The organism is Spirosoma liriopis, from assembly GCF_023196085.1.
GTDB lineage: Bacteria > Bacteroidota > Bacteroidia > Cytophagales > Spirosomataceae > Spirosoma > Spirosoma oryzicola.
In genome coordinates, this window is record NZ_JALPRF010000002.1 from 1,670,430 (window position 1) to 1,728,100 (window position 57,671).

Here is a 57,671-nt window from a genome sequence, read left to right on the forward strand (position 1 = left end):
GGGAGCAGGGCTGGGTTATTTTACCCGCCGAACTGTCTGCCATGTACAAAAACCTGTTTCTGAACATTCTTTCTGCGTCGATTGGTTTGGAATACCTGTATCCGTCACGGCAGGAATTGCTGGCCGAAGCGGAGCGCGTAGCCTTAGCCGCTATGCTGCCGGAAGAGGAAGTTCGTAAGTTTTTTGGCTTGCGGCTGTCGAAATTTCCGGACAGCTTCCGCAGCGAGGTTTCCAATTACTTTAACCTGCCGTTTGACTATGTGTTGAAACGGGCCAACCACCTTGAACTGGTTTCGGAGCAGGTCGTTGAGGAAGCCCGCACCAACACGCAATCGCTTCGGTCAACGCCCTTGCGTCGCCCGCAGAGCAGTCGTGCGGCCTAGCCACAGTAAAGTAGCGTAGGGTATTTCTGGTAAACTTTTTAATAATCAGCCGGTTAAGAAAGTAGTATGTTCTTAGCCGGCTGTTTTTATGGGCATAGTTACTCGAATCTTACTGGGCCTTATTTTGCTGTTCGGCATATTTCTGGTCGTCATGCAGTACAGAGCCAGCGGCCAGCGCGAAGACGAGAAGGCTTATCTGGCTACGTTGCGTAAAAACATCACGGTGCTGAGCAGTTCATTTCCACCGAATGGTGATATGCCAATCAGGTGTAGTTGTCGGGGTAAGGAAATATCGCCGGCGCTGACATGGGAGGAGCAACAGTCCAACGCCCAATCCTACGCTGTAATCGTGACGGACTATGACGTCCCAACGCCTATGTTTTCCTTATTCGACTTTTCGCATTGGGTGCTCTACAACATACCCGCATCGGTGCACGGTCTGCCGGAAGGCTTAACGATGGAACAGATGCAGTTGCTGGGCGGAAAGATAGGTAGAAATTCGGCGGGTACTTTAACGTTCATTGGCCCCTGTCCATCCGCCGGACGTCATGCTTACGTGTTTCGCGTATACGCCCTGGATAAACCACTTACCTTAACGGGGACACCCGTGAAATCTAACGTGCAGGAAGCTATGAAAGGGCATATTCTGAGCTACGGTGAGCTGCGGGGTTATTTCGAATGACGGTTGATCACAGGCTTAGGCTGTATGCTTATTGGCCAAAATCAGGCGTCGGGGCGCGTTTTTAAATCGCCCAAAACGTTTATAACTTAGGAAGTACCCCTTACCTTCGTCTCAAACGGTCGATGACGACTAGATAATAAACCTATATTAACAAAAATAAATGTTATTAAATCTACTATAAAGTAAATTATAAGTTATTTTTTATAAAAGATAATCGCGTTAATGTATAAAACGAAGGCGACTTTCGTACTTTTGTGGCGTACATGTCCAACTTCGATAATCGTTGAATTTCTCAAGCCTTACCTATGAAAAATCTTTTTTTTCTGGTGGTTCTGTCTCTTGTTGCTACTGCTACAATTCAGGCGCAGACAAATATACTGGGACGAATTACGGATAAAAAAGATGAGCCCGTTGCGGGCGTTTCGGTTGTCATTCGAGGAACCACCACCGGCACCAGATCGCAGGCTAACGGGGTATTTAAGCTGCCGACTACTCGGGATCTGCCGCTGACGCTTACCGTTTCGTACGAAGGCTACGAAGATCAGTCGGTCGTTGTGCGGGGTAACAACTTTCGAAGTCTTTCGATCCGACTCATCGAGACAGCCGCTAAGAGCAACAACGTCATTTTATCGGTTAGTCGGAGATTGGAAGAAAGTCGAAAAGCCGGTTTGACCGTCGAAAAATTAGATACCCGACAGTTTCAGCAGTCGCCAGCCGCCAGCCCGTTCGATGCATTACAGAACGTGCCCGGTGTAGATCTGTTAACCCAGAGCCTGACCTTCAAGTCAGTTAATGTACGCGGCTTTGGCGCAAACAACAATACGCGGTTTCTTCAACTAACCGATGGTGTGGACAACCGGGCACCAGCGTTCGGGTTTGGCCTGAGTAACGTTGCGAGCCTACCCGATCTGGACGTTGAAACAATCGAACTGGTACCGGGAACATCAGCGTCATTGTACGGACCGGATGCTTTTCAGGGCTTGTTATCGACTACCAGCAAAAATCCATTTACGCATCAGGGACTGAGCGCTCAGGTAAAAGTGGGCGTCAACAACATTGGAAAGCCGGGCTTTGGTGCGAAAGGATACAGCGACCTTGCTATTCGTTACGCCAAGCAACTCGGTTCGCGGTTTGCGTTCAAAGTGAATTTCCAACGGCTAAGCGGTACCGATTTTATGGCCGACGATTATAGCGACCGTTCGACTCGGGCGCGCTCCAATTTCTTCGCTACCGATGTTAGTCAGGGCAATCTCTCTACGGCAATTGGTTATGTGCCGAATAACGATCCGAATACAAACCTGCAATACGACGGTGTGAACGTTTACGGTGACGACATCAATGCCGGGGGAGCTTACCGGTATCCGGCTAATTACGCGAATGCATCGTTGCAGAATGTATTGGTAACGCGAACCGGCTATTCCGAGCAGGACGTTTTGGGGACCAACGGTAAGGTATTTAGCAACCGAGCCAATGTAGCGCTGCATTACAAAATATCGGATCAGATCGAAGCGTCGGTAGGCTGGTATTACGGAAATGGCAGCTTCACTCAAACTGCCGGAACGCGCGCGTATTTTCCGGATTACCAACGCAACCAGTTTAAAGCAGAACTACGGGGTGACAACTTCTTTTTACGGGCATACACCACGCGGCAGAATGCCGAAGGCTGGAACATCGGCCAGACCGCCGTCAGCGTCAACAATGCCTGGAAACCCCTGACACAATGGGCTACCGAATTTGGACAGGTGTACGTTGCCAACAAAGTAAGTGCGGGACTGGCACGAAGCGAAGCGGATCGTGGGCGTTATCTACCCGGTTCGGCCAGTTTCGACAATGCGCGAAACGCGTTTGCCAACACCTTTAATACCGACACGGTTCCGAGTTATAAAGGGGCGAAAGGAACGCGGTTCCGGGACAACTCGGCGTTCTGGCACTACGAAGGTATGTACGACTTTACGAAAATACTGGACGTAGTCGAGGTTCTGGTAGGCGGTTCCATTCGCCGTTACGCGCTGAATACCGGAGGAACTTTGCTTGCCCGCCAGGCAGATAGTTCGGAATACACGATCAACGAATACGGGGCGTACATACAGGTGGGCAAAGAACTAAAACTTGGCGATGCGCTGAGCATAAAACCAACCGTGGCCGTTCGTTACGATAAACAGCAGTATTTCGATGGTGGATTCAACCCACGAGCGTCGCTGGTGGTTAGTGCTGGTAACCATAGCTTTCGGGCATCGTGGCAATCGGCTTTCCGGAATCCGTCGCCAATCGAGTTTTTGGGCGTTTCGGCAGCGGGAGTAGGTCGGCAAGTCGGCGGCTCGGCCATCGCTATTCAGTCGTCGGGTTTGCTCCGCGATTCGGTTTATCGGGATAATGATGTAAAAGAATTCACGGCTGGCCGCATCACCGAAGCGCAATTGCGGAGCCGTGGGTACAAGCCCGCTACGTTCACGACGGAGAAAGTAAAAACCTGGGAAGTAGGGTATAAGGCTTTTATCGCGAACCGACTGGATATCGATGCCTTTTATTTTTACAGTCAGTACACGGATTTCATCACAGCGCAAAGCTATTACCTGCCCGCCAACAATCGAGTCGGCAGTTTTGCCACAAATGCGTACCAGGCGTTACAAATCAACGGCAACAGTCCCAACGAGCTTTTCGTGAACGGGGCTGGTCTGAGTCTTGCCTATAGCGTAGGAAAAGGGTACACCCTAAGCGGAAATTACAAGTACCAGGTTGGGACCGTAACGCTCCGTGATGCGCAGGGTACCATTCTTCGCGACAATGCCGGAGCGGAGATAGTCAAGCGAAAAACAAGCAGTACCGAAGTCATACAGCAGGGACGAACCTATTTTAACTCACCCCAGAATCGCTACAACATCAGCTTGGCTAACCCGCAGTTGACCGAACGTTTAGGTGCAACCGTTACCTATCGCTGGACAGATCGGATGTGGTTTGAGCAAGGTATAACGGCGGGTGACGTTTGGTTGCCGTCGTGGGGGAGTGTCGATGCGCAGGTTTCGTACCGACTACCGGAGTACAAATCCATCGTTAAACTAGGTGGAACAAACATCTTCAATGACTACTACGCGCAAGGGTACGGTCTGGCCCGGATTGGCGGACTGTATTACGTGAGCGTCACCTTCGACCAATTGTTTCGCTAAATCGGCGGATTAGCTCCTTCGTTTGGCGTGAGTAGGTTTGCCGATCTCACGCCTTATTTCACGACCAGTCAGGTTAATAAAAGCGGTATAGCTGTGGTTGTCAGAAAGAGCGTTGTCCTAGTTGTCTTTTGTTTGTTGTGCTTTGTTTCGCAAGTTGTTGCACAAAACAAAGTCCCCCCGTTTAAGGTCATAGCCTTTTATACGGCCAAAAACGATCAGGCGCATATCAGTTACGTGCACGAAGCGAACCGATGGTTTCCGCAGGCGGCTGCCCGGTACGGTTTTCACTTCGATTCAACAGACAACTGGGCTAATTTGAACCCGGATTTTCTGGCCAATTATCAGGTTGTGCTGTTTCTGGACACCCGCCCGGAAGAGCCGGCACAGCGAAGGGCTTTTCAGCAATATATGGAAAAAGGTGGGGCTTGGATGGGGTTTCACTTTGCCGGTTTCGCGCTGACTCCGTCGGCTTATCCGCAGAACTGGGATTGGTATCATAATCAGTTTTTGGGATCGGGTTCGTATAAAAGCAACACCTGGCGGCCCACATCCGCTACTTTGCGGGTTGAAGACCGCAAGCATCCGGCCACCAGGCGTTTACCTCAAACGTTCAGATCGACACCCAACGAATGGTACTGTTGGACAAACGATCTGAAAGCCAATCCAGACATTGACGTTCTGGTGTCCATCGATTCAACGAGTTTCCCGCTAGGAACCGGACCCAAGCCGCATGAGATATGGCATAGTGGTTATTACCCGGTGGTGTGGACCAACAAGAGGTACAAAATGCTGTACCTGAACATGGGCCATAACGACATTGACTACGAAAATAAAACCAACAAAGAACTGTCTTTCACGTTTGCCAGCGAGACGCAGAACCAACTGGTCATTGATGGCTTATTCTGGCTAGCGGGCGTAAAGCCGCCCGCCCAGAAATAAAGCCGTTTCTAGGACAACGCTTCCTGAAATAAGCTTAGTCGTTCGCGCATTACATAACTGCTAACCCCCGCATTCCAGCCGCCACCCCCTTTTACCGAGTAGATGCGTAATTCAGACGAGAGGGTAGCATAGCGGTCCAGTGCCTTAAACCAGACCGTCCGGTCACGGTAGGGAGCCAGTAAAACCCGGGCCTGGCTTAGCGTCCGGTGCTGCCGGGGCGACCAGATGGTGCGCTGGCGGTAGGCCGGGCCCTGACCATTCAACAAGTCGGGCAGTGACAGCGCCGGAGCCAGCGGTAACAATTCCCCCATCAGATACAAACCCAGTTCGACGTTGAGAAGCCGGTTGGCTACCATACCCGGAAGGGCGTGCCGGTAGCGTAGGCGAGTCGCCAGCGGCTCCTGCCAGCGCAAAAGGCTGGACAGGGCCGGGCGGGCTACGGTGGGATAGTTTGCTGTTAATTGGGCGTTCATTCGTATTGTTGTTCGTTGTTCATATCAAAGATGCAACTAGAAGAACGTAACGTTTTTACGTTGTACATCAAATCGCAACTTTTTTTCTTCCCGTCAAGCGCACTAGTTATGAGGGATTGACCAGATCATTGGTTAATCGATCCCGTGGCGGTCTGGCTTTCGGTTACTGGGGTACCGCTTTGAGCGTAGGAAAGTAATAGACGCGGAATAGGCCGTTGTCGTTAATGGCCCAGCCTTCCCGCACGGCCAAGGTGAATAACCAGTCTGACACTTCGCTTTGGTAGGCCCGATACCCCCGGTTGCGCAGAAACTGCTTTACAATCAATGAACTTGTCGCACCTTCGGCCAGAATCAGCGTTGTTGCGGCCAGACAAACACTGGCGGGAGTGAGTTGCTTGAGGGATGCGTTCATATCAGATTTTGATTTTAACCATGTACCGGACCGTGCACTGCGCTGGATTGTAAACGATAAATTCGTTTTTCAATAGACTGACACCCCGTTGGGCAAACACTGAATCGTAGGTTGGGTTGATGCGTTTAAGGGCGTCGCTGTCCAGTTGCTGGTACTTGACCTCGTGCTCTTTAACAATCATCTGCTCCCCGACGTGGACTTCGTAAATACCCAGATAGGCTTCTTTTTGCCGACCATTGGCCCAAACAGAACCGTGCAGTGAGGTGTAGTTAAGCGATTTGCTGAACTGATCGGCGAAGTAGATACCATAGCCAAACATCTTCCCCGTAATGACCGCATTGGCCGGACGTAATACAAGACCCGTTTTGAGGATCGACATCCAGTTTTCGCTGCGGCTGCCGTGCCAGAGAAGCTGCGTTTTCGGCTTTCGAGCCTGACCGACGTGAGCGTCAAAGGCGGCTTGCGTACTGGCCTGGCAAACGCTGAAAGCCGCATCGAACTTATCCGCATCCGGACCCATCATCTGCTTGATGAGTGTTAGCACCCGTTTGTCGGTGACGGGTTCAACCGTTAGGTTCATGGCTTCCAGCAAGCTCGGTGAGGGCAGATCGGCGTCTGTTTTCGACTGAGCCAGTTCGACTTGTCCACGCATAACGTCGAGCGTGTCCTGCTCACTGGCTAACTGGTCGTGCAGTTTCTGTACGTCATCGGCTGTTTGGGGAGACTGCGCCAGAAGATGCTCGCTTACTTTTCCCATTTTGCGGGGAATGACTTTGAACAGATCAAGCTGTTTCTGATTGTACGCCGGAACGTCAACGCTCAGCGCGATCAGCGCAGCTAGTTCATCCAGGAGTTGCTGAGCCGTTTCGACCTGTTTGCGGGTTACCTGTTGAGCGGAGACTACATAATTCTGGTAAATTGACTGGTTGGCAAACTCCAGGAGCCGACTCATCAGCCCGCGTACTGCCGGATCGGCAATGCTGCTAGCGTCCGTAGTTGTCGTTTTTTCGGCGTAGAGATGCGTCTGATCGACATAACCTTTGGCTAGTTTCTCCCGCATCTTTTTCGCCCACTGGGCAATCGGGTACGTCGCTACACTTTTCGAGCCGCCCACCCGTCCGTAATGCACCTCGAACGTGTCGTTATCCTGCTCGTATAGTTCATAAAATTTGTTGTTATTCTCCGCTGTTACCATGATCAGTTTCAGGGTTCGTAACGATCGGGCGGGCGGAGTTGGCGCAACGGGTTGGATAAGTACGGGTGGCGCCGTGGCTGGTTGTATCTTTTTTAAGGCGCGGGAGGGGTCAGCGTAGTCTTTGACTCGTTGTACTAGATTAGCAAGCATGAGCAGAAAGTGGTTGGGATGGGTAATAGTGATCCTGTCATTGCCCGAAAAAGCAATGGAATGGAAACGAAGAGAAATGGAACGGACTTAGCTTACCATCTGCTTCAGCGTAAAAATCCGGTTGCGGAAAAAGCCAACGGTCTTTTCGCAGAAGCGGCTACGGTCGGCGCTGATGTCGTAAGCCTGTAGTCGGTCGGGGATGGTTGTGTAGGCATCGAGCAAAGACGACCATACCGTGTGCTGTTGAATGTGGCTTAGTATAGCCCGGCCCCGGTTCAAAATCTTTAGTTGTTTGGGCGTCCAGGTTGGGCGATCCAGGAACGAGGAATTACTGCCACTGAGCAGGTTGGGTAAGTCATCGGGTGAAGCCGCCGGAACAAGTTGGGAAAGCAGAAACAAGCCTAGCTCGATGTCCAGCAACTGACCTGCCGACAACGTGGTCCGTTTTGATGGGCGGGGCTCAATGGCTGCGGCTGTCCACTGGTCCGGGGTGTTCAGGGCTGAAAAAAGCGGAGCAGACGGGCTTACTGCGCGATTGGGAGTGGGACGAAAGAAAGTGTTCATTAGTAGGGTTGTTTAAAAATTCACAGAACAAAGTTCTACCGGGAAGAGCGTAATCTTTTTACGTTCAAATTTTTTTGTGAAAATTTTTTCCAGCATCTTGCCTGACCATCCAATCGCAGAAACGCGTACTTCCCGACAATGCCTATCACCCGATCCGCCTTTCAGCGCTATCGACTCATCGATGAGATCATCAGCCGATACCCTCGTCAATATTCCAAACAGAAGCTGTTCGATCTTTGCCGGGACAAGTGCGGTATCCGGTCGATCTCGTCGCTGGAAAAAGACATTCAGCGGTTGCGGGAAGACCATGATGCGCCCATTGCTTACGACAAACGGCGTAACGGATATTATTACACCGATCCCCAGTTTCGACTGCTTCGCCTTATGCTTTCGCCGGACGATATGGAAGCGCTCGACTACGCGCGTGAAGTGCTAACGGCAACGCAGGGGGCGTCGGTGGCGGGCGAACTGGCGAATGCGCTTCAGAAAGTACGACAGAGCCTGGACATTATTCGGGAGGTAAAAACGGAAGGGTTGACCCGGAGGGTTGTTTACGTAGAAGAGCGGGTGCTGGGCGGCAATCGCCATTACGTACCCGTACTGATTCGGGCGATCAACCAGAACCGGCAGATTGCGTTTCGCTACCGGAAACACGAAACGGCGGTTGCCGAACCGGACGGCTTAGCCGAGGTGCCCAAACGGCGAGCCTTACATCCAATCCTGTTGCGCGAAGTAGCCGACAGCTGGTACGTAATCGGCTACGACGAACCAACGGGCAAAGAGCGTACCTTTGCCCTCGACCGAATGAGCGATCTGGAAATTACCGACGAAGCTTGCGCAGTTCCCCCCGATGTGTTGACAAACGTCAGCGAGTTGTTCGAACATATTTACGGCATCACCGACAGCAGCGGTCCGGTGGAAGAAGTCGTGCTATCGTTTTCGCCTTTGTTTGGCCGGTACGTGAAGGCGAAGCCAATCCATCAGACGCAGGAAGTTATTCGGGATACGGATACCGAATGCGTCGTTCGGTTGCGCTTAGCACCGAACCGTGACCTGCTCATGCACTTGCGGAGTTACGGCGAACACGTGGCGGTGTTGCAGCCCGCCAGTTTAGCACAGGCTATAAAAGAATCCCTCATGGCCACGCTGGCCCGCTACTAATTGGTCAAATCAGTATGTTTTCATTTACGGCGATCCTGCATAAGTTCGACAAAAAAGGCGAGAAGACGGGCTGGATCTACATCGAGATTCCGGTTGAGGTGACGAATGGGCTTAAACCGGATCAGAAAACATCCTTTCGGGTTACCGGCACCCTTGACGAATTTCCGATTAGGCAAGTTGCGCTGATCCCGATGGGCTGGTCCGATGGATTTGAAGGAACGTTTATTATGGCTATCAATGCCACTATGCGCCGGGGTATTCGAAAAGAAGTAGGTGCAACGGTACGAGTCGCCATCGAAGCCGATGATTCCCCCGTAGCGCTGTCCGCTGATTTTCTGGCTTGTTTGCAGGATGATACCGAGGCCCACCAGTTTTTTGAAACGTTGCCCAAAGGTCACCAGAACTATTTCAGCAAGTGGATTGACGATGCCAAGACGGCGGAAACCAAGGCTAACCGTATCGCAAAGGCCCTGCGCGGCTTGTCGATGCGGATGGGATACAGCGAGATGATCCGGTATTTTAAAAATAGACCGTAAGCCGTTTGGACGAAGGACAGAAAAATAAATCATTTCGCCGGAAGGTTATAGTCTAAAATCGGTTTGCTAAAAAGAAGCTAATTGATACAACCATGAACATTGCTTTTATCGGTCTGGGCCAGATGGGACAGGCTATCGCTCACAATCTCCTGAAAGGCGATCACACGCTGACCGTTTTTAACCGAAGCCGCGACAAGGCTGAATCGTTGCTACAGGCCGGAGCCAGCTGGGCCGATACGCCCGCCGAAGCCGTTGCTGAAGCCGACGTTGTGTTTACAATGGTCAGCGACGATGCCGCTTTGCGCAATATTACCCTGGGCGACTTTGGCTTTTTAACCGCGTTGCCCGAAGGCGGTATTCACGTTTCCTGTAGCACTATTTCGCCCGAGACAGCCCGTGAGCTGGCCGAACAACACCGGCAGAAAAATACCGAGTACGTAGCGTGCCCGGTATTTGGGAAACCCGAAGCGGCACAGGCGGCCAAATTATGGATCTGCACGTCGGGCAGCCAGTCGGCTAAAGATCGGGTTGGTCCGTTACTCGAACTGATCGGGCAGGAGACATATGATTTCGGTGACGACGTAGGGGCCGCTAATGTGGTTAAACTGGCGGGTAACTTTATGATCGGTTGTGCTATCGAAGCGATGGCCGAAGCATTTACATTGGGCGAAAAAAACGGCGTCGACCGGAAAGCGATGTGGGAGCTGTTCAGCAACACGCTCTTCGCATCACCGGTTTATAAAAATTACGGGAAGATGATTGCCGAGGAAGCGTATCAGCCCGTTGGCGCGTCGCCCGCGCTGATCCGGAAAGATATACGATTGGTGCTCGACACGGCTCAGCAGTCGATGGTTCCCATGCCGTTTGGAATGGTTGTCTTTCAGCAGTTAACGGCTACTGTTGCCAAAGGAATCGATAACATCGACTGGGCAGGATTCGCCGGAGAGGTATCCGAAAACGCAGGCGTCGGCAAACGGTAAGGCAATTGATATCGAGCGGTGGTGTCGGCGGGGCCGCCCGCGCGGTTCTCAAAACCGACACCACCGCTCGAAAATCGACACTCGCTTAACTGAACGGTAAGGTTATTTTAAGGCAGATGTTGCGGCCCATACCGTAGATGCCCAGTCGACCATTTGGCGATTCGGAAAAATACTCGAAGTATTTCAACCGGCTCAGGTTCGACTGATAAGCCACATCGAATACGTTGTTGACTTGCAGCAACACCCGTAGCGCAGGCCGGTTCTGACCGAGGTGAATCTGTCCGTCAACACCCGCATTAACGAGCGTGAAGCCAGCGGTGGCTGTTTCGGTGTTGTTCAACCCCAAATACCGATCCTGCCGAGCGTTGTATTCCACGTCGGCCTTCACCGTAACGTCTGATAGCCACCGTCGTCTCAGAGGCAGCGTCTGGCTCAGACCGGTAGAAACGCGCAGGGGCGGAATAAACGGCAGGTACTCCCCATTGACACCCGCATCAGAATAGATGTTGCCTCGGTTATAGCCGTAAACCAGCGCTACGCTGTTATCGAACGAAAAACCGCGCCAGCCGGTCGGGTGTACACTGAGCTGCGTTTCGAAACCATACAGTTGAGCGGACGATTGCTGATACTGGTACGTTCGGTTGCCGGGCACAATTACTACGGGATCGCCCTGGTCGTCAACGAGCTGCGCCAGATAAATGTAATTCTGAATGTAATTGTTGAAAACGCTGACGCCCAGATTCACATCGGGTAACGTCAATGTCAGGCCGATATCCTCCTGCAAGCTAAATTCTGGCTTAAAGTTACGGTTGCCGATGTACACAATGTGCGCACCCGGATCGAGCCCATTCGACGCAATTTCGGTAATGCTGGGTGCCCGATAACCACGCGCTATGTTGGCTTTCAACGCCAGCTTATCCGAGAATTCGTAGGTTAAACCAGCGCTCATCGACACGCCCGTGAAGGGCTGCTTTAAGCGAGGAAACTGCAACGTGGCCCCAGCGGTATCCGGAAGCGCAACTTTTTCGTCAAAGCCCGTTCTCGGGTTGGTACGCACGTAAAAATCGTCGCCCCGCAGCTGTCGCTGATCGTAGCGAAGACCACCGCTCAACGTTAGTTTCTCGACCTGCCATTTCAAAAAAACAAAGCTGCCGACGTCGAAAAGGGTATAATCCGGGATTGGGAAATCGGTACCCGCTTTGTTTTTGTTGGCCTGATACATACCGTTGACCCCCACACTCGCCGAAATATTGGCCAGCGTAGGAAGGTTGTAGCGCAGTCCGTAGTTCAGCGTGTTCAGGCGTACGTACAAACCCGCCTGATCGGTACGGGTGGGGTGGTTATATTCCCGGCGTACGTTTTGCTGAAAGGCCAGCAGGAAGTCAAGATCGCCCTTGCCGACTTCATAATGGTTATTGGTATGAATGCGGTAATGCTGAATATGCTGGTGCAAGGGGCTAAGCCGGTACGAAGTCAGTTCACTGGCGGGTACGATGGGGCGATTCTTGATGTCATCCGCGTCTGATTCGGCGACCTGCCTCGTAAACTGGCGGGTCAGCGAATCGCGGCTCCCATCGGGAATTCCCTGCAAATTGTCGTACAGCGAAGCGCCAAAGCGGGAATAGCCGCGTTGACCCGTATAGCCCAGCATAGCCGTCGCCGTTCGTTCGGAAAAGCCGGTGTTATAGACGCGACCGTCAATCTTGTTCTGGTAGTTGGTCGCGGCCCGTATCGATCCCCGCAGATTCCAGGCCCAGCGCGAGTTTCCCGACATTAAACTAATCGATTCACCCAGCAACCGGTTGTTCGACTGGTATTCGGTCGTAGCGCTCACTTTGAGTTTGCCTTCCGTATTTTTTGGGTAGATAGGCATCATGCTGACTACGCCCGCCAGCGCATCGGAGCCGTACATCAAGCTGGCGGGTCCCTTAATAACCTCGGCCCGGTCGATGTTATAATTGTCAACTTCGACGCCGTGTTCGTCGCCCCACTGCTGGCCTTCCTGCCGGACCCCATCGTAGAGGGTCAAAACGCGGTTATAGCCCAGACCCCGAATAAACGGTTTTGAAATGTTCGGACCGGTTTTAACGGCAGTCAGGCCGGGCGCATTTTTGACCAGAACATCAATGATATTGCTGTTGGCTGTGCTTTCGATGGCGCGGTGCGAAATAGCCAGAATTGCCACCGGGTTTTGCCGAAGCAATGTACTGCGTGTAACACCCGTCGTAACCACCACTTCGTTGAGCGTGTTGGTCACGGGCAATAACGTAACGGCGTAGCTGTCCGTTGCGGGCTCTATCTGGATGGTATCGGACTGATAGCCAACGCAGGAAATAACCAGTTGACGCGTGAGTGAGTCGGCGGGAATAGACAGTGTAAACTGACCTCTGGCGTTGGTCAGCGCCCCTTTTCGCTGACCAAGCAGGCTGATTGTACCAAAAGGAACGGCTTTGCGGTTATCCGCGTCAATGACCGATCCGGAAATAACTCGATTGGGCGATGGCTGTGCATAAGCAAGCCCTCCCATCAGCCCAAGGCTGATTAAGAAGAAAAATGATTTCATTCAGGAAGATTTCGTTTGGTTGAAGGCTCCAATGGAATGCAGCAAAAACGACCGGTCAGAAGGCCGGTGTGCGCAGAACAAGAAGTTACCGAACGACAGGTGGTCCCCGATGAGCAAAACACGTAAAGGAAGTAGCGGAGCGAAACGAGTAGGTTTTTGACCAGAAAAGGCAATGCTGGTAGCTCCGCAACAAGAAAAGAAACGCAAAAAAGGCGCTTACAACAACCGGCAGGTGGGCCGCCAGATCCAGCAGCAGTATTTCCTGAGCCGTGTGGTTGTTGGGTAAAATGGGCCCTTTACCAAAAGGCCAATAGGGGTGAGCGTGAACAATCACGCGACCATCTGATAATCGGTGAGCGTGTCGAAAGACCACGCCGTTGGCCCAAATAGCCAGAAAGAGCCCTAGCAGAATCCGGGCCAACTGGAGTCGGTGTGTATGGAGCCAACCGATCATTTGTTCTTACACTACAGAATAGATAGTCAAATTGTCGGCCAAATATAAGAAACATTAGTTATGCCAATTTATCTATTTACTTTTAGGACGAGCTGTAAAACGGATAAATCAGCGGATTATCAAAGAATTCAGGCGAATTGAGTACATGGGGACGAACGTCGAAAACAAAACGGTTATTATTTCCGGAGCCTCACGGGGCATTGGCCGGGCAACGGCGATGCTATTGGCTCAGCATGGCGCTAATGTGATTGTCACCGCCCGCAATGCTGATGACTTAAATGAGCTTCAGGTAGAAGCTACGCAAGGATCGGTTCGCGGGAAGATCATTGTCGCACCCGGCGACGTTAGCAACGAGTCAGCTATGGCTGCCGTGGTCAAAACGGCTTATGACCAATTCGGTCGTATCGACGTAGTGATCAACAACGCGGGTTACGGAATTTTCAAAAACGTGGATGAAATCTCCGTCGAGGAGTGGGACAGTCTGATGGCGACCAACGTGAAAGGTACGTTTTTGCTGACCAAAGCTGCTCTCCCAATCCTGAAAGCACAAGGATCGGGGCATATCGTTGTCGTAGCCTCCGATGTAGCCAAGCGTACGTTTGCCGGTGGCTCGCTCTATACGGCCAGCAAGTACGCCCAGGAAGCTTTTATGGGAGCCTTGCGGAAAGAAGTACGACCGTTCGGTATCAAAGTCACTGGTATCTACTCGGGTCTGGTCGATTCGCATTTTCACGCCAAAGGTCACGGCCATGAGACATCGACCCATTACCTGCAAAGCGAAGACATGGCCGAATCCATGTTGTTCATCATCAGTCGTCCCGCTCACGTTGTCATTGATGAGTTTATGGTCCATCCGTTGGCGCAGGACTATTGATGACTAACGGTACGAGGTTCGCCGAAACAGCTTAAGCGGTTGGCCCGACTTATATGTGCCGGTACGTTTTTACGTATGCCGATGGCGTTTGACCAGTGATGTCCTTAAATTGCCGGTTGAAGTTCGACAGGGTTCGGAAACCACTTTCGAAGCTGATCTGCGTAACACTTAACTTACCACCGATGAGCAATTTACAGGCATGACCGATGCGCACCTCGGAGACGAATTCAGAAAACGTTTTATTAGCCCGCGCTTTAAAATACCGGCAGAAAGCCGGCGGAGTCATGCCCGCCAGATCGGCAACGGTTTCGAGGCTCAGATCGTCCGGGAAATGGCCCAGTACGTAGTCGTGGACAAGTTGCATCCGGTCGGTTTCCGTTGGTTTAACGGTATTGGTGTAGCCGGGGCTGGTAATGCGCTGGTAGTCCATGGCATGAGAAAGGTCGTTCAGCAGAATCAACAGACTAATGACCCGTTCAAAACCAACGGACTGTCTGGTCATGCTCTGGAGTGCTGCTTCGGCGCGGGCGCGGGTTGGTCCTGTCCATTCCAGCCCCTGACGAGCCTGGTTCAGCAATTGCCGCAACAACGACATTTCCTGGTTTTTGAAAAAATCCGTACCAAGGAAATCTTCGGCAAAGTAAACCACGATTCCACGGGTGGCTAACCCGGATTGTTTTTGAAAATAATCCTGATCGCTGCGCCACAGATGCGGCAAATTAGGGCCAAGAAAAACCAGATCGCCGGGACCAAACGGTTTGATGGAGTCGCCGATAAACCGGGTCCCGCTGCCTTCTTCTACCAGAAAAAGCTGGTAGTGGGGATGAAAGTGCCAGTTTGGGTCAAAGTGCGATTCAACTAATTCTTTTACGATAAAAGAAGTGGCAACCGGTTCGAGATCTTTACGGAGAGGCTGTTTCATTCAATTACTCCTTTTTAACGTAAATAAAGGATTCTTTTGCGGTTTTGTGTGAAAATAAAGTCAGTATCCGCTAATAAAAGCCGCAATATGATGCGGGCTACTCGTTACATTTGTTTAATTTTTTAGAGACTGAATATGAATAAGCTAGGAATGAATCTGTTCGTCTGGACGATGTCAATGGACGAAGACCTCTCTGGTACGCTTTCGTTCCTGAAAACGAGCGGCTTTGATTTTGTCGAAATACCGATCAATAACACGGATCTTGACAAATGGGAGCGTATCGGTCAGCAGTTGGCTGAACTAGGACTAGGCGTACAGGCTTGTACGCTCTGCGGGGCAGAACACGATCTGATCAATGCCGACGAATCGATTCGCCGGGCGGGTATCGAACACCTGAAAACGGTTGTCGACTGTGCCGCGCTGGCGGGAGCAACCATTCTGATGGGACCGTTTTATGCCGGCTTCAAAGTCTTTAGCGGCAAACCGGCGACAGCCGACGAATGGGCCTGGTCGGTGGAAGGTATGCGGGAGGTAGCTGCGTATGCCGAAACCAAAGGGGTCATACTGGCGATGGAATACCTGAACCGTTTTGAAACGTATTTGCTTACCTGCGCCGATGAACTCGTTCGTTACGTAGAAGCGGTTAATCACCCCAACTGCCAGGCCGCGTTTGACACATTCCACGCGAATATGGAGGAAAAAAGTATCGCTGACGCACTCCGGAAAGTAGCTCCTTATTTGGTACACGTGCAGATTTCGGAGAACGACCGCTCGACGCCGGGGCAGGGGCATATCAATTTCGATCAGGTTTTCAACGTGTTACACGAGATCGAATACAATGGTCCTATCGCCATCGAAGCGTTTGGACCAAATCCGCCCGAGTTGGCAGCCGCCACCCACATTTTCAGACCCATGTTTGAATCGCCCGAGCAGTTGGCGGTTGACGGACTGGCTTTTATCAAAGAATATACCAAGCGCGTACCCGAGTCAACCAGCGAAGCGATCGTATCCTAACGTATTCGCTCTTGTTCACTCATTAACTTCTTAACTTTTTTGACGAATGATTAACGTTGCCATTGTGGGCCTTGGATTCGGGGCCGAATTTATTCCCATCTATCAACGCCATCCAAATGCGAACATGTACGCTATCTGCCAGCGTAACGTGCAAAAGCTAAACGAGATCGGCGATGCGTACGGCATTGAAAAACGGTACAGTAATTACGATGAACTGCTGGCCGACCCCAATGTTGACGCTGTACACATTAACTCACCGATTCCGAATCACGCTGAACAGACCCTGAAAGCCCTGCGCGCAGGTAAGCACGTTGCCTGTACGGTACCGATGGCTACGACGGTTGAGGATTGCAAAGCCATTGTACAGGCCTGCAAGGAGAGCGGCAAAAAATACATGATGATGGAGACCGTGGTATACAGCCGTGAGTTTCTGTTCGTTAAGGAATTGCACGAAACCGGCGAGTTGGGTAAAGTGCAGTTTTTGAAAGCCAGCCATCAGCAGGATATGGACGGCTGGCCGGATTACTGGCCTGGTTTGCCACCCATGCACTACGCTACGCACTGCGTCGGTCCGGTAGCGGGTCTGCTGAAACTCGAAGCGGATTACGTGTCGTGCTTTGGTTCTGGTACGATTCGGGAAGATTTGGCAAAAATTCACAACTCACCGTTTGCCGTTGAGTCGGCACACATCAAATTCAAGGATAGCGATTTGTCGGCGTACGTCTATCGGTCGCTGTTCGATGTGGCACGGCAGTACCGCGAGAGTTTCGAAGTATACGGTGATAAAAAATCGTTCGAATGGCAACTGATCGAAGATGAGCAGCCGGTCATTCACACGGCGAAGAAACCCGAACCGGAGATTCCAGAGAAAGTAACCGTACCTGATTACGCGCATTACCTGCCGGAAGAAATTCAACGATTTACCACGAAAGGCGTTTACGACGCCGACGAACAGCAACACCTGTCCTTTACGCAGGGGGGCGGCCACGGCGGATCGCACCCGCACATGGTTCATGAGTTTGTGTCGGCCATTGTTGAGGACCGCGAACCATTCCCCAATGCTGCCCAATCGGCCAACTGGACGAGTGTGGGAATTTTGGCGCACGAGTCGGCTCTTCAAGGTGGGCAGCTAATTAAGCTGCCGGATTTTGGAAGCATCTAATCTAAACGCAGCGGTTGTTGCGATGAGATAGAGCATAAACCGTGTTCTGTTTCCGATAAATAACCGCTGTTTTTCGTCTTTAAACATGAAAAAGGCACTTCTTTTTGTACTGGCAGCTGGGCTAATGACCCAATGCGCCCGCCAGACAGCTAATCAATCCTCAACCCGCCAGACCGCCACGAAAGCGCGTCGAACCGAGATTTTGTTCCTGGGTGACAATGGCCACCATAAGCCCATCGAGCGCGTGCCTCAACTGATGGCTGCTCTGGGTAGCAAAGGAATCAACATCACGTACACGGATAAACTGGAAGACATCAATCCGGATAATCTGAACAAGTATGATGGTCTGCTGATTTTTGCTAACTGGGATAGCATTCCTAAACCGCAGGAAAAAGCCCTGCTGGATTATGTTTCGTCGGGGAAAGGCTTGATTCCGGTGCACTGCGCATCGTACTGTTTTCGCAACTCCGCCGAATATGTCGATAAAGTTGTTGGCGGGCAGTTCTGGCGGCACCGGATGGATACCATTCAAACCCGCTTTACGCAGCCAAACAATCCTATTGTAGCTGGTTTGCCTTCTTTTAAGGCGTACGACGAAACCTACCTGCATTCGCATCTTCAGGCGGACAACAACGTGCTGGCCGTTCGGGAAATCAAAGCCGACCAGGAAAAAGACAAACCGGGTGTGAAGGAAGAACCGTACACCTGGACGCGTCAATACGGCAAAGGGCGCGTTTTTTACACCGCCTACGGTCACGATGAGCGGACCTGGAGCCAGCCCGGATTTCAGCAACTGCTCGAACGGGGAATTCTGTGGGCCGTTGGTGACGACGTAAAAAAGTTACACGATGATCTGAAGCCACAGACATTTACCTATCGCGCAGCGAACTTGCCGAACTACGAGAAGCGTCCGGGTGCTCAGATGGAGCAGGAGCCGCTTTCGCCGGAAGAATCCATGAAGCACATTCAGGTTCCGGTCGATTTTACGCTCGATCTGTTTGCCCATGAGCCGAATGTCATGCACCCCATTGCCATGACGTGGGATGAAAAAGGGCGGCTTTATGCTTTGATTACCAAGGATTATCCGAACGAGCGCAAAGAAAGTGGTGGTTCTGATTACATTGTTATCTGCGAAGATACCGACAAGGATGGTAAAGCAGACAAGTTCACCAACTTTGCCGAGGGACTAAGCATTCCAACCGGAATGACGTTCGGGAATGGTGGATTGTACGTGTCGCAGGCACCGCACATGCTTTTCCTGAAAGATACCAACGGGGATGACAAGGCCGACGTAAAACAAGTCGTGTTTACAGGCTTCGGTACGTTCGATACCCACGCCGGACCAAGCAACCTGCACTACGGTTTCGACAACTGGATATGGGGAAGCGTCGGTTACTCAGGTTTCAAAGGAAAGGTTGGAGCGGATAGCGTAAAGTTTAGCCAGGGCTTTTTCCGGTTCAAACCCGACGGTTCGCAGCTTGAATACGTGACGGCTACGTCCAACAACACATGGGGATTAGGTTTCAACGAAACGGGCGACGTTTTCGGCAGCACAGCCAATAACGCGCACGGTTGGTACATGGCGATACCAAACCGGTACTTCCACGGTGCTCCGCATATTCGGGAAAACGGTAGCCGCAGTACGGATACCCACAAAGACATGAAACCGATCACCGAAAAGGTACGTCAAGTAGACGTATTCGGTGGTTTCACAGCGGCAGCGGGTCATAACTTGTATACTGCCCGCGCTTTCCCGAAAAAATACTGGAATAAGGTCGCTTTCGTATCGGAGCCAACGGGCCACATCCTGCACCAGAACGTGATGCAAAAGAATGGAACCGATTACGAAGATGTAGAAGGCTTCAATCTCATGGCCGGCGCAGACGAATGGTTTGCACCCGTCTTTGCGGAAGTTGGTCCAGACGGAGCCGTTTGGGTTGTTGATTGGTACAGTTATATCATCCAGCACAATCCAACGCCAGCCGGCGCTAGCAATGGTTCGGGTAATGCGTATGAGACACCACTGCGCGATTTTACGCACGGTCGTATTTATCGGGTAGGATACAAGAATGCGCCTGCTTACACGCCGATGACCTTGAGTAAAGACCGCCCGGACGAACTCGTAGCCGCCTTGAAAAATACGAACATGTTCTGGCGGACAGCGGCTCAACGCCTGCTCATCGAACGGAACAACAAAGACGTGGTCCCACAGCTAATCGCGTTGGTGAATGATCAATCTGTCGATGAGATTGGTATCAATCCGGCGGCTGTTCATGCCTTGTGGACACTGCACGGGTTGGGCGCGCTAAACGGTTCAGACGAAAAAGCGATGGCGGCTGCGACTTCGGCGTTGCAGCACCCTTGCTCGGGTGTACGTAAAACAGCCGTTCAGGTATTGCCGCGTAATCAGATGGCAACCAATGCGCTGCTTCAGAACAATTTGTTGAATGACAAAGAGCCAGTTGTTGCCCTGAATACACTCCTCGCCTTGTCGGAGATGCCGCAAAGCGCCGTTGCCCAGCAAGCTATTCTGAGCCGGTTGGATAAAGCGACCGAAGTAAATGACCGCTGGTTGCCTGATGCTTTTGCCTGCGCCCTCACGGGACAAAATGGGCAGCTGATGAAAACCTATCTGAAGCAGGTAAGTATGAATGCTCCTGCGCAACCGAAGGCAGCACCTGCTCACGACATGAATAGCCATGCCGAACACGGACACGGGCCTAACGCGCCAACGCCAAAAGCCACTGTGACAACATCAGGTAACCAACCCGATCTGGTCATTGCCGCGATTCGTACGACGCCGGAGTCGCCTTCGGTTCGGGAAGGAACAAAGCTTTTTGTGGATGTGACCAATGCGGGTGGGGCTGAAATTCCGGCTGGAACCCCGATCCCCTTGTCCATTCGCGTGGAAGGACCGAAGGGCGTTGCGGATGCTGCTAAAATTGATTTTGTGAGCGTGACGCACAACACGGGGATCAAACCCGGTGAAACCGTGACGATCAGCAAAGCCAACAACGGTCCTTGGGTCGGTGATATGGGCGTAACGTTTGAGCGGGCGGGCCAGTACATGATTACGGCCATGCTTGACCGCGAAAACAAAATCGCCGAAGGCAATGAACAGAACAACAACGCTACGCACACGCTTGTCTATCGGGCTCCGCAAAGCATGAGCGCTTACGTACTCGAACGTGCATCGCGTAGCTACGCGTCCGTTGCTCCGGTGGATTCGGTGGTTGCCTTGCTTCGGCAGACGCAGAAGTTAGAGACAACACAGGGTGAAGCGATTGTTAAAGGCGTCGCGGAAGGGTGGAATATCCGCACGAAAGCGCAGGTGAACGAGGCAGACAAGCAATTCCTGGCCAGTCTGACGAACTCCGTTTCTTCCGAAAACCGGGAACGTCTGGGGCGGCTCTACGAAGCTTGGGGCATTGTCAAGAGCGAACCTACCGACCCCAATGTTGAGGTTGTTCGGATGAAAACCATTCGCGAAGAAATGCGCTTTGACAAAAAAGAGTTTACCGTAACGGCTGGCAAACAGGTTGAAATCGTTCTGGAAAATCCGGACGCTATGCAGCACAATCTGGTGATTGGTAAACCCAAAAGTATGGACGTGATCGGTGCGGCAGCCGACAAGATGATTACTGCGAAAGACGGCGCCGAAAAGAATTACGTGCCAAGCATTTCTCAGGTAATTGTGGCTACGCCGTTGGTTAACCCCGATCAGACGTACCGACTTAAGTTTACGGCTCCGGCCACGCCCGGCGATTATCCATTCGTTTGCACATTCCCTGGTCACTGGCGCATCATGAATGGTGTCATGAAAGTTACCAAGGCTGGAGCAGTCGCTACGGCTAAGTAAACAGGTCAGCCTTTAGTACAAAAAAAGCGTCGCCTATGTCATAGGCGACGCTTTTTTTGATACAAACTAGCTTACTTCTTTTACCCGAATGCTGTTTGGTAGAACAGGTAGTAAGGATGAGGTGGGAATCTGAATGCTGAACTCGCTGCCCTGACCGAGTTCGCTTTTTACCCATATTGTCCAGTTGTGCGCCTGAACGATACGCTGAACGTAACTCAGTCCAAGGCCGAAACCTTTAACGCTGGTTTGGTTGCAGTCGTCAACCCGGAAGAAAGGTTGAAAAATATGGGATACTTGTTTGGGTGAAATACCTACGCCCCGGTCACGAACCGAAATGGTCATGCCGTCGGCATTGGCTTTGGTAACCAGTGTAATCTCTGGTTTGTCAGCGCTGTACTTAACGGCATTGTCGATCAGGTTATACAGGACATTGGTTAGGTGCAGACGGTCTGCCAGTACGTACGTATCTTTTCCCTGTAAATTCAGGTTTAAATAATCACCATGCCGCTCCGCAACCGAGTGGAGCAGATAATGGATCTGAATTGGTTCCAGGTTAAGTGTCAATGTGTTACGATCAGCCCGCGCCAGTGTCAGCATCGTTTCGACCTGCTGCTGGAGCCGCTCTGTTTCTTCGCGGATAATCCTTACATATTTGTCCGTACGCTCGGGGTGATTACGGGCGATGGGAGAATCCAGAATATCGGCTGCCATCTGAATGGCTGTGATAGGCGTTTGAAACTCGTGTACAATAGAATGCAGTACTTCGGTCTGTACCATTGATCGCTGCCGCCGACGAAGTAACCACCATAATGAAAAACCTAACAGAAGCTGCGCTGTTAGGGCGAGGGGAAACAGGGCTAGCCAGCGTAAGGAGGGACCTGGCGCTAATGCTGTTTCCGGAAAAACGAAGCGATTTGCATAGATCAAGGCCGCCGTAACGACAGACAGCACAAGGGCAAAAGCAAAGAGCGGAGGGGCTGTAGACCTACGTATCATACTCCGTTTGAGGTGGGTTAGTAACGAATTAGTACAAGATGACTACTAAGACGCAGTTACTAGGTAAATGTCACAAGCAGCTTACTAGAAAAGCAGTAGGTGAAAACAAAATTGCCCGTTTAAAGCGGGCAATCGGTAAAAATGGTTTCAAAATTTATTCGTCTACGCGTTTTCCTCGGTAGTCTCGACGGAAGTTGGAGTGCTGGTAGGCTTGGGAGCGGTTCGGCGAGTTGGGGCTGTCGCCTTAGGAGCGGGAGCCTGCTTGCGAATCGAACGAGTCGCCTGCGGAACGGAAGGGATGAGGCTATCCGCCGACGGATCGACTAATTTACTAGCTGCCGTGCGCTTCGCGTTTTTCTCGGCCTTGTCCGCGTTCTTCTTTGCTTTTACGGCCTCCTTTTTTGCTTTCTTTTCGGCTTTTTTGGCAGGCGTCGATTTCTTTTTTTCGTCTTTATTGAGCAACTTCGCAAGTTTCTTCGCCAGTTTGTCGGCCGATTTTTCAATCGACTTCTTCATTTTTTTGGTTGATGTACCCGTTTCGGTAAGCTTAGCTTCAATGGAACTGACGATGTCTGCGGCTAGCGACTTACGTTTGTTTTTTGCGTTCTTGTCTGTCATTTGTCTAGATGAAAAAAATTTACAAATAAATACGAAGAAATCGGGACAATCAAAAATCCAATGTTAAGTTTTCGTTACCTTTTTTGAAGAAATTCCCAGCAAACAATGCCCGCTGTGACGGCAATGTTCAGGGAGTGCTTCGTACCAAACTGGGGAATTTCGAGTACCACATCGGCCTGTTCGACAACGGTCTGCCGAACGCCGGTTACTTCGTTACCGAACACAAAAGCGTATCGTTTGTTTGGATCAGGTTTGAAATCTGAGAGTGAAGTACTGCCTTCGGCTTGTTCGATCGCGGCTACCACCCAACCGTCAGATCGTAATTGACTAACGAGGGCATCCACATCCGCAACGTATGTCCAGGTAACCGATTCGGTCGCGCCCAGTGCCGTTTTCGTGATGTCGCGGTGGGGTGGCTGGCCTGTAATACCACACAGATAGATGCTGGCAGCCCGGAAGGCATCAGCCGTTCGGAACACCGACCCAACGTTGTTGAGGCTGCGGATATCGTCTAAAATCAGGCAATAAGGAAACTTGTCAGCTTTTTTGAAATCGTCAACAGATAGGCGATTCAGTTCGTCCAGTGATAGTTTGCGAGGGGTCATAGCGTCTTTATTATTCGTGCAAATTTTGGTATATTTGTTTGAAATAACTGTAATGCATAGTGAAGACAGCCACCGCAGCAAAACCTCAATCAAAAAAGAACGAAACTCCCCTCAACCGCCAATACAACCAGATTAAAGCCAAATATCCCGGTGCATTGCTTCTCTTTCGTGTCGGTGATTTTTACGAAACGTTCGGTGAAGATGCCGTCAGAGCCAGTAAGATTTTAGGCATCACACTCACCAAGCGCAACAACGGCGGATCGAATGAAGAACTGGCCGGTTTTCCGCATCACTCTCTTGACACCCACTTACCTAAGCTTGTCCGGGCGGGCGAACGCGTAGCGATCTGTGATCAGCTGGAAGACCCATCGGTTGCAAAGGGTATCGTTCGTCGGGGTGTTACGGAGCTGGTGACACCGGGGGTTTCGTTCAATGATAATGTGCTGGACACCCGGCGCAACAACTACCTCGCGGCTGTGCATTTCGGTAAGAGCGCGGCCGGTAGTTCGGAGGAGCAGTTTGGCGTGTCGTTTCTGGATATTTCAACCGGTGAGTTTCTGGCTTCACAGGGTAATGCGGCTTACGTGGACAAGTTGCTCCAGAGTTTCAATCCGTCGGAAGTGTTGTATTGCAAGCGCAACCGCCAGGAGTTTGGTGCTTTATTCGGCGATAAGTTTCATACCTACACGCTGGAAGACTGGGCCTTCACCTACGATTTTGGTTACAATTTCTTAAAGCAGCATTTTCAGACCAGTTCGCTCAAAGGCTTCGGTATTGAAGGGTTGCCCGATGGTATCATTGCTGCCGGGGTGATCCTGCATTATCTGAACGAAACAGAACATAAAGATCTTCAGCACATCACGCGCGTCACGCGGCTGGAAGAGGACCGCTACGTGTGGCTCGACCGCTTCACGATTCGTAACCTCGAATTAACGGTGGCTCAGCAGGAGGGGGGCGTTCCGCTGATTCAGATCCTGGACCAGACCGTTACGCCGATGGGCGCGCGGTTGCTTCGTAAATGGCTCAGTTTGCCGCTTAAAGAAAAAGCCCTCATCGAAGAGCGGCTGAGCATGGTTGAATTGCTTACCAACGATATTGATCTGTCAGAAACGTTGGTCGGACACCTGCGTCAGATTGGTGACCTTGAGCGGCTCGTCTCGAAAGTGGCAGTTCGGCGGATCAATCCGCGCGAGTTGTTGCAGCTTAAACGGTCGTTGCAGCACGTGTTGCCCATCAAAGAACTGCTGATAACGGCGTTGAATCAGACGGAGTCGTCATCGCTGAAAAAATACGCGGATCAACTCAACCCGGTTTCTTTTCTGCTCGACCGAATTGAAGCAGAATTGCGGGAAGATCCGCCAACGCTTTCGAACCAGGGCGGGATGATCAAACCCGGTATCAACGCAGAGCTTGATGAGCTAACGGCGATTGCGTATTCGGGCAAGGATTACCTGTTGCAGCTTCAGGAACGCGAAGTACAACGAACGGGCATCAGTTCGCTGAAAGTGGCTTACAACAAAGTATTCGGCTACTATCTGGAAGTGACGCACGCCCACAAGAGCCGCGTTCCGGAGGATTGGATTCGCAAGCAAACGCTGGTCAATGCCGAGCGGTACATTACACCTGAACTAAAGGAGTACGAAGACAAGATTCTGAACGCTGAAGAGCAGATATTCCAGATCGAATCCCGGATGTTCAACGAGATGATTCTGGCGGCTGGTGAATATGTGGGAGCGATTCAGCAGGATGCGCGCGTTTTGTCCGTGCTGGACGTGCTGGCGTCGTTTGCGCGGGTTGCGGTGAAAAACAAATACGTGCGGCCCCAGATTCTGGACACGAAAGTGCTGGACATTAAAGACGGTCGTCATCCGGTTATTGAACAGCAACTGCCGCCCGGCGAACACTACATTCCGAACGATATTTTTCTGGATGACGAAACGCAGCAGATCATCATCATTACCGGGCCGAACATGGCTGGTAAATCGGCTTTACTTCGGCAAACAGCACTGATTGTCCTTATGGCGCAGTCGGGAAGCTTTGTGCCTGCGTCGCTGGCCGAGATCGGGATCGTTGACAAGATTTTCACGCGCGTCGGGGCTTCCGATAACCTCTCACGGGGCGAAAGTACGTTTATGGTGGAGATGACCGAGACGGCTAGCATCCTGAACAACCTGAGTGAGCGGAGTCTGGTGCTGATGGATGAAATTGGCCGGGGAACGAGTACTTACGATGGTGTTTCGATCGCCTGGTCGATTGCCGAATACCTGCACAACAAAACGGATTGCCGTCCGAAAACCTTGTTCGCTACGCACTATCACGAGCTGAACGATCTGGCGACGGATAACCCGCGTATCAAAAATTACAACGTGTCGGTCAAGGAGATGGGCAACAAAGTGATTTTTCTGCGCAAACTTAAAGAAGGGGGTTCGGAGCACAGTTTTGGTATCCACGTGGCGCAAATGGCCGGAATGCCCGCTCAGATCGTGAGTCGTGCGACCGAAATCCTGAAGCAGCTCGAAGCGTCGCATGGCCGGGAAGAGAATCGGGAGAAGATTCGCGAGGCTGCTCCGAGAGATGCGACGCCGGAACTGGCGTTGCGAATTATTGAATCGGGCGACCCGAAATCGGAAGCCATCAAAGAAAAGTTACGTACGATTGACGTAAACCGGTTGACGCCTATCGAAGCGCTGTTGAAGCTAAACGAATTGCTGAAACTGGTCGAATAAATTTTAACAACAATTACCAATGGATTTAAACGTAATAACAGCCCCGCTTACTCCCCAGGAGGTTGAATGGCGGGTGCAAAGCCAAACCAAAGACGGCCAGAAGATTGTGGTCGTTCCCTACATTACCAACCGGTGCGTCATGCAGCGCTTTGATGAGCAGTTTGGCTGGGCGGGCTGGCAAAACGAGATAAAGGAGATCGACGGGGGATTTCTGTGTACCATCACCGCCGTTATGCCCGGTGGCGAAATCGTCCGCAAAACGGATGGGGCTAGCCGGACGAGCGTCGAACCCGTAAAAGGAGGTATCAGTGATGCCATGAAGCGGGCCGCCGTGCAGTTCGGTCTAGGCCGTGGTTTGTACGACTTCCCAAAGGTGCTGATTCAAACTACCGATAAATATATCCCTGATTGGGCAACACCCTTGCTCGACAAGATGGTCGAAAAAATAAACGCGGGTGGCATTGTGCGAGATGTGGTCGTGCTGAAACCCGAACACGCTAAACCACCAATTAAAGCGGCCTAGTAAAAACAAATGCCACACCCTCTCGAGTGTGGCATTTGTTTTTACTGATTAATTTCCACTGCTGCGGGGAGTGCACGGTCCTTACGCCGGCGCAAAAACTGCTTGCCAACTTGCTGAGCCGGTTCTTCGATCAAATGATACGTAATGGATGAAAACAAAACGGTTGGCACGAGGATCAGCACAAATTTGAGATGAAAGTTGATCACGTTCGTCAGGGTGCTGGTTACCGGAATCAATGCTTTGGGAAGAACTTTATTTAGCCAGTATAAGATACCAAAATGGGTCAGATATGCGCTGTAACTTACTTTGCCGATGTAACGCGTAACCCGATTGACCAACAATCGGCTTGGCCACTTTGCCAGAACAATGATCAGTACGGCAAAACCAATACTGCCGAACAGATGAAGGGTATGCGGAAGATTGCGCAGAACAGTTTGACCGATGGTTTTGCTAAGAATAAGAAACGCGACTACGCTCACCGCTAAACCAGTTACCCACGGACGAACGCGCCGTTCCTTCCTGATGACTACGTAATAAGCGACAATACCACAGCCGAAGACGGGTAGCTGATAGGGCAAATAATAAAACAAGTACTCGACCAGAAGCTGACTGTTTTGAATAGCCGGTACGTGCAACAAAACAGACGTGAGGACAAAACCGACCAATAAGGTTAGTACCGTAAACAAAATGGCCCGATTCAGATTTGTGATTCGGGTAAATAAAAACGGAACCATCGCGTAAAACAATACTTCGATCCCAACCGACCAGCCACCCGGAATAATGCTATTGATCCAGACCGGGCTCAACCCATGCAGGAGCAGCATATTCGCCATAATCCCGTAGACATTGTAACGAATGACCGACGAAAGCGGCTGGCTGTAAAAGTAGGCCATCTGCCACAGGTAATAGGGGATGGCAACGTAATACATGGGCGCAATTCGAAAAAAACGCCGGTAAAAAAAGTCTGTTTTCTGAATATCGGCTCCCTTCCGTCTGTCCTGAGAAAGAAAAAGCGTGAAGGCACTAAGTGCGTAAAAGAGCTGAACACCTATAGCTGCTGGCGATCCCAGTGTATCCATCAACGAATAAAACGTTGTGTTGCTGAAGTGTTCTAAGTGGCAATGAAACCAGATAACACTTAAAATCGCCATACCCCGCAGGGCATCAATGTAATCTAGCTTCATTCAGTGGGGTACCTTATCTGATGGCAACCAATAACGTGTGGACCGTCAGCGTAGTGTTTTTGTGCTAATATGTCGCAAATTTAATAGGTCCATACCTATGTAAACGGGTATTAGTGAGCACTTCTCCATGCAATTGCAACCGAAGAATAAATAAGGCCATTGTCCAGGGCGCTAGTTGCAAGAGGTGGACAATGGCCTTCCGACTTTTATTTGCCTCCACCGACGGCTGCCGGGTTCCCCATCCCTTGCGATAAAGCCAGTAGTTTATCACTAAGGGTTTGGATGGCTTTTTTGTAACGACTCTCCAGATCGGGTAGGTTGGCAGTCGATTTCAGCGAGGCTTCGTACAGGAAGCCCGGCAGCATCCACGACGCATAGCCGCTGTTCGGGTCCGACGACGCATAAAGCGACCGGTACCAGGCTCCGAACGCATTTCCTTTGGGATCGATAAACGAACGTTCCAGCAGTCGTAATTCCCGATTCAGTTCGACCAACTTATCTGTACGGCCTGATTTGAGGTAATTCTGGCGGGCCGCTTCGCAGGCGTCAGCGTTCTTTTTTAAATCGGCGACTACGTTCAGGACGGGGGCAATGGAATAGCTGGGTGCGTAAGCCTGAATGGCTTTTTCGGCAGCTTTCAGATGAATAGCCAGATCCGTTGGGTAGCGGGCAACGTCGTAAGGTACGAGGTCAGCGTTGGCAAGTCGCATGGTCATTGTGCCAACAACCTGCTCCATCATCGGCCCCATTTTATACGTCGGATCGGCAAACTTATCGTAGAAAAACAGATCGTCGTACTGCGAGTGATACAGCGTTGGCCCTTCCATACCGGCACTAAGCGACGGAATGCCGATGTGCATATAAGGCGCAATATGATCGGAACCACCGCCGAGGTTACCGATGGTCGGTTCGCCGGCCAGGGTAGCGGGGGCTGATGAACCCGTTACGCGCGTGGGATTCCCCGCTGCTTTATGGCCCATCCAGTGCTGATAGACCGTCTGGTTCGAATCCGGGTACTGCACCGATTGCGTTGCTTCGATGATCAGCTTTTTCATGGATGGTGAAGCGCTGGCTCCGAACGTCCGTCCCGAAACGGCGGCATCGTAATTCATGTAGGCAACGGCTTTTTGCGTTAGCTCGTCGCGAAACTGCTCACTCCATTCCGCCGAGCCAATAACCCCCGGTTCTTCGGCATCCCAATGGCAGACTTTAATGGTGCGTCGAGGCCGTTGACCCGCTTTGGCCAATTTTCCCAGCGTTTCGGTCATGCTCAGCAGCATAGCCGTTCCCGAATTAGGATCGGTGGCACCGTACGACCAGGCATCGTAATGGCAACCAGCAATAATCCATTCGTCGGGAAAGTCAGCACCGGTCAGCGTGCCGACCACCTGATAAATGCGCTGAATAGTTTTCTCCTGTTTGACCATCAACCGAACTTTCAGGTCTTTTCCGCCTTCAAGCCGGTAGGTATACGGCAAGCCACCCTGCCAACCAGCCGGAACAGCTCTGGAGCCAGTCATGCGTTTTAAAATGTCCGTAGCCGATCCGTAAGGGAGCGGAGTAACCGGAATTTTGTGCAACCCTACGGCATTCTGATCGAGTCGCTTGGGCGTGTTTTTGGCGTCCATCGGTAGCGCTGCTTCGCCCGGTGTGAGCGGATCGCCCGTATAAGGTGTTGTCAGCAACGAACCGCGCTGAATAACGCTTTCGCTGTAATACGGACCTTCGGGAAACGTCAGGCCACGCATGTAGCCCGAATCGGCGGGGTCGGTAAAAATGATAACGCCAAGGGCACCGGCTGCCTGCGCCCACTGCGCTTTATAACCCCGGAAGTTGCCGCCATAGCGGGCCAGCACGATCTTATCCTTGACCGAAATACCCATGGCTTTCAACTGCTCGAAATCTTCTTTACGCCCGTAATTGGCATAAACAACTTCGGCGGTCACATCGCCCGAACCCGACCAGGCATTATAGCCGGGCGTCAGGCGGGGATCACTGCTGTATTTGTCTTCTTTGAACAGAAACTCCCGGATATTAAGCGGCTGACGAACAGGCTCGACTAATTCGACGGCAATTTCACCGGGACCTTTAGGGAGCAGTACATCATGCGGATAGATGTCAACCTGCCAACCTGCTTTGCGCATGGTTTCGGCAATGTAGTCGCGTACCTGCTCGTTTTCTTTTGAGCCCGTAATATGCGGTACACTGCTTAGTTTCTGAAGATGCTGTTTAAAAGCGGCTGATGATTGTTTTGTCTTGAACTCGGATTCGAGCTTTACTTGTGCGGCCTGCCGAGCCGGAACGAAACCAGTGAGACTCTGGCTTTCGCTTGACTGCGCCTGTGCGGTAAATACACCGAGACTTAGCAGTACGGCATAACTCGCAATCTTAAATGGGAAGTAGTGATTCATTGATAATAGGTTGTATAAGCGTTAAATATCGGTATTTACTATTGAATAAATTACTATTTGCAATTAAATATTGGGCAACAAAAAAAGGCGCAGCTAGCTGCGCCTTTTTTTGTTGCTGTAAACGGATTGCTTATTTAGGCATCGCGAAAATAGACGAATCTACTTTAGGGTTGAAAACCACGTTCGATAGCGTAAGTGTAATCGATCCTGGCATCGCTGGGCTATTAAGTTCTACCGTCGAAGGAAGCGTGAGGCCATCAATTGTTTTGTAATTGCTATACTGGGTTTTCACTTCACCCGACTGTCCCTGTACGTTGATGGTTGTTTTTGCGCCCGCCAGTTGAAACGTATTGGCATCGACGTAGTAGTTGACCACGCCTTCGGGCCGGGTTACTTTCAGGTTAAACACATCTTTGTCGTTCAGCTTTTCTTTACCCACCAGTTCAACCGGATATTTCTTGTCCTTGGTTGTCGCCAGTTCGGTGCCAATCACATACGCGTTGCCTTTTTGCATTTTCACCTGCTCTTCGGGTAACGCCTGCGCGCCCGCGCCACCTGCCATTGGATTGATCGTCCAGCCTTTGTCGCCATCAACGACGGTCGTGATCTGCTGACCCATCGCGGTAATATCGGTACGGGCGGACTGACCGATAACAACGGTAGTTTTGCCTTTCATTTCCATGCCCATCAGGCTCATGTTCTGATCGTACTGGGCCGTTTTGATGGCAGCAACTTTATCTGTTCCCCCCAAGGCGGCAATATTCTTGTCAATTACTTCACCGGCGGTTTGGGCAAAGGTTAAGGCCGGAATCGCCACCAGGGCAATGATGTTAATCAGTTGTTTTCTCATGAAAAATTTAGTCAGAAACGTTGTCAAATATACTTATCTGACGCCAGAATATGGCACGAGTTTCTGCATAGTTCACCAAAAATAGCCATCATATTGCATGATCGGCAACTTTAACGGGTAATCGGCTTGCAGGGCTGATGACGGTTGGCTACCTTCATTCATTCAAACGCTAACCGCAATACAATTCCTCGAATGTTACCTATAACCCGTATCAAACTTTCCGTAATGATGTTTCTCCAGTTTTTTGTTTGGGGAGCCTGGTACGGTCAGATGAGTAAATACCTGTTAACGCAACTACATGCCACCGGCGATCAGGTGGGCAACGCTTATGCGGCTTTTTCGCTGGCTATGATCATCGCGCCGTTCTTCGTCGGGATGATTGCCGACCGGTACTTTGCGGCTCAGAAAGTTCTTGGCGTGCTCAACCTGCTGGGGGCGGGGGTCTTGTTTTTTATCACGCAAAACACCAATCCTGACAATTTCTTTTACCTGATTCTGGCGTACTGCATTACGTTTGCGCCTACTTTGGCCCTGACAACGTCCATCGCGATGCAGCAGATGACTACGCCCGAAAAGGAATTTCCGGGTATTCGGGTCCTGGGAACAATTGCCTGGATTATTGTAACGAACATCATTGGGTATTACGGTTTCGGCGACAAGGTCACCATCTTTCAGCTGTCCATGTATTCGGCGATTGTGCTGGGGGTCTTTGCTTTTTTCCTGCCGGATACCCCGCCAAAGGCTACAGCCTCTACGTCGTTCTCGCAGATACTCGGTCTGGATGCTTTCAAACTGTTCAAGGATCGTTCGTTTGCCATCTTCTTCCTATCATCGGTGCTGATTTGTATTCCTTTGTCGTTTTACTACGCGATGGCCAATCCGTCGCTGACGGACGGGGGAATGCAGAACGTAGAAAACAAAATGTCGCTCGGTCAGGCATCCGAGGTTATTTTCATGTTACTGATTCCATTGGCTTACACCCGCTTAGGTGTCAAGAAAATGCTGATTGTCGGTCTGGTTGCCTGGATTGTGCGATTTATCGGCTTCGGCTACGGTGATGGCGGCTCCAGCGAATGGATGCTGTACATTGCTATTTTGCTGCACGGTGTATGCTACGACTTCTTCTTTGTTACGGGTCAGATTTATACCGACAACAAGGCCGGTGAAAAAATCAAATCATCGGCGCAAGGGCTGATTTCGCTGGCCACCTACGGTATCGGCATGGGGATCGGCTCTAAAATTTCGGGTATCGTACTGGACATGTACACCCGCCCCGACGGAAGTAAAGACTGGCTCGGTGTCTGGCTGGTTCCGGCTGGTATTGCCGCTGCTGTCCTGGTCGTATTTGTGCTGCTCTTCAACGACAAAAAACGGATTCAGGCGACGAAGGATGAGCTTGTGCCGGGAAATCTATGAGAACACAAGTAATATGGAAAAGAAGCAACGAATTACATTATATACCGATCCGAACGGACCACACAAAGATCAGGTACATGAAAATGCACTGATGACGCCTGAAGAACGCTGGCTTGTGTTTCAACGACTAAAACGTAGACACTATGGTTTGTTTGGGAAACCTAAAAAGCGGGAGAAGCGTATCTCTATTGAAAAACCTGCATGGATTTAGAAGATGATACCTTTGTTCGGTTTGTGGTTGCTGCTGCTCACGGGCAGTTAGACTATATACTTATTGGTGGTCTAGCCTTGATACTGAATGGTGGAATTCGATACACTGAAGATGCCGATGTATGGATGGAACCCACCAACGAAAATCGAGATAGACTTATCAATGTGCTACGTAAGTTAGATTTTACGGACGATGAGTTAGCCATTCTTGCATCGGTCGATTTTACCCAACCGCAAGTAATTCGACTGGAAGATCAGATTGATATTCTGACGCGAGTGCATGTTCGATTGAACTATAACGAATGCCGAAAGCGGGCAAAACCCTTCATTATGCCGGGAGGACAGGTGATCTATTTCTTACACATAAATGACTTGCGTGAGTCAAAGGTGCTTGCTCGACGAACGAAAGATTTGAATGATGTACTAATGATAGACGAAATCATTAACGAGACGAAAGAGAACAGTAGTTCAGAAAAAAACGAATTTTAAGTGCAACTCATTTCGTATAACATAAACGGTATTCGGGCGGCCATTCGCAACGGATTGACCGATTGGCTTTCTCAGAATCAGTTTGATATACTTTGTTTTCAGGAAGTAAAAGCCACTGCTGATGTTGTAGACTTATCGGTATTCGAGCAGCTAGGCTATCAGTACCACTGGCACGCTGCCGAGAAGAAAGGCTATTCGGGCGTGGCTACCTTTTCAAAAATTGCACCGACCAACGTCATTATGGGGTGCGGTCTGGATGTGTACGACTGCGAAGGCCGTATCCTCCGTACCGACTTTGGCGACTGGACACTGCTGAACTGTTATTTTCCGTCTGGCACAACGGGTGAGGTACGGCAAGGCGTTAAAATGGAATTCCTCCGTGATTTTAACGAGTATGTGCAGGAACTACGAAAAACTCGGCCCAAACTAATTGTCGTCGGCGACTACAACATTGCGCACACGGCCATCGACATTCACGATCCGGTGCGGAACAAAAACACAACGGGTTTTCTGCCCGAAGAGCGGGCCTGGATGGATCGCTGGTTTGCGGCTGGCATGACCGACGCGTTTCGGTACAAACACCCCGACGACGTGGCGTATAGCTGGTGGAGTTACCGGGCGGGTGCCCGAAGTGGCAACAAAGGCTGGCGCATCGACTATGCTTCCGTTACAGATAACCTACGCGATCAACTTGTTGATTGTCGGATGCTCCCGGATGCGGTTCACGCCGATCACTGCCCGGTATGGCTATCGCTGGACGTTTTATCGAATTAGAATTGTGTTGCTGCTTTTTGCGCCAGAAATAGCGTTTATTTATGAATTCCGGTTCCGAGTACTTTCTTATCTACAAACCATACCTGATGCTTTCGCAGTTTAGCCGGGAAGGTGACAAACCTACCCTGGCTGATCTGGACTACAATTTTCCGAACGACGTGTATCCGGTTGGGCGACTCGATGCCGACAGTGAAGGCTTGCTGCTCCTGACGAATGACAAACAACTGAATCACCGTCTGTTAAATCCTAAATTTCGGCACAACCGAACCTATTACGTACAGGTTGAGGGCGCTCTAACCGAGGATGCCTGCCGCCAATTAGCAGACGGCGTTACGATTTCGGTTGATGGTAAACCGTATTCTACGCTCCCCGCTACAGCGCGTCCGCTCGCAGATCCGCACTTGCCGGACCGAAATCCGCCCATTCGGTACCGGGCGGCTATTCCTACGTCCTGGCTGTCTATCACGTTGCACGAAGGGAAAAACCGGCAAGTGCGCCGAATGACAGCTGCTGTGGGCTTTCCAACGCTTCGACTGGTTCGCTGGACCATCGAAGACCTGACCGCCGAAGCGATGTTGCCCGGCCAGGTTAAACCGTTGAGTCGGGTAGACCTGTTCCGGGGATTACGCTTGTAAAAAACAAAATTCGGTCATCCAGCAACGCATGTAAGGTGCGTTGAGCCGGGTAGACGCATTCATTTCGTTGCATTTTTTAGTACCTTACCGGCAGGTTCTACTTCCTGCTTTATGCCTCTTTTTTCTCGACAACTCCCTGACGCTGACTTGATGACCGGTATTCGGGCGGGCGGAACGCAGCGTCGGCTGTACGAAAATAAGTTGTACGAAAAATACGCTTACCTGATTGCTGATGGTACCCGCAAGCATCGTTTAGGCGAAGACGAATGTGCCAGTGCCTATTCCGACACTGTGCTGACGGTTATCGAACACGTCGCCAGTGACCGATTTGAAGGACGTTCTGAACTCAAAACGTATCTATATCAAATATTCACGAACAAATGTGTTGACGCAATCCGAAAAAAGACGACTAATCGGAGTAGTGTCCATGATGCGCTTTCACTTGATGACTCGCTCCTGCAACTGCCCGACGCAGCCCGGTCGGCTATCCAGCACCTCATTGCTCAGAGTGATGTAGATCGGCTTTACCGCCATTTGCAGGACCTGGGTGACAAATGCCGGGCCATGATCCTGTCGTGGGGCGAAGGATATTCGGACGATGAAATCGCTCAGGCACTCGGTTACAACTCAGCCGCTGTTGCTAAAACCAGTCGATTGCGTTGCTTAGACAAACTCCGTGAACGTTTTCGCGACATCTTATGAATACAGACCTTGAGACAATAGAGAATTACGTAAACGGTCAGCTTTCAGCTGAAGACCGGGCGCAATTCGAAGCAACCCTTCGAACGGACCCTGCTCTGGCGGACGCGTTGGCTTTTTACGTCATGTCGAAGCGAGTGGCACAGGCGCAGGCCCGTGAGCAACGTCTTCGCGAATTCGATGCTTTACGTAATAAAAACGCCCGTATCGGCCAGCGAACCACCAGTACGTGGATACTGTATGCAGCGGCTGCCTGTATTGTCTTCCTGCTTGGTCTGAGCTGGTATTTTTTTAGCCTGTCAACAGAGCCAGCAGCGGTAGCCAGCCAACAGGTTGACGCGTACATCACTGCCCAGTTTAGTCAACTGCCAACTACGATGGATGCGCGCTCGGACAGCCTGAAAATAGGCGTTGATTTGTTCAACAAAGGTAATTTGGGGGAAGCCGCTACCGTCTTTGGGGGTATCCTGGCGCAGCATCCCGACAACGACACAGCCTTAAAATATGCGGGTATTGTTTCCCTCCGGCAGGGAAATTACGACAAAGCCATCGACCAGTTTGACCGCCTTAGCCAGCGAACCGATCTGTACGCCAACCCAGGCTTATTCTACAAAAGTCTGACGCTGCTGAAGCGCGGACGACCGATGGATAAAAGCCAGGCCGAAAAATTGCTTCGTGAGTTGATTAGCAGGAATTTAGAAGGAAAACGGGAGGCCCAGGAGTTGCTGAAAACGTTGTGAGGAAGAATGGCTTCGCGGAATCTGGTTAGCACGAGTCAAATCGGTTTGTTCCGCTATTTATATCTATCCTTATTTCTCTATGCTTCCGACGCGAAAAATACCCCCTCTGAGAACGCCCTATGAGATTGTTCCTAACCAATTATCGAATCGCAAACTCCTAGAGATAGACAGACGAACAAAAGATCGGTCGGCAAGGATTTTTCCTAACAGGGTTCGCGTCGATCAGCGTGGACGGCTTATCAATCCTACTCAATTTATTATAGCAGGCATAGGGCGCGACATCGACCAGTTCACCGAAGGCCGTGAACTTTGGTTACAGGCTCCCAAAGGAGGAATAGGACAGCAATCAGAACGGAAAAAGGTTAAGGTTATTAAGTCCCGGAAATGCTGCCCGGATGGGAAGCGCTATGTGCTGTTGGAAGCCTTGGAGTCGTCTCTGGATAATCTGGAAGGACAAGAGACTATTATTTACGAAAGTAGTACGTCGCCCAACGGCATTGGCGTTATTCATCCCGGCGGGTCAAATCCCGGCGGCAAGGATCACTCAGGACAGGTAAATACCTATGGCGTGAATTTGCTGGTCAGAGCTAGAAACGAAAATACTACGCCCTCACTGGCAGAAATAAGAGATATAAGGAAAGTCGCTACCTACGAGCGCGATGCCGTGCGCAAAAGGCTGAACGTAGCTGTCTTGGACTCTGGTATTCTCTTCACAAATCCATTGCCAGCAGATGCACCAACGGATTGCAGCAACAGCCAGTTTGTAGGTTGGGATTTCGTTCACGACAGTCCCTTTCCGGTTGACGATCATAAGGGGTTGCACGGAACAAAGATTAGTACAATCATCAAACACTACGCGCCCGACGCCGGAATCATTCCTGTCAAAATATCGAACACAAACGGTAGTCTGACGCTGTACGATGCGCTTTGCGGACTAGAATACGCGCGTTGTCAAGGTGCTACGATCATCAATGCCAGTTGGTCGTTTACGGGGGCAAGCGAAGCCGTAGCTGGTAATGAAACTGATTTTCCACTTTTGTGGAAGGCCGTTAAATCGCTGACGGACGCTGGAGTTATCGTTGTGGCTGCGGCCGGAAACAAAAACCAGTACGACCATCCGGATGGTCATATTACCACGCCTAGAATTTACCCAGCCTGCTACAGTGACAAACAGGATAAACTATTCACCATAACAACCGTCAGGCATCAGCCGGCTGACCCTTCGGCTGGAATCAGGAAACCAAAATATATTGCGTTTGAAAATTACTCGCCTGATTTTGTCGATACAGGCGTATTGGCCGATGCGGACTCGAAAGAAACCCCAGGCCGGTTTAGCATACCGGGTTTTTTAGGGAGCTATCAGGGATCATCGTTCGCAACGCCGATTGTGGTAGCTAAAATGGTTAATGCGCTACTGGCAGGAACAAGCTATTCTGTTACAAAGGAAGAATTACTGGAAAAGCTGGATGGATTCACGGCGAAAGAGGCTGATCTGGCGTACGCTATTCGGGAGAAGAGTTGCTATATCAACGTGTAAGACGGTTATTTTTTTAGTGCTGTTTTGCGTCAATAATGCTCAGGCTCAGTGCGTCAGTCGTGCTGAGCTTTTGGCGTTACTGGATTCTGCACGATCCTATTCGTATGCTGAGCAAGTACCCCGGCTTTCGGTGATCGTAACAACCTGGAAGCAATGCCATTACGTCCGGGATTCGGCTTACGTAACTGTTCTGCTCGACCGCGCAAAAGCGTATTTCCGAACGAATGACATTCAGCCGGCCATCGGTGATCTGAACGAAGTGGTTAGCCTGTACAAGCGAAAGAATCCTTCGTTGAGCCGCAGCGATCAGATTAAGGCTTATTATCGTTTAGGCTTTTACTGGAAAACGGTAAATAACTTCGAGGATGCCCGAAAAGCGTCGGAGCAGGCGGTAAAGTTGAACGGTGATCAGCCCAGTAGCTGGGCGTCATTTGCCAGCAATACCCTGGCGTACGTTCATTATTCCGTCGGGGAATACCAGAAAGCGCTGAATTATGCCGAGCAGGGAATGTACGAAGCCCGAAAAGCGGGCGATGATGTGGCCTATCTCGAAAATTGGTGCGAAAAAATAAAAGCGCTGGTCGCTTTGGGCGATGATCGAAAAGCCGCTATGGAAATAGACCAGGCGGTCAGGCAAACGCGGACTATTCCGGAATCAGACTATTATCTGGCGTTGTTGCTAACTCACAAAGCGAACTGGGAAAACCGGAATAACCACCCTCAGGCAGCCTTTGCGGATTACAAAAGGGCGGTAGACGTTAACAGGAAAAATAAGGATCAGGACGGTATCGCGAACAGTTGCATTGATACGGGCTATTTTCTCTACAGCCAGAGCGATTGGGTCGGCGCCCTGCGGTATTATCAGGAAGCGTTGCGAGTAGCTTCTGACCCGTATGTAAGGCTTCGTATTCTCGACAACATAGGCGCTGTATACTGGCAGAAGAAACAATATGAAGTAGCGCTAACCTACTATCAGTCAGGGTTGAATGCCATACCCCTACGGTTTAGCAAACGTCAGGTGTCGGCCTTGCCGGATGCGCAACTGGTCAGGGCGGCCTCCCAGAAAGAATTTATCCTTACGCTCATTCAGGACAAGGCCGACACCTGGCTCGATTACGCGAAGGCTACCGCAAATCGGCAGCGGTTGCAGCATGCGCTTGATACCTACAAGGTGGCCGATCAGATGATTGATTTCATGCGCTGGGAGCACACCGGTCAGCAGTCGAAGTTGTACTGGCGTCATAAGACGCGGGGCTTGTACGAACGGGCGATTGAAACCTGCCTCCGACTCAACAACCCGGATGAAGCCTTCCGTTTTCTGGAAAAAAGTCGGGCTGTGCTGTTAGCCGATAAGCTCAACGAGTTGGGTGCTCGTCAGAAACTGGCTCCCCAGTTGATTGCCAAAGAGCAGCAATTGCGGCAGGCCGTAGTCAATCAGCAGCTCAAACTTGCCGGTCTACCAGCTGACGACAACGGTTATTTACAAGCCCGAACAACGCTGCTGGCTAAGCAGGACAGCCTGGAGTCGTTTCTGAAACAACTTGAAACGTCGAATCCGGCCTACTATCAGTACAAATACGACAATGCGATCACCTCTTTGCCAACACTGCGCCAATACCTGAAAAAAACGCAGAGTTCACTCATTACGTATTTTATAGGCGACAGTGCTTTGTACCTGATGGGCGTAACTGCCGATACGGCTATCCTGCGTAAACAATCAATTCAGGACTACAACCGAGCGGTAGGCCAGTTTGCGCAGTTGCTGGCGAGTCCGGATGCAATGAATAAGCGCGCTACGGTTGACCGGTTTCTCGCACTCAGTAATAGCCTTTATCGCCAGTTGTTAAGTCCTTTATCGTTGCCGAAAGGCCGCGTCGTGATTTTGCCGGATGGTTTCTTTGTACCGTTTGATGCGCTGAGTCGCTCGGCTAATCAGCCGGATTATGCCGTCACCGATTATGCGTTCAGCTACGCTTATTCAGCTAGTTTATTGCTTAAGAACAGCCATAAGCAATCAACTGCACCGAGTTTTGGAACGGCTGATTTTCTGGGAGTGGCACCGGTGGACTTTGCTCCCAAACTAAAGCAGGTCGCATTGGCTGGCTCCGATGTAGCCATAAAGTCGATTGCCGAACGGTTCCGCTCACCCACGCTGCTGACTTACAAAGCCGCTACCCGGCACGCTTTTCAGCAGGAAGTGCAGCGCTATCCGGTCGTTCTTCTGTTCACCCACGCCAATGCCGACAGCACCGATCAGGAACCGACACTTTATTTCGCCGACTCGACTCTGCGCCTTTCTGATCTGGGCGACGGCGCATTGCCCAACGCGCAGCTGGTTGTACTGGCCGCCTGTAAAACGGGTATTGGGGCTAACCAGCAGGGCGAAGGCGTGTTCAGTCTGGCACGCGGCTTTTCGGCGTTGGGTGTACCCAGTGTGCTGACCACGCTGTGGAGCGTACAAAATCAGGCTACCTATCAGTTAACCAGCCTCTTCCACAAACAGCTTGACGAGGGTTGGCCCAAGGATGTTGCTCTGCAACGAGCGAAACAGGAGTGGCTCGCTCAGGCTGAGGGAATGAATCAACTGCCCAACTATTGGGCAGGATTAATTATTGTCGGCGATACCGAACCCTTGTCACGCGTTAACTACTGGCTTTGGGGTGGTGTTGGGCTGCTGGTGTTTCTGGTCGGAATTGGTAGCTGGCGCTACTTGCGTAGCCGTTCAATTCGTTAAATTAAGCTAGCCGCCGGTTACGGTAAACCCTTCGCCTAGTTTAAATACTTCCTTTAAACATTGAGCGGTCAATACGGAATCTTCCAGCGCATTATGAAAACCATCTTCGCGGGCAAAGCCAAAATAATTGGCAATGGCTGTCAGACTCAACCGATCCGGCACTTTACGACCGTTCGTTTTCAGAATCCGGAAGGTAAAATAAGCCAGCGTGTGTAAATCGATCAGCACGCGCGAGTAGGGCCATTTTAGCTTTTCGTATCGGTATGCTTCTTTCAGAAAGTTAATGTCATTGATAACGCTTTGCCCGCAGATAATCACGTCGCGCAAGAATGGCGTCCGATCCAATTGACCTTTGGGAACGCGTATGTTGAGTTGCTGACAGATCCATTCTTCCATCTCGGGTAGTACATCGTAGATCATTGGAGCATCCTGCAAATCCGCGAGCGAGAGGTTATGAATTTTCTCGGAAGCCGACGAAAAGGCTTCTTCATTTTCAGGGTAAACGTTGGTCAGGTAGCGTCCTTTCTCATTCCAGCCGTCGTCGAAAAGAACGGCACCAATCTGAATAATTTCGTTGTAGTCCGGTTCAGGCCCGGTCATTTCGAGGTCAAGTACTAAAAAAGGCATGGCAGATTCGTTAACTATTTCGGCGAAAAGTTAACGGATTTATTTTTGAAAAATATACTGGAAAACTATCAGCCAATTTTTCGAAATTGACTGTTCAGCGGCTACCAGGAACGTACACGTTTACTAACCAAACGAACCGTTGGCGTTCTCTATTGTTTTACTAGACATGAAGTCGGCAACCCATATTTGGCGACGGGCGTTTGTCGCGAGTATAGTCGGAGCGCCGTGATTTGTCGTTACTTTTGCCAGAAACATTTGCAAACTTAAGTTATGATTGAAATCGGCCGCATGAACAAGCTTACGGCTTTGCGTGCTACCAGCGTTGGGTTTTTCCTGGGTGAATCGGATTCCTACAATAGCCCGGACGATGTGTTACTGCCGAATAAATACGTTCCGGCGTCATTGGCGGTCGGGGATGAAATCGAGGTTTTCATCTACACCGACTCCGAAGACCGGCCTATTGCCACGACGCTAACACCGCACATCATGCGCGACGAGTTTGCTCCGTTGCCCGTTGTGTCGGTTACCAACGTCGGTGCTTTTCTGGACTGGGGATTAGAAAAAGATTTGCTGGTCCCTTTTCGGGAGCAAAGCCGTCCGATGGTTGTCGGTAAGTGGTACGTCGTTTACATGTATCTCGATAAGGATACCGGTCGGTTGGTGGCTTCCAGCAAGGTAAGCCGGTTTCTTGACGATGATGTGTCTGATTTGTGCAAAGGCGATGACGTTGATTTACTGGTGTATGAAAGTACCGATCTTGGTTTTAATGTCATTATCAATGATCGCTTTCAGGGCTTGCTGTATCATACGGGAATTTTTCGACCCGTACAACCCGGCGATCGGATGCCAGGGTTTATCAAACACATTCGCGACGATAAGCTGATTGATGTCAGCCTACAGCAGGAAGGTTTTCAGAACGTTGAACCCAGCGCGCAACAGATTTTGGATGCACTGAACGCTAATAACGGCTTTCTGCCTTTGAACGATAAGAGCGACCCTCAGCTCATCTACCAAACGCTGGAAATGAGCAAGAAAACGTTCAAGAAGGCAATTGGAACGCTGTACAAAGAGCGGAAAATTGTTATTCAGAACGACGGAATTGCGTTGGTGTAAACGCAGTTCATTACTTTTTTAGTTGATCGACTAGCTTACTGATATCACTGCTGATCTGCTGGATAAAATTCAGTTGTTCGGTCAGGGATGGATCATCGGCGGCAACAACCGACGGATCGCTTAAAGGCTGGCCCGACGCGGTTGGTTCCGACGAAGTAGTCTCTGGTGCCCCGTCTAGTCGGCGGAGTCCATCCGTCAAGGCAAAAAGAGCCCGTTTGACCGTTCGGATTACGGATGACGAATACAACTGGGCCTGATCGGTAAGTAAGGTAGACGTGATTGTCGCGATGTTGGAGGATAGGATGTGGTTCAGCACGACAAATTTGTAGATGAGTCGTTCGTTACGTTGCTTGTGCTTTGGTTCTGACACCATCCGTTCGAAAGCGGCCGCCATGTTGGCCGACGTTACGTACACGTCTTTACGAGCCAATTTATAGTCAACGACACGAATTGGTACACCCGATAAGATGTTGAGTAGAAGCTGCGTATACCGAACATTGGCGTTCAGCATATCGTGCAGGGGTTTGGTCAGCTGTTCCGACTCCCAACGTGGAAAGACTAGATAGCTGGCGGCAAACGCAATCGCTCCACCAAGTATGGTGTCCAGTAAGCGCTCTTCCGCTGCGCCGTAATAACTGATGCCCAAAAAATTGAACAGGATCAGTATGTAAGGCGTCAGGCAGATGACCATAATAATGTAGTTGACCCGTTGGGCACTGTAGGTGCCGAGCATAAACAGCACCATCAGAACAAAATGCGTGGTGGTGTTGGGAATAAATTTCAGAATCGCCAGACCAATCACTCCTCCGGCAAACGTGCCAATAATACGTTCAATGTTACGCTGCTTGGTCAGGCTGAACGCTGGTTTGAGAATGACGGAGATTGTTAACAGCACCCAGTAACTATGGTGACCGTAATCAATCAATTGCGTAACGATGAAGCCAAGCAGCATCGCCAGCGCTACCCGTACCGAATGCCGAAATACCGACGAGTTGAGGGTAAGGTTGTCCCGTAAGGATTTTACGTCAATCGCCTGATGCGACACGAAACGACCATATTCCAGATCGTCGAGCGAAGTAGGGTTCGTGTCTGGCGAGACAATATGCTTTTGCATGATAGCCAACCGTTGGCTGATGTTTCGCAAACCAACCAAAATCTTTTTGAGGACGAGCGTACTCCCTTCCCGGTCGCCAAGTGCGTCGATCTCGCTTTTTAGTTTGTTGAGCGGGTGCGTGAAGTCAATGGGTTTGCGGGAAGAGGCAACCGACTGAACCCTTAGTCCGATATAATCCAGTTCGGTGGCCTGTCGGTGAATAAGCCGCGAGATGGTGTTCAGAACCCTTGTTTTGCCGAACCGTTCGCGGATGGCTGCGTAGTCGTAATACATGGTTACAATCTGCTCGAACAGATCGACCGTATCCACAAACGTCAGCACCAGCAGGCGGCTGGTATTGGTCGATTCGGCCACAAACTGCCGGTTTTTGAACAGCAACTCCCGAACTTCGTCCTGCTTCTCACTAACCGTCACCTGCTGAGCCAGCAACCGGCGGTAATCTGTGTCTAATTCGGTGTGGGTATCATAAAAATCAGCCTTGATACTCATGAACTTGGCTATTTCATGAATACACAACCCAAGGGACTGTCTGGCCAACCGATAGGGGCGAAGCTGTACGGAAACCAGACTAATCAGGGTGTACCAGACACCGCCGACCAGTATCAGGCCCGCTTCTCGCAGAATTCCAACGGGGTCGAGTGGCCGGTCGAGCGTGAGAATCATAATTAGAATAGCCGCCGTACCAACCGATGTTGCACGAACGCCATAAACGGCAAGCATGGAAAACAAGAATCCGAAAAAGAGAATTTCAACCCCCAGCGTGTAGTCGTTCATGCGGGCAAACCCGGTCACAATGGCCACGATGACGCCCAGCACCACCGTCGCGGCCATTGCATTGCGTCGATGCTGAATCGGTCCGGGGGCATCGCTCAGGCTGACGCTCAAGGCTCCCATCGACATAGCCATGCCGGTTGTCAGTTGGTCGAACTGAGCCAGAATCAGGGACGGTAGCAGAATCGATACGGTTGTTCGGAAGCCGTTCGAGAAGTGCTGTCCCGATAAAAAGTAGTTGACTTGCCTTGTGCGCCGGTTTATACTATGCATTGACGCTTCCCGTTTTTCGTTCGCCAATTTGCTGTCGCCACATCGCGTAGTACAGTCCCTTCTGGGCAACGAGCGCGTCGTGGCTGCCGGTTTCAACAATTTTACCTTTCTCCAGGACAAAAATCGTGTTGGCGTGCAGAATGGTTGAGAGCCGATGCGCGATCAAAATAGTAATTTGTTCATTCATAGCCGAAACGCTGCGCACGGTATCGGTAATTTCTTCTTCGGTCAACGAATCCAGCGCTGATGTCGCTTCGTCGAATATAAGCAGACGCGGATGTCTGACCAGGGCTCGGGCAATAGACAGCCGCTGTTTTTCACCGCCCGACATTTTTAGTCCACCTTCGCCAATCTGCGTATCGAGTCCTTTTTCGGAGCGGGCCAGCAAGTGGTCGCAGGCGGCTTTGTCCAGCGCATCGAGTAATTCGGCCTCGCTGGCGTCGGGTTTAACAAATAACAAATTCTCCCGGATCGTACCCGAAAACAGATGCGTATCCTGCGTTACAAAACCAATCTGACGGCGCATGGGATTGAACCGAAGGTCTTTGGTCGAAATATTGTTGTAATAAATCTCGCCATCGACCGGGCGGTAGAGTCCGACCAGCAGCTTTACCATCGTCGATTTACCCGAACCCGACGGTCCCACAAAAGCGATGGTATCGCCGAGCGTTGCCTCGAACGAAACACCGTCGATGGCGTTTTGCTGAGCATTTTTGTGCCGAAAAATAACATTGGCGAAGCGTAATCGATTGATTGGACCAACTTCAATAGGCGACTCCGGATTCCGCTCAATTGGTTTCTGCATCAACTGATCAAAGCTATTCAGTCCGGCTTCGGCTTCGCGGTAGGCCAGGATAATCGTGCCCAGGTCCTGCAACGGATTAAAAATGGAGACGGAGATAAACTGCATGGAAATCAACTCGCCCGTGCTGAGCACATTCCGAAAGATAAGCCACAACAGCGTAAACAAAACGGATTGCTTCAGGATGTTGAGCGTTGTGCTTTGCCAGAACGACAAGAGACGTACTCGTCTGACCTTGAACATTTCCAGCTCGAAAATCCGGTTGGTTTGCGCTTTCAGTCGGCGAATTTCGGAAAAGGTTAAGCCGAGACTTTTGATCAGTTCAATGTTTCGCAACGATTCCGTAATGACACCCGACAACAGGGCCGTTTCGCGGTTAATCGACCGTTGCGTTGTTTTAATCTGTTTGCTCAGCAAGCCCGTCAGGCTACCGAGTACCAAGACACCAATCAGAAATAAGGGAACCAGCGCCCAGTGCTTCGTTACCGCGTACCAGACCAGAAATCCAATACCAACAACCGAGGAAAAAAGGACGTTGACAAACGAGTTGATAAACTTCTCGGTGTCGGTACGCACTTTCTGCAAAATCGAGAGCGTTGCCCCGCTACTCTGGTCGCCAAACTCCTGATATGAGAGCCGTAACGTTTGTTTCAGCCCGTCGTTGAAAATGTCAGTGCCGAATTTCTGAACGACCAGGCGCGTCAGGTATTCCTGAAACGCTTTCGTCAGATTCGACAAAATGGCAACGCCAACCGCAAGCCCTAACAACTGCAAAACGCCCGAAATTTTTTCGGATTCAGTTTTCGGACTGCCCTTGGCAGCGTATTCATCGATTAACTTTCCAAAGATGATCGGGTCAATTAAGGCGAGGATTTGCGCAATCCCCGCCAGAATCAGTGCTGACACAGCTAAGCCACGGTATGGCTTCAGGTACTTCCAGAGAATAGCCATAGATGCAGCGGCTACTCGTCCAGTTCCTGAATCCGGGCCAGATGCCGCCCCCCCTCAAACGGGGTGTCGAGCCAAATCTGAACGAGTTTCAGGGCCGTCTCTTCCGACATCATCCGTTCGCCGATAGAAATCACGTTCGCGTCGTTGTGCTGTCGTCCGAGCCGGGCCGATTCCTCATTCCAGCATAAGGCCGCGCGAACACCTTTGACCCGGTTGGCCGTCATAGCCTCTCCATTACCTGAGCCACCCAGCACAACGCCCCGCTCTACCTCGCCAGCGGCAACCGCTTCGGCAACCGGACGAATGAACCGGGGGTAATCGACGGATGGGGTTTGGGCATAGGTGCCTTTGTCGACGACTTCGTGTCCAAGATCGGTCAACATTTTTTTGATCGCTTCTTTGTAAAGAAAACCTGCGTGATCGGAACCAATAGCAATTTTCATAGCGTGATTTATGAATGAGAAACAACGGTCAAAAGTAGCAGAAACGGGTTCTATCTTGAACCTTACCAAACGAAACTTGTTCAACAGAACGGACGCCGGTATCTTGCACCGACTTTCGGTCTGACAACAATCTTGTTTACCAATGATCCCAGCTACTAATCAGCGGCCTCCTGCCAGCATAATTTTTATTTTTGGCGGCAGCGGAGACCTCAACCTGCGCAAATTAACTCCCGCGCTCTACAATCTGTTCATCGATAAATACTTGCCCGAGCACTTTTCGGTCGTGGGCATTGGACGCAGTAAATATACCGACGAAAGCTTCCGCGAGCGGCTCGAAGAAGGCGTCAAGGAGTTTTCCCGGCGTAAAGAAGGACCTTGGGATGAATTTTCTTCGTCCATTTCCTATCTCCAAATGGATGGGGGCGATGAGGCTGCTTATCCAAAAATCTCGGATTACGTTGCCAGTAAAAAAGAAGAATGGGGTGTAGAGCCCAATGTGCTTTTTTACCTGGCAGTGGCTCCCCAGTTGGTACCCGGCATTGCCACCAACCTGGCTAAACTGCCGCTTTGTGGCGATAAATCGCACGTCAGGATTGTGGTTGAAAAGCCGTTCGGTCACGATTTGAAAACGGCTCAGGAGCTTAACGCGCTGTTGCGTGGCTTGTTTGCCGAAGAACAGATTTACCGCATTGACCATTACCTCGGCAAAGAAACGGTGCAGAATATTCTCGCCCTGCGCTTTGCCAACTCGCTTTTCGAGCCAATCTGGAACCGGCGTTTCGTGGAACATATTCAGATTACAGCTTCCGAAACGGTTGGTCTGGAAGGACGCGGTGGTTACTACGAAGGCTCTGGCGCTTTGCGCGACATGATCCAGAATCACCTTTTGCAGGTGTTGTGTATGGTAGCTACCGAGCCGCCCATCAGCTTCGAGGCCAATGAGGTGCGTAACAAAAAGGTAGATGTACTGAACGCAATTCGCCGGATTGAACCCGAAAAGGTTAACGACTTTGCCGTACGCGGTCAGTACGGTCCAGGAAAAATAAAAGACAAGGACGTACCCGGTTACCGGGAGGAGGAAGGGGTTGATCCTAACTCAGCTACGGAAACGTTTGCCGCTGTGAAGTTGTACGTCGACAACTGGCGTTGGGAAAATGTGCCGTTCTACCTGCGTACGGGAAAATCGATGCCCGAAAAGGCAACGGTTATTACGGTGCAGTTCAAGCCCGCGCCAAGCTTTGCTTTCCCTGGTGAAGCGACGAGCAACTGGCAGGCTAACCGTCTGATAATCGGTATTCAACCGGCTATGGACATTCGGCTGCGGTTCCAGGCTAAGCGCCCCGGTCAGACCTTGGCTATCGATCCGGTGGAAATGGTGTTCAGCTATAAAACGGCCTACGACGGGCAGGAGCCGGAAGCGTACGAAACGCTGCTGCTGGACGCGATGACGGGCGACGCGACCTTGTTTATGCGGGCCGATCAGGTAGAAGCTGCCTGGAAAGTTGTAACACCGATCCTCGATGCGTGGGGCAGTCAGGCACCTGATGATTTCCCGAACTACACACCCGGTTCCTGGGGACCGCAAGCCGCAATGGACCTGATCGAAAAAGATGGGTTCGAGTGGATGACAAAATAAACCATGACAGGCAGATCTTTGGTCGTAAAGGCTAGACGCTGGGTAACAAACCTGGCTGGCGTTTAACACCAAAGATCTGCCTTTTTGAATTCATTACGTATGCAACTTATTGTTACGAAAAATCCCACTGATCTGGCGAAACAGGCGGCTGATTTTATTGCCAAGCGGATCAAAGAGGTTCTGAAAAAAAAGGACCGATTTACGATTGCGTTGTCGGGAGGAAGTACCCCAAAGGCGCTGCACGAGCTGCTGGCAAAATCGCCGTATCGCGAGCAAATTCCGTGGGCGCAGCTGCATGTATTCTGGGGCGACGAACGTTACGTACCCATCGATGATGAGCAGAGCAATGCCGGGATGGCTTACGATACCCTGCTTGGTCATGTGTACACGCCCGAAGACCAGATTCATGTGTGGCGTACCGAACTCGAACCGGAAGCCGCTGCTGCCGATTACGACAAAATTTTACACGAGTACTTTGGCGATACGGGCCCGACTTTCGATTTAGTGTTGCTTGGGATGGGCGATGACGGGCACACGCTGTCCCTTTTTCCCGGCACGGAGGTCGTCCATGAACAAACAGCCTGGACAAAAGCGTATTTTCTAACGCAGCAGAACATGTACCGCCTGACGCTGACCGCACCGGTCGTAAACCGGGCTTCCTGCGTCGCATTCTTGGTGGCTGGTCCGAAAAAAGCGGAGCCGCTGAAAGAAGTATTGGAAGGAGAGTACAATCCGGACAAATATCCGTCGCAGGAAATCAAACCAACCGAAGGGGAACTGATCTGGATGGTTGACGAAAAAGCAGCATCCCTGCTTGCCAAATAAACGGAGCGTCCCCGCTCTGGTCTGTAGACTACGTGACCAGAATGGGGACGCCCAAACGGTCCCCATCACTTAACGTGAATAACGGGTACTTTCTGTCATCCCGACGCAGGAGGGATCTTCGGTGATTACTAGGAAGGTTTCCTGTTACCAAAGATCCCTCCTGCGTCGGGATGACAAAAAAATGGCACTAAATTGATTAGTAATCAATTGACTATCAATAAATAAAAATACCCATCATGAACGTTACTTAGTTAAAGCCGAGTTTTTCGCGCACACGGGCAATGGTTTTGCTTGCCACGGCACGGGCTTTCTCTTCCCCAGCCTGAAGTTCCGCTTCAAGTGCGTCCGGGTTTTCGATAGTGTAGTAATGGTAGCGCTCCCGTTCCGTCGCAAACTGATTGAGGATCAGTTCATAAAACGCTTTCTTGGCCGTACCGTAGCCGTAATTCCCGCCCTCGTACAAACTTCGTAACTCCGCCGTTTGTGCTTCGGACGCCAACAGCGAATAGAGCTGAAACGTAATATCCGTATCTGGGTTTTTCGGCTCTTCGAGTGGCGTCGAATCGGATTTTATTTTTTTGATAACTTTCCACAACTCGTTTTCGGGCAAGAAGATATTGATGTAGTTGTTGTACGACTTACTCATCTTTTGGCCGTCAATACCGGGAATGGTCATCAGTCGGTCATCGATCCGGGCCTCGGGTAAGACAAAGACCTCATCGTCATACTGCCGGTTAAACGTACTGGCAATGTCGCGCGTCATTTCAATGTGCTGCCGCTGGTCTTTACCGACGGGAATAATTTCGGCATCGTAGAGCAAGATATCAGCGGCCTGCAACACCGGATAAACAAACAATCCCGTATTGACCGCTCCCGTGGCCCGATCCGATTTTTCTTTAAACGACGTAGCGTTGTTGAGCATCGGTATGGGCGTAAAGCAATTCAGGTACCAGCACAATTCGGTATGTTCGGCCACGCGCGATTGACGCCAGAACGTATTTTTCGTCGTGTCCAGTCCAAACGCCAGCCAGGTAGCCGCTACCGCCCGGATGTATTCCCGACGCAGTGAGCCGTCCTTAATGGTTGTGAGCGAATGAAGGTCGGCAATAAACAGAAAAGACTCATTACCGGGCTGTTTTGATAAGTCGATGGCGGGTTTGATCGCCCCCAGAATATTGCCCAAATGCGGTAGACCGCTACTTTGAATACCAGTTAGAATACGTGCCATAAAAGTTGTTAGTCGTCAGCTCTCAGCATTCGGTTGATCCAATCTTCGGAAAGGAGCAGACGAACACCGAAAACTGACGACTCATAAACTGTGTATTTATTTGCCCTGCGCTTCGACAACGGCAATGGCAACCATGTTGACAATCTCGCGCTCCGATGAACCCAATTGCAGTACATAGACCGGCTTGCGAATACCTAACAGAATAGGGCCAATTGCGTCGAAGCCAGCCGCTTCCGACATCAGGTTGTAGGCGATGTTGGCGGCTGAAAGATTGGGGAATATCAGCGTGTTCGCGCCTTCGCCCACCAGCTTGCTGAATGGATGATTCTGTTCCAGCAGTTCCGTGTTGAACGCAAGGTGAGCCTGAATTTCGCCATCTACGATCATATCAGGATGCCGCTGCTGTAAAATTTCAACCGCGCGATTCATTTTCTCCGCGTCTTCGCCTTTGGCACTGCCAAAGTTCGAGTACGTTACCAGCGCAATGCGTGGTTTGATGTTGAACCGCTCGACCGCGCGTGCCGTCATCTCCGTGATTTCGACGATCTCCTCAGCTGTTGGGTTGAAGTTTACCGTTGTGTCGGAGAAAAACAGCGGTCCTCGTTTGGTTAGCAGGATGTACATACCAGCCACCTTCTGCACCCCCGGTTCTTTGCCAATTACTTGCAAAGCGGGACGGATCGTATCAGGGTAGCTGCGGGTAAGACCAGAAATCAGGGCATCGGCTTCGCCCGTTTCGACCATCATAGCCCCGAAATAATTGCGGTAGAACATCATCTTTTCCGCTTCGAGGGCATTGACGCCTTTCCGTTTCCGTTTATCGAAATAAACGTTGGCAAAGCGCTGAATCAACTCACTTTGCTCAGGAGCACGGGGGTCAACAATGCGAATACCAGCGAGATCAAGGCTGTTATCAGCGATAATCTGCTGAATCTTCGCCGTCTCGCCGAGTAGAATCGGGAACGCAATGCCCTCATCTCGAACCTGTTGAGCCGCTTTCAGTACTTTTAAATTTTCGGCATCGGCAAAGACAACCCGTTTAGGGTTTGACTTCGCTTTGCTTAGAATAACCCGCGAAATCTGATTGTCCTGTCCGATTCTACGCGCAAGCTGATGACCGTAGGCTTCCCAATCAGTAATCGGTTGCCGGGCAACCCCGGATTCCATAGCGGCTCTGGCAACCGCTGGTGCTACTGTTGCCAGCAGACGGGGATCAACGGGTTTCGGCAAGATATACTTCCGGCTAAACACGATGTTGTCTTCGCCGTAAGCCAGATTAACGATGTCGGGAACGGGTTTTTTTGCTAATTCGGCCAGTGCGTAGGTAGCCGCGAGTTTCATAGCCTCGTTGATCTCCGTAGCCCGAACGTCTAAAGCACCCCGGAAAATGTACGGAAAACCAAGTACGTTGTTTACCTGATTGGGGTAATCCGAACGGCCCGTCGCCATGATGATATCGGGCCGAGCAGCCATCGCATCTTCGTAGCTAATTTCAGGATTTGGATTCGCCATTGCAAAGACAATTGCGTCTTTCGCCATCGACCGAATTAAATCCTGGCTAACGATATTGCCTTTTGAAAGCCCGACGAACACGTCAGCCCCTGCAAATGCGTCGGCCAGCGACTCGATATTGCGCGAAGTGGCAAACGGGCGCATGATCTCATTAAGGTCGGTACGGTCGGTGCGAAGCGGCCCGTTTACGTCAAACATCACAATGTTCTCGTGTTTCGCGCCCAACGCTACGTACTGACGAGCGCAGGAAATGGCCGCAGCTCCGGCTCCCAGAAAAACAAACTGTGTGGTTTCGATCTGTTTGCCGACCAGTTCAAGCGCATTGAGTAATGCCGCTGCACTAACAATCGCCGTACCGTGCTGGTCATCGTGCATGACCGGAATGTTGAGTTCGCGCTTAATCCGCTCTTCGATTTCAAAACATTCCGGTGCTTTAATGTCTTCGAGGTTTACCCCACCGAACGTCGGTTCCAGAATCTTGACGGTTCGGGCAAACTCGTCAATGCTTTTGGTATTCAGTTCAATATCAAAAACATCAATATCGGCGTAAATTTTAAACAGTAGCCCTTTTCCTTCCATAACGGGCTTACTGGCGGATGCACCAATGTCACCTAATCCCAGGACTGCCGTTCCGTTACTGATTACGGCTACTAGGTTGCCTTTGGCTGTGTATTTATACGCATCATCGGGATTGGCTTCAATGGCGAGACAAGGCTCGGCTACCCCCGGAGAATAAGCTAGTGAAAGATCGCGCTGGGTACTGTATTCTTTTGTCGGAATGACTTCAAGTTTACCCGGACGCCCCTTGGCGTGGTAATCAAGGGCATCTTCGCGCCGGATTTTCTGTTGCATAACACTTCAATTGATGATCTGGATCGCGAAGGTAAGCAAAAAGCCGGTTTGTCACCGGCTTTCTAGAGTTTATTGCGTCAGGAGCGCTCGCGCTGTCTGCTCGTCTTTTTTTAACTGAGCAACCAGGGCGGGCAGCCCATCAAACTTCTGTTCGGGGCGTAGAAACTCTCGGAATCGGAGCGTCATATGCTCACCGTAAATGTCTTTATCGAAGTCAAAAATATAGGTTTCAATGGTCTGGTGCGTTCCCGCTACGGTTGGCCTAAAACCAATGTTGAGCATACCACCGTGTACCTGTTCATCGTGTAGCACATCGACGGCGTAAACTCCGTTGGCCGGAACAAGTTTGACGGGGTCATCGACCTGTAAATTTGCCGTTGGAAAGCCAATCGTACGACCCAATTGCTGGCCTTTGATGATGGTTCCGGTCAGGCTATACTGCCGTCCTAGAAACAGGTTCGCCGTGTGAACATTGCCTTCCTGCAAGGCTGCGCGAATCTTGGACGAGCTAACGCCCACGGCTTCGACATCCTGGCGAGGAATCTCTTCTACTTCGAACCCGTACTCGCTTTGATGAGCCCGAATGTAATCGAAGCCACCCTCACGGTCGCGGCCAAAGCGGTGATCATAGCCGATTACCAACTTCTTCGTACCGATTTTTTCGATCAGGATCTGCCGGATGTACTGTTCCGACGTAAGCTCCGAAAAGGACCGGGTAAACGGAATAACGACCAGATGATCAACACCCGCTTGTTCGATTAACTCTATTTTCTCGTCGAGCGTCGTCAGTAATTTTAAATCCTGACTGTCGTTGGACACAACGGTACGCGGATGGGGCCAGTACGTAATCAGCACCGATTCGCCATCGCTATTTTGGGCGACTTCCGTCAGGCGGGCCAGGATTGTCTGATGGCCGCGATGGACACCGTCAAATGTGCCGCTCGTAACAACGGCGTTGGGAAGTGGAGCAATATCGTCGAGACCGCGATGAACTATCATAACATTGGGGGGACTATCGCTGAGCGGTACTTGGCAATAAAGCTATCGAGCGTATCGGCGTCCTCTACGCGAAAATCACCGATGCGGGTCCGTCGAAGGCCGCTCATGTACGCGCCGTTGTTGAGCAACAGGCCCAGGTCGCGTACCAAACTGCGAATATACGTGCCTTTTGAACACACAATGCGGAAATCAACTTCGGGAAATCGCGTAGCGTCTACCTCGAACACCGATACGGTAACTTGCCGGGACTTGATTCCTTCGGCGGCTTCGCCCCGACGCGCTTTTTCGTACAGCCGTTCGCCGTTAACCCGAATGGCGGAGTAGATCGGTGGAACTTGCAGGATGTCGCCGGTAAGCTGGCGGGCGGCTTCCTCAATTTGCTCACCCGTAATGCCTGTCGTGTCGAATTCTGCATCGAACGTCGTTTCCAGATCGACGGATGGGGTCGTTTTTCCAAGAATAAGCGTACCGGTGTATTCTTTCTCCTGCGCCTGATATTGATCGATCTGCTTGGTCATCTTACCGGTGCAAAGAATCAGCAAACCGGTGGCCAGAGGGTCGAGGGTACCGGCATGGCCAATTTTCTTGAACTTACAGGCGTATTTAAGCTTATTCGCCACATCGAACGAGGTCCAGGTAAGGGGCTTGTCGATTAAGATAAGCTGGCCGGGGTCCGGTTGAGCGGGCGTTTGTGAAGATGCGTTCTGTTGCGACACGAAAAAATAGAAAAGAAGCACAAAGATACACGGAGATCAGTCTCGGTGAATCATCATGCTTCTTTCTATAGTAGTGTATAGGTGTTACAGAACGTCTAGTTTAACGCCCGCAGCGACTAGGCCGAGCAAAATCAGGCCGAGGACAATCCGGTAATAACCAAATACCTTGAAGCCGTAACGCGTCAGAAAACCAACGAAACCCCGAATGGCTAACATGCCCACAATGAACGCAATAACATTGCCAATCAACAGCGTTTGGTAGTCGGCGGGTTGAAGGAGTTTATACGTTTTCAGGAGTTTGTACCCCGATGCCGCTGCCATGGTCGGAACTGCCAGAAAAAACGAAAACTCAGCTGCCTGAGTCCGCGTCAATCCTTGAAACATACCGCCGATGATCGTAGCTGCCGACCGCGACACACCCGGAACCATCGCAATGCACTGAAAGAAACCAATTCGAAGCGCATCTGGGACCGTTACATCGCCGTCTTTGGGTTGACTATTGACAATTTTGTCGATGAATACCAGAATGATACCACCGACTAGCAAGGTAACCGCTACGACGACAACGTTTTCGAGCAAGGAGTCAATAAAATCGTTCAGCAGAAAGCCAATAATGGCGGCTGGAAGAAAAGCGATCAGGATTTTGCTGTAAAAATCCAGCATCGGCTGAAACTTCGGTGGAAACGACTTGAGATAAGCCGGAACCTTGAATGTACCCGATTGCGGGCTGGTCATAAACCGGCGGTGGTAAAGAACCAGAACCGATAAGATACAACCAAATTGAACGTCGACCGTGTAGAGTTTGGTGAATTCGTTGCCAGCTATACCAGCCAGGGAAGAGTAGATGATCATGTGGCCCGTTGAGGAAACCGGCAAGAACTCGGTCAAACCCTCAATGATCGCCAGTGCAATCGCGTGAATTAGCTCCATATATATTTAATTGTTCATCGATAACGGTTTGCCCCTGAACAGCCGTCAGAAACAATCGGTTATCGATGAACCGTTCCGGCGAACCGGCATAAACAGTTATACCTTTGGCCGGCTAAGGATGGCGAAAAATTCAAGAACGAAGCCACTCATAACTACAATAGGGCCGAGCGTTAGCCCTAGAAAACCAAAGCCAAATTCTTCTTTATCGAGGCTCATGATGAAAAAACCTGCCAGGATAACCGCGATACCCGCCAGCATCAGCACGTAGTTCTGCCGACCGAAAGGCAGGGCAGCCGAGGCCGTTTCCCGATGGCTGGTTTCCGAAATCGGCTTCCGCAACGGCGCTGGTTTTGCTACTGGCGTAGTGCTAATCGGTGCTTTTTGGGCTGGTTCTTCGCGTGTCAGCGTAGCCGAGCCATATTGTTTGTCTTTTGCCATGTTCGTAAGTCCGTTATACTGTTTGTGTAACTTTAAAACAGGTCTCTGGGTTGTGTTTTGCTGTGGCAACAAACCAGAAACCTAAACTACAACTGCTGATCAATACAATTCATCCAGCGTCAGGCCCAGATAGCGGTTAACCGCCTGGAAGGTACTGAGAAAACCAATCAGAACACCAAGCCCTACGATTCCTGCCAGCAGAAACGTTAACTTTTCGACATCCTGAAACATAGCCAGTTCGGGCAGATTGTGAATGGCGATCTGCAACCCAACCAGCAGAAGTACTACCGCAACAATACCGGCTATAAAGCCCTGCCAGATGCCACGACCCAGAAAGGGCCGCGTTATAAAACCGTTTGTGGCACCGACTAGTTGCATACTCCGAATGAGCATGCGTTGCGAGTGCAAGGCCAACCGGATCGTGTTATTCATCAGCAGAACAATGATCAGCAGCAAAATCAACGCAAAGGCCGACATAACCGCATAAATCTTGGTAATGTTGCGGTTGATGTTATCGACCAGATTTTCCTGATAAACAACTTCAAAGACACCATCGATACTTTCCAGATCCTGCTTTACCTGTTGCAGCTTAGCTTCTTCAAAATACTCTTCTGTCAGCTTGATCCGGTAGCTGTCGCGCAGTGGATTTTCGCCCAGAAACTTCGAAAAATCTTCTTTGGTTTCGGCAATAAACTCTTTGGCGGCAACATCCTTCGGAACAAAGTTTAATTGCGCTGTTCCATTCGTTTTCAAAAGATAAGGCTTCTCCGCTATCGTTTGCGACAGTTTTGTCAGCTTCGTATCGCTAAGCCCCTTATCGAGAAATGCCCGCATCTCATAGTTTTCGCGGATGTAGGTCACGACCCGTTTCGACTGGATCGCCAGCATACCGCAGAATCCAATCAAAAATAAAGCCAGCGTCAGGCTAAATAAAATCATGCCGCTGGGATACATACCTACTTTTTTCTTTGTACGAGCCATTCAGGGTTCGTGTTATTGAGACAAAAATAACGCTTTAGCCGGGTGGACGGCCCAATTTAAGAAAATTTAAGGGATGTTGAACACGAGCGTCTCAATAGGAGGCAAATGACAACGTTCCCTGCAAAGCGCCCTACTTCCAGATTGGCTCCACCGAGCGGATCAGCACGGATCGTAGGCCCTCACCAAAAAATTCAATGCCGCGACTATCTGACTTTGGAAAGATTTGGTTCGTCAGGGTTACTTCACCATTGTTTCCAAATACTTCTATCGACGAGCGGTCTACCCAAATCTGTAACGAAATTCGGCCATTCTGTGGTTTAAGCGGGGCCGTAAATCGTCCGGGAAATTCTTTCTTGAAACCAACATGCCCCGAGCGACTACGGTCAACATAGAGTTGCTGGCTTGCCGGGTCATAACCGATGACGGTTTCTTCGCCTTTCCCCTGCGCAGCTTCTTCCTTTTTCACGCGAACACCCACTCCGGTCTTGGCCGCTTCTAGCTCAAGCTGTAGCCAGTAGGTATCGCTCGAAAGGCTATTGCTGGCCAGACTTTGATTGAGTTGGGCTACGTCGGTGCCCGTCCATTGAAAGGTAGGACCAAGCAGCGGTTTCAGCTCCTGAATCGGTTGCTGGCGTAACTCATAGCGATTGACGGGAGCCGGAACTTTCACCAGACGCAGTTCGCGCGGTAAGGTCATCGCGCCACGGAACGGGGTTGTTGGAACATCATTCGCGTATTGCAGATTGTTCATCCAGCCAATGCTAATGGCGCCCCGGTTACCGCGTCTTGGCAGGTTGTTGAACGTAATGGCTGCGTAATAGTCCTT

General features: G+C 50.8%; 50 protein-coding genes (2 of these 50 cut by a window edge). 25 read left to right on the plus strand and 25 right to left on the minus strand.

Annotated features, from left to right (window positions below; all coding sequences use genetic code 11):
* From M0L20_RS15910 to M0L20_RS15925, 4 genes are all read left to right on the plus strand, one after another.
* On the plus strand, nucleotides 1–383 hold the 3' portion of the coding sequence (locus tag M0L20_RS15910) for a hypothetical protein (protein WP_232561901.1). 301 nt of this gene lie to the left of the window's left edge; 383 of the gene's 684 nt are visible here — the last part of the coding sequence; the start codon falls outside the window, past its left edge; its stop codon occupies nucleotides 381–383.
* Nucleotides 384–471: 88 nt separating this feature from the next.
* Complete coding sequence (locus tag M0L20_RS15915) at nucleotides 472–1,065, plus strand: YbhB/YbcL family Raf kinase inhibitor-like protein (protein WP_248477916.1); 594 nt, start codon at nucleotides 472–474, stop codon at nucleotides 1,063–1,065.
* A 305-nt stretch (nucleotides 1,066–1,370) separates the two neighbouring features.
* Nucleotides 1,371–4,229, plus strand: coding sequence for a TonB-dependent receptor domain-containing protein (locus M0L20_RS15920; RefSeq protein WP_248477917.1), 2,859 nt, complete (start codon nucleotides 1,371–1,373; stop codon nucleotides 4,227–4,229).
* Nucleotides 4,230–4,361: 132 nt separating this feature from the next.
* Nucleotides 4,362–5,168 carry a ThuA domain-containing protein gene (locus tag M0L20_RS15925; RefSeq protein ID WP_248478096.1) on the plus strand — a complete coding sequence of 269 codons (807 nt, stop codon included), beginning with the start codon at nucleotides 4,362–4,364 and terminating at the stop codon, nucleotides 5,166–5,168.
* Between the two features lie 8 nt (nucleotides 5,169–5,176).
* On the opposite strand, the gene M0L20_RS15930 is transcribed toward M0L20_RS15925, so the two are convergent.
* From M0L20_RS15930 to M0L20_RS15945, 4 genes are all read right to left on the minus strand, one after another.
* Nucleotides 5,177–5,641, minus strand: coding sequence for a pPIWI_RE_Z domain-containing protein (locus tag M0L20_RS15930; protein ID WP_248477918.1), 465 nt, complete (start codon nucleotides 5,639–5,641; stop codon nucleotides 5,177–5,179).
* Nucleotides 5,642–5,804: 163 nt separating this feature from the next.
* Entirely contained in the window at nucleotides 5,805–6,053 is a 249-nt protein-coding gene (locus M0L20_RS15935) for a hypothetical protein (protein WP_232561905.1), read from the minus strand.
* A 1-nt stretch (nucleotide 6,054) separates the two neighbouring features.
* Nucleotides 6,055–7,398: an ADP-ribose polymerase gene (locus M0L20_RS15940; RefSeq protein WP_248477919.1), complete on the minus strand. Its 1,344-nt coding sequence runs from the start codon at nucleotides 7,396–7,398 to the stop codon at nucleotides 6,055–6,057.
* Between the two features lie 87 nt (nucleotides 7,399–7,485).
* The gene (locus tag M0L20_RS15945; RefSeq protein WP_248477920.1) at nucleotides 7,486–7,962 is read right to left on the minus strand and encodes a pPIWI_RE_Z domain-containing protein; all 477 of its coding nucleotides are present in this window, start codon (nucleotides 7,960–7,962) and stop codon (nucleotides 7,486–7,488) included.
* Between the two features lie 138 nt (nucleotides 7,963–8,100).
* Here M0L20_RS15945 and M0L20_RS15950 point away from each other — a divergent pair, with 138 nt between their 5' ends.
* From M0L20_RS15950 to M0L20_RS30330, 3 genes are all read left to right on the plus strand, one after another.
* The gene (locus tag M0L20_RS15950) at nucleotides 8,101–9,123 is read left to right on the plus strand and encodes a helix-turn-helix transcriptional regulator (RefSeq protein WP_248477921.1); all 1,023 of its coding nucleotides are present in this window, start codon (nucleotides 8,101–8,103) and stop codon (nucleotides 9,121–9,123) included.
* 14 nt (nucleotides 9,124–9,137) lie between these two features.
* Nucleotides 9,138–9,659: a YdeI/OmpD-associated family protein gene (locus tag M0L20_RS15955; RefSeq protein WP_248477922.1), complete on the plus strand. Its 522-nt coding sequence runs from the start codon at nucleotides 9,138–9,140 to the stop codon at nucleotides 9,657–9,659.
* Nucleotides 9,660–9,739: 80 nt separating this feature from the next.
* Nucleotides 9,740–10,639, plus strand: a complete 900-nt coding sequence (locus M0L20_RS30330; RefSeq protein ID WP_354004200.1) for an NAD(P)-dependent oxidoreductase — start codon at nucleotides 9,740–9,742, stop codon at nucleotides 10,637–10,639.
* Nucleotides 10,640–10,724: 85 nt separating this feature from the next.
* Here M0L20_RS30330 and M0L20_RS15965 read toward each other — a convergent pair whose 3' ends face one another.
* Nucleotides 10,725–13,202, minus strand: a complete 2,478-nt coding sequence (locus M0L20_RS15965) for a TonB-dependent receptor (RefSeq protein WP_248477925.1) — start codon at nucleotides 13,200–13,202, stop codon at nucleotides 10,725–10,727.
* An 85-nt stretch (nucleotides 13,203–13,287) separates the two neighbouring features.
* Entirely contained in the window at nucleotides 13,288–13,656 is a 369-nt protein-coding gene (locus tag M0L20_RS15970; protein ID WP_232561912.1) for a DUF8478 family putative metalloprotein, read from the minus strand.
* A gap of 145 nt (nucleotides 13,657–13,801) precedes the next feature.
* Between M0L20_RS15970 and M0L20_RS15975 the strand changes: the two genes are divergently transcribed.
* Complete coding sequence (locus M0L20_RS15975) at nucleotides 13,802–14,530, plus strand: SDR family oxidoreductase (protein WP_248477926.1); 729 nt, start codon at nucleotides 13,802–13,804, stop codon at nucleotides 14,528–14,530.
* Nucleotides 14,531–14,579: 49 nt separating this feature from the next.
* On the opposite strand, the gene M0L20_RS15980 is transcribed toward M0L20_RS15975, so the two are convergent.
* On the minus strand, nucleotides 14,580–15,452 hold the full coding sequence (locus M0L20_RS15980) for an AraC family transcriptional regulator (RefSeq protein ID WP_232561914.1): 873 nt from the start codon (nucleotides 15,450–15,452) through the stop codon (nucleotides 14,580–14,582).
* Between the two features lie 135 nt (nucleotides 15,453–15,587).
* Here M0L20_RS15980 and M0L20_RS15985 point away from each other — a divergent pair, with 135 nt between their 5' ends.
* The 3 genes from M0L20_RS15985 (at nucleotide 15,588) to M0L20_RS15995 (ending at nucleotide 21,487) form a co-directional block, all read left to right on the plus strand.
* Nucleotides 15,588–16,466, plus strand: coding sequence for a sugar phosphate isomerase/epimerase family protein (locus M0L20_RS15985; RefSeq protein WP_232561915.1), 879 nt, complete (start codon nucleotides 15,588–15,590; stop codon nucleotides 16,464–16,466).
* A gap of 46 nt (nucleotides 16,467–16,512) precedes the next feature.
* Complete coding sequence (locus tag M0L20_RS15990; RefSeq protein ID WP_232561916.1) at nucleotides 16,513–17,628, plus strand: Gfo/Idh/MocA family protein; 1,116 nt, start codon at nucleotides 16,513–16,515, stop codon at nucleotides 17,626–17,628.
* Between the two features lie 85 nt (nucleotides 17,629–17,713).
* A complete protein-coding gene (locus M0L20_RS15995; RefSeq protein WP_248477927.1) occupies nucleotides 17,714–21,487 on the plus strand; it encodes a PVC-type heme-binding CxxCH protein in 3,774 nt (1,257 codons plus the stop codon).
* A gap of 66 nt (nucleotides 21,488–21,553) precedes the next feature.
* On the opposite strand, the gene M0L20_RS16000 is transcribed toward M0L20_RS15995, so the two are convergent.
* The 3 genes from M0L20_RS16000 to M0L20_RS16010 form a co-directional block, all read right to left on the minus strand.
* On the minus strand, nucleotides 21,554–22,483 hold the full coding sequence (locus M0L20_RS16000; protein ID WP_232561918.1) for a sensor histidine kinase: 930 nt from the start codon (nucleotides 22,481–22,483) through the stop codon (nucleotides 21,554–21,556).
* A gap of 162 nt (nucleotides 22,484–22,645) precedes the next feature.
* A complete protein-coding gene (locus tag M0L20_RS16005) occupies nucleotides 22,646–23,101 on the minus strand; it encodes a hypothetical protein (protein WP_248477928.1) in 456 nt (151 codons plus the stop codon).
* 74 nt (nucleotides 23,102–23,175) lie between these two features.
* Nucleotides 23,176–23,706, minus strand: a complete 531-nt coding sequence (locus M0L20_RS16010) for an RNA methyltransferase (protein WP_248477929.1) — start codon at nucleotides 23,704–23,706, stop codon at nucleotides 23,176–23,178.
* Nucleotides 23,707–23,765: 59 nt separating this feature from the next.
* Between M0L20_RS16010 and mutS the strand changes: the two genes are divergently transcribed.
* Entirely contained in the window at nucleotides 23,766–26,432 is a 2,667-nt protein-coding gene (gene mutS / locus M0L20_RS16015) for a DNA mismatch repair protein MutS (RefSeq protein ID WP_248477930.1), read from the plus strand.
* A 19-nt stretch (nucleotides 26,433–26,451) separates the two neighbouring features.
* Nucleotides 26,452–26,955: a Rad52/Rad22 family DNA repair protein gene (locus M0L20_RS16020; RefSeq protein WP_232561922.1), complete on the plus strand. Its 504-nt coding sequence runs from the start codon at nucleotides 26,452–26,454 to the stop codon at nucleotides 26,953–26,955.
* A 41-nt stretch (nucleotides 26,956–26,996) separates the two neighbouring features.
* Here M0L20_RS16020 and M0L20_RS16025 read toward each other — a convergent pair whose 3' ends face one another.
* The 3 genes from M0L20_RS16025 to M0L20_RS16035 all read right to left on the minus strand — a co-directional run bounded on the left by M0L20_RS16025 (nucleotide 26,997) and on the right by M0L20_RS16035 (nucleotide 31,400).
* Nucleotides 26,997–28,139, minus strand: coding sequence for an acyltransferase family protein (locus M0L20_RS16025; RefSeq protein WP_248477932.1), 1,143 nt, complete (start codon nucleotides 28,137–28,139; stop codon nucleotides 26,997–26,999).
* 206 nt (nucleotides 28,140–28,345) lie between these two features.
* A complete protein-coding gene (locus M0L20_RS16030) occupies nucleotides 28,346–30,550 on the minus strand; it encodes a M28 family peptidase (protein ID WP_248477934.1) in 2,205 nt (734 codons plus the stop codon).
* A 130-nt stretch (nucleotides 30,551–30,680) separates the two neighbouring features.
* A complete protein-coding gene (locus M0L20_RS16035) occupies nucleotides 30,681–31,400 on the minus strand; it encodes a DUF4292 domain-containing protein (RefSeq protein WP_232561925.1) in 720 nt (239 codons plus the stop codon).
* A 192-nt stretch (nucleotides 31,401–31,592) separates the two neighbouring features.
* On the opposite strand from M0L20_RS16035, the gene M0L20_RS16040 reads away from it, so the two are divergent.
* The 9 genes from M0L20_RS16040 to M0L20_RS16080 all read left to right on the plus strand — a co-directional run bounded on the left by M0L20_RS16040 (nucleotide 31,593) and on the right by M0L20_RS16080 (nucleotide 40,634).
* Nucleotides 31,593–32,816: a nucleoside permease gene (locus M0L20_RS16040; protein ID WP_232561926.1), complete on the plus strand. Its 1,224-nt coding sequence runs from the start codon at nucleotides 31,593–31,595 to the stop codon at nucleotides 32,814–32,816.
* A gap of 13 nt (nucleotides 32,817–32,829) precedes the next feature.
* Nucleotides 32,830–33,027: a hypothetical protein gene (locus M0L20_RS16045; RefSeq protein ID WP_248477936.1), complete on the plus strand. Its 198-nt coding sequence runs from the start codon at nucleotides 32,830–32,832 to the stop codon at nucleotides 33,025–33,027.
* A complete protein-coding gene (locus M0L20_RS16050) occupies nucleotides 33,018–33,515 on the plus strand; it encodes a DUF6036 family nucleotidyltransferase (RefSeq protein ID WP_248477937.1) in 498 nt (165 codons plus the stop codon). The genes M0L20_RS16045 and M0L20_RS16050 overlap by 10 nt, the downstream gene beginning before the upstream one ends.
* Entirely contained in the window at nucleotides 33,516–34,289 is a 774-nt protein-coding gene (locus M0L20_RS16055) for an exodeoxyribonuclease III (protein ID WP_248477939.1), read from the plus strand.
* A 41-nt stretch (nucleotides 34,290–34,330) separates the two neighbouring features.
* Nucleotides 34,331–34,924, plus strand: coding sequence for a pseudouridine synthase (locus M0L20_RS16060; RefSeq protein WP_248477940.1), 594 nt, complete (start codon nucleotides 34,331–34,333; stop codon nucleotides 34,922–34,924).
* Nucleotides 34,925–35,035: 111 nt separating this feature from the next.
* Nucleotides 35,036–35,626 (plus strand): RNA polymerase sigma factor, encoded by a 591-nt coding sequence (locus tag M0L20_RS16065; RefSeq protein WP_248477941.1) that lies wholly within the window; start codon nucleotides 35,036–35,038, stop codon nucleotides 35,624–35,626.
* Complete coding sequence (locus M0L20_RS16070) at nucleotides 35,623–36,363, plus strand: tetratricopeptide repeat protein (protein WP_248477942.1); 741 nt, start codon at nucleotides 35,623–35,625, stop codon at nucleotides 36,361–36,363. Before M0L20_RS16065 ends, M0L20_RS16070 begins: the two co-directional genes overlap by 4 nt.
* A gap of 79 nt (nucleotides 36,364–36,442) precedes the next feature.
* Nucleotides 36,443–37,900 carry a S8 family peptidase gene (locus tag M0L20_RS16075; RefSeq protein WP_248477943.1) on the plus strand — a complete coding sequence of 486 codons (1,458 nt, stop codon included), beginning with the start codon at nucleotides 36,443–36,445 and terminating at the stop codon, nucleotides 37,898–37,900.
* 16 nt (nucleotides 37,901–37,916) lie between these two features.
* Nucleotides 37,917–40,634, plus strand: coding sequence for a CHAT domain-containing protein (locus M0L20_RS16080; protein WP_248477944.1), 2,718 nt, complete (start codon nucleotides 37,917–37,919; stop codon nucleotides 40,632–40,634).
* 6 nt (nucleotides 40,635–40,640) lie between these two features.
* On the opposite strand, the gene M0L20_RS16085 is transcribed toward M0L20_RS16080, so the two are convergent.
* The gene (locus M0L20_RS16085; RefSeq protein WP_232561932.1) at nucleotides 40,641–41,261 is read right to left on the minus strand and encodes a 3'-5' exonuclease; all 621 of its coding nucleotides are present in this window, start codon (nucleotides 41,259–41,261) and stop codon (nucleotides 40,641–40,643) included.
* Nucleotides 41,262–41,531: 270 nt separating this feature from the next.
* Here M0L20_RS16085 and M0L20_RS16090 point away from each other — a divergent pair, with 270 nt between their 5' ends.
* Nucleotides 41,532–42,374: a CvfB family protein gene (locus tag M0L20_RS16090; RefSeq protein ID WP_232561933.1), complete on the plus strand. Its 843-nt coding sequence runs from the start codon at nucleotides 41,532–41,534 to the stop codon at nucleotides 42,372–42,374.
* A gap of 10 nt (nucleotides 42,375–42,384) precedes the next feature.
* Here M0L20_RS16090 and M0L20_RS16095 read toward each other — a convergent pair whose 3' ends face one another.
* Genes M0L20_RS16095 through rpiB form a run of 3 tightly spaced genes read right to left on the minus strand, consistent with a single transcriptional unit; the run spans nucleotide 42,385 to nucleotide 46,728 of the window.
* Nucleotides 42,385–44,532, minus strand: a complete 2,148-nt coding sequence (locus tag M0L20_RS16095) for an FUSC family protein (RefSeq protein WP_248477945.1) — start codon at nucleotides 44,530–44,532, stop codon at nucleotides 42,385–42,387.
* Entirely contained in the window at nucleotides 44,525–46,285 is a 1,761-nt protein-coding gene (locus M0L20_RS16100; RefSeq protein ID WP_248477947.1) for an ABC transporter ATP-binding protein, read from the minus strand. Before M0L20_RS16100 ends, M0L20_RS16095 begins: the two co-directional genes overlap by 8 nt.
* Before the next feature lie 11 nt (nucleotides 46,286–46,296).
* On the minus strand, nucleotides 46,297–46,728 hold the full coding sequence (rpiB, locus tag M0L20_RS16105) for a ribose 5-phosphate isomerase B (protein ID WP_248477948.1): 432 nt from the start codon (nucleotides 46,726–46,728) through the stop codon (nucleotides 46,297–46,299).
* A gap of 142 nt (nucleotides 46,729–46,870) precedes the next feature.
* Here rpiB and zwf point away from each other — a divergent pair, with 142 nt between their 5' ends.
* A complete protein-coding gene (zwf, locus tag M0L20_RS16110) occupies nucleotides 46,871–48,364 on the plus strand; it encodes a glucose-6-phosphate dehydrogenase (RefSeq protein WP_232561937.1) in 1,494 nt (497 codons plus the stop codon).
* 99 nt (nucleotides 48,365–48,463) lie between these two features.
* A complete protein-coding gene (pgl, locus tag M0L20_RS16115; RefSeq protein WP_232561938.1) occupies nucleotides 48,464–49,189 on the plus strand; it encodes a 6-phosphogluconolactonase in 726 nt (241 codons plus the stop codon).
* Between the two features lie 247 nt (nucleotides 49,190–49,436).
* Here pgl and trpS read toward each other — a convergent pair whose 3' ends face one another.
* The 8 genes from trpS to M0L20_RS16155 all read right to left on the minus strand — a co-directional run.
* Nucleotides 49,437–50,417 carry a tryptophan--tRNA ligase gene (gene trpS, locus M0L20_RS16120; protein ID WP_232561939.1) on the minus strand — a complete coding sequence of 327 codons (981 nt, stop codon included), beginning with the start codon at nucleotides 50,415–50,417 and terminating at the stop codon, nucleotides 49,437–49,439.
* A 96-nt stretch (nucleotides 50,418–50,513) separates the two neighbouring features.
* Nucleotides 50,514–52,781 carry an NADP-dependent malic enzyme gene (locus M0L20_RS16125; RefSeq protein ID WP_232561940.1) on the minus strand — a complete coding sequence of 756 codons (2,268 nt, stop codon included), beginning with the start codon at nucleotides 52,779–52,781 and terminating at the stop codon, nucleotides 50,514–50,516.
* A 69-nt stretch (nucleotides 52,782–52,850) separates the two neighbouring features.
* On the minus strand, nucleotides 52,851–53,780 hold the full coding sequence (locus M0L20_RS16130; RefSeq protein ID WP_232561941.1) for a bifunctional riboflavin kinase/FAD synthetase: 930 nt from the start codon (nucleotides 53,778–53,780) through the stop codon (nucleotides 52,851–52,853).
* Nucleotides 53,777–54,496: a tRNA pseudouridine(55) synthase TruB gene (gene truB, locus M0L20_RS16135; protein WP_232561942.1), complete on the minus strand. Its 720-nt coding sequence runs from the start codon at nucleotides 54,494–54,496 to the stop codon at nucleotides 53,777–53,779. Before truB ends, M0L20_RS16130 begins: the two co-directional genes overlap by 4 nt.
* A gap of 84 nt (nucleotides 54,497–54,580) precedes the next feature.
* Complete coding sequence (locus M0L20_RS16140) at nucleotides 54,581–55,426, minus strand: undecaprenyl-diphosphate phosphatase (RefSeq protein WP_248477949.1); 846 nt, start codon at nucleotides 55,424–55,426, stop codon at nucleotides 54,581–54,583.
* A gap of 96 nt (nucleotides 55,427–55,522) precedes the next feature.
* On the minus strand, nucleotides 55,523–55,864 hold the full coding sequence (locus M0L20_RS16145; RefSeq protein WP_232561944.1) for a DUF3098 domain-containing protein: 342 nt from the start codon (nucleotides 55,862–55,864) through the stop codon (nucleotides 55,523–55,525).
* Between the two features lie 99 nt (nucleotides 55,865–55,963).
* Entirely contained in the window at nucleotides 55,964–56,845 is an 882-nt protein-coding gene (locus tag M0L20_RS16150) for a cell division protein FtsX (protein WP_232561945.1), read from the minus strand.
* A gap of 130 nt (nucleotides 56,846–56,975) precedes the next feature.
* On the minus strand, nucleotides 56,976–57,671 hold the end of the coding sequence (locus M0L20_RS16155) for a glycoside hydrolase family 32 protein (RefSeq protein ID WP_248477950.1). It continues 849 nt past the right edge of the window; only the last 696 of its 1,545 coding nucleotides appear in the window; its start codon lies off the right edge, out of view; the stop codon is at nucleotides 56,976–56,978.

What these genes read in the sequence shown, in the direction of transcription:
- M0L20_RS16070 (WP_248477942.1), top strand. Translation starts at nt 35,623, where the DNA reads ATGAATACAGACCTTGAGACAATAGAGAATTACGTAAACGGTCAGCTT.
- zwf (WP_232561937.1), top strand. Translation starts at nt 46,871, where the DNA reads ATGATCCCAGCTACTAATCAGCGGCCTCCTGCCAGCATAATTTTTATT.
- M0L20_RS15965 (WP_248477925.1), bottom strand. Translation starts at nt 13,202, where the DNA reads ATGAAATCATTTTTCTTCTTAATCAGCCTTGGGCTGATGGGAGGGCTT.
- M0L20_RS15930 (WP_248477918.1), bottom strand. Translation starts at nt 5,641, where the DNA reads ATGAACGCCCAATTAACAGCAAACTATCCCACCGTAGCCCGCCCGGCC.
- M0L20_RS16100 (WP_248477947.1), bottom strand. Translation starts at nt 46,285, where the DNA reads ATGGCTATTCTCTGGAAGTACCTGAAGCCATACCGTGGCTTAGCTGTG.
- M0L20_RS16075 (WP_248477943.1), top strand. Translation starts at nt 36,443, where the DNA reads ATGCTTCCGACGCGAAAAATACCCCCTCTGAGAACGCCCTATGAGATT.
- M0L20_RS16140 (WP_248477949.1), bottom strand. Translation starts at nt 55,426, where the DNA reads ATGGAGCTAATTCACGCGATTGCACTGGCGATCATTGAGGGTTTGACC.
- M0L20_RS15920 (WP_248477917.1), top strand. Translation starts at nt 1,371, where the DNA reads ATGAAAAATCTTTTTTTTCTGGTGGTTCTGTCTCTTGTTGCTACTGCT.
- M0L20_RS15940 (WP_248477919.1), bottom strand. Translation starts at nt 7,398, where the DNA reads ATGCTTGCTAATCTAGTACAACGAGTCAAAGACTACGCTGACCCCTCC.
- M0L20_RS15915 (WP_248477916.1), top strand. Translation starts at nt 472, where the DNA reads ATGGGCATAGTTACTCGAATCTTACTGGGCCTTATTTTGCTGTTCGGC.
- M0L20_RS16040 (WP_232561926.1), top strand. Translation starts at nt 31,593, where the DNA reads ATGTTACCTATAACCCGTATCAAACTTTCCGTAATGATGTTTCTCCAG.
- M0L20_RS16035 (WP_232561925.1), bottom strand. Translation starts at nt 31,400, where the DNA reads ATGAGAAAACAACTGATTAACATCATTGCCCTGGTGGCGATTCCGGCC.
- M0L20_RS16145 (WP_232561944.1), bottom strand. Translation starts at nt 55,864, where the DNA reads ATGGCAAAAGACAAACAATATGGCTCGGCTACGCTGACACGCGAAGAA.
- M0L20_RS15935 (WP_232561905.1), bottom strand. Translation starts at nt 6,053, where the DNA reads ATGAACGCATCCCTCAAGCAACTCACTCCCGCCAGTGTTTGTCTGGCC.
- trpS (WP_232561939.1), bottom strand. Translation starts at nt 50,417, where the DNA reads ATGGCACGTATTCTAACTGGTATTCAAAGTAGCGGTCTACCGCATTTG.
- M0L20_RS16020 (WP_232561922.1), top strand. Translation starts at nt 26,452, where the DNA reads ATGGATTTAAACGTAATAACAGCCCCGCTTACTCCCCAGGAGGTTGAA.
- M0L20_RS16060 (WP_248477940.1), top strand. Translation starts at nt 34,331, where the DNA reads ATGAATTCCGGTTCCGAGTACTTTCTTATCTACAAACCATACCTGATG.
- M0L20_RS16095 (WP_248477945.1), bottom strand. Translation starts at nt 44,532, where the DNA reads ATGCATAGTATAAACCGGCGCACAAGGCAAGTCAACTACTTTTTATCG.
- M0L20_RS15955 (WP_248477922.1), top strand. Translation starts at nt 9,138, where the DNA reads ATGTTTTCATTTACGGCGATCCTGCATAAGTTCGACAAAAAAGGCGAG.
- M0L20_RS15975 (WP_248477926.1), top strand. Translation starts at nt 13,802, where the DNA reads ATGGGGACGAACGTCGAAAACAAAACGGTTATTATTTCCGGAGCCTCA.
- rpiB (WP_248477948.1), bottom strand. Translation starts at nt 46,728, where the DNA reads ATGAAAATTGCTATTGGTTCCGATCACGCAGGTTTTCTTTACAAAGAA.
- M0L20_RS16150 (WP_232561945.1), bottom strand. Translation starts at nt 56,845, where the DNA reads ATGGCTCGTACAAAGAAAAAAGTAGGTATGTATCCCAGCGGCATGATT.
- M0L20_RS16125 (WP_232561940.1), bottom strand. Translation starts at nt 52,781, where the DNA reads ATGCAACAGAAAATCCGGCGCGAAGATGCCCTTGATTACCACGCCAAG.
- M0L20_RS16050 (WP_248477937.1), top strand. Translation starts at nt 33,018, where the DNA reads ATGGATTTAGAAGATGATACCTTTGTTCGGTTTGTGGTTGCTGCTGCT.
- M0L20_RS15980 (WP_232561914.1), bottom strand. Translation starts at nt 15,452, where the DNA reads ATGAAACAGCCTCTCCGTAAAGATCTCGAACCGGTTGCCACTTCTTTT.
- M0L20_RS15970 (WP_232561912.1), bottom strand. Translation starts at nt 13,656, where the DNA reads ATGATCGGTTGGCTCCATACACACCGACTCCAGTTGGCCCGGATTCTG.
- M0L20_RS16000 (WP_232561918.1), bottom strand. Translation starts at nt 22,483, where the DNA reads ATGATACGTAGGTCTACAGCCCCTCCGCTCTTTGCTTTTGCCCTTGTG.
- M0L20_RS16090 (WP_232561933.1), top strand. Translation starts at nt 41,532, where the DNA reads ATGATTGAAATCGGCCGCATGAACAAGCTTACGGCTTTGCGTGCTACC.
- M0L20_RS15990 (WP_232561916.1), top strand. Translation starts at nt 16,513, where the DNA reads ATGATTAACGTTGCCATTGTGGGCCTTGGATTCGGGGCCGAATTTATT.
- pgl (WP_232561938.1), top strand. Translation starts at nt 48,464, where the DNA reads ATGCAACTTATTGTTACGAAAAATCCCACTGATCTGGCGAAACAGGCG.
- M0L20_RS16130 (WP_232561941.1), bottom strand. Translation starts at nt 53,780, where the DNA reads ATGATAGTTCATCGCGGTCTCGACGATATTGCTCCACTTCCCAACGCC.
- M0L20_RS16065 (WP_248477941.1), top strand. Translation starts at nt 35,036, where the DNA reads ATGCCTCTTTTTTCTCGACAACTCCCTGACGCTGACTTGATGACCGGT.
- M0L20_RS15985 (WP_232561915.1), top strand. Translation starts at nt 15,588, where the DNA reads ATGAATAAGCTAGGAATGAATCTGTTCGTCTGGACGATGTCAATGGAC.
- M0L20_RS15950 (WP_248477921.1), top strand. Translation starts at nt 8,101, where the DNA reads ATGCCTATCACCCGATCCGCCTTTCAGCGCTATCGACTCATCGATGAG.
- M0L20_RS16045 (WP_248477936.1), top strand. Translation starts at nt 32,830, where the DNA reads ATGGAAAAGAAGCAACGAATTACATTATATACCGATCCGAACGGACCA.
- M0L20_RS15945 (WP_248477920.1), bottom strand. Translation starts at nt 7,962, where the DNA reads ATGAACACTTTCTTTCGTCCCACTCCCAATCGCGCAGTAAGCCCGTCT.
- M0L20_RS16025 (WP_248477932.1), bottom strand. Translation starts at nt 28,139, where the DNA reads ATGAAGCTAGATTACATTGATGCCCTGCGGGGTATGGCGATTTTAAGT.
- M0L20_RS16030 (WP_248477934.1), bottom strand. Translation starts at nt 30,550, where the DNA reads ATGAATCACTACTTCCCATTTAAGATTGCGAGTTATGCCGTACTGCTA.
- M0L20_RS16010 (WP_248477929.1), bottom strand. Translation starts at nt 23,706, where the DNA reads ATGACCCCTCGCAAACTATCACTGGACGAACTGAATCGCCTATCTGTT.
- M0L20_RS16005 (WP_248477928.1), bottom strand. Translation starts at nt 23,101, where the DNA reads ATGACAGACAAGAACGCAAAAAACAAACGTAAGTCGCTAGCCGCAGAC.
- M0L20_RS15995 (WP_248477927.1), top strand. Translation starts at nt 17,714, where the DNA reads ATGAAAAAGGCACTTCTTTTTGTACTGGCAGCTGGGCTAATGACCCAA.
- M0L20_RS16085 (WP_232561932.1), bottom strand. Translation starts at nt 41,261, where the DNA reads ATGCCTTTTTTAGTACTTGACCTCGAAATGACCGGGCCTGAACCGGAC.